Raw genomic sequence first — 55,235 nt, 5'->3', positions numbered from 1 at the left:
GACGCTATATGAGTTGATCTCTTGCGCTTGAGATCAATCGCGTGACCTCATCCAGAACCGGCTTCACTAGTTCGGCGTGCCGCATTTCAGGTTCGGGGGGCATTTCTGAATTATTGAAACGGTCATTCAGCCGGGTTTCAATACCGTCCAGGATGGGAATAGCCTTTACTCCAAGGCATTGGATCAGGGCAGAAAGAGCCTCTTCAGCAACTGCTACCGCTCCATCGTGGGAACTGCTGAGGTGCTGGATACGTCGTGATTGATCGTCCATCTGATCTCCAAGATTACCGTAGCGCTGCCGGCTTCAGTTTGAACGTGCCCGGCGGTTGAATGAATCGACTGCGTCGCGGTATTCGGACGCGGCGCTCTCGTTCGCTCTGCGAGCCGCGCTAACGGCAGCTTCAGCCTCGTTGTTGTTGCAGCGCACGAAGGTCTCAACATCATCTTTGAAGCTCTCGGCCTCTGTTGCAGCGATCAAATTCCCACTCATCATCAAACGCGCCGTAACGGTTAGCGCATGATGGGGCGCTGAGCTCTGAGCAATAAGCGGCCGCTTCCACAGCGCACACGAGGGAAGCGAGAACCGTACCGGCGCTTACTGCCAACAATTTTGGGCGGGTCATTCGATTCTTCCTGAACACAAACTAACTTGCATCTGAACGTTAGAAGAGTCCAGCAAAGTAGTGACCTAGTAGAAAGCCTCCCGCCGCGGGCAAGGGTCGCGTCAAGGGCACACCGAAGAAAACGCTGCCCTGCTGAAGGATGCCGTCATCAAGGCAGCTGAAGCTGCCGGCGCCAATAAGGCGAGGAAGGGTGGCCTGATTGGCTATTGCACCTTCCTCTCTAAGGATGAGCCAAGGCATTCGCCTTGCGAATAGTTCAGAACCTTTCGGGGCTGGCCCGCGGTTGGCACGTTTCCGCACATAGTCGCCATTTCTCACGGCCTCCGAAACTATTGGTCCGCCGCCAAGTTACATGCCCGAACGCGGAGGTGCTTCTCCCCGGAAGCTTCGTCTCCCATAAAACTTCCGCGTTCACCACCCAACCTGTCCTGAGATCTAGGCTCGCTTCCGCGGGCCGTTTTTCCGGATTTCTTCCAGGCTTTGTCGCACCTGCACGCCGCGATAGGTCTCCGGTCGATGCTCCATACAGAAACAGTCCGGTTTGGACTTGTCGCGCTCGAACCAGAAGCCTCCCCTTCCCTGCAGCCAGGATGCTCGCACCAATGCTCGAAATGCACCGGGGCGGCTGGGTGAGAGGCAGTGCGTTCACCGCTCATTTCTTATGTATCCCAGCGTTTGCAAGCATAGCATCCCAATAGTCCTCGACCTGTTTCGCCGCCTCGGCAGCCGTCGGAAGCCATCCGCTATTAGGCATCGTCATCGTGCGGCACTGCGCCGGCATTCCACCTACCCAGCGCCACTTGCCGACCTTCAGGGTCTGCTGGTCGAGAAAAATCCTCCCGATATACGCTTTCCCGTCGTGGCCAACGTAGTCCTCGTGGAGCTTACCATTCAGGCCCGTTTTGCCAGGCCACGCCCGCACCCACCGGTATTTCCTGTTCCAAGCAGATGTCACAGCTCGATCGCTTTGAAATCCCGCTTGAGGTCACCGGCCTTACCAGCGCCCACGATTTTCATCGTGAATTTGCGCTTGCCCTTGGGCTTCCATCTTCGGATCTCCTTCATTGTCGGCCCGCCCAGAGCGGACTGCTGAAGATACCAATCCTGGAACTGTGCGTAGATCGCTTCGCAGTCGGCCGTCACCTCGGCATAGTTGCCTTTGCGCCCGCACTTCGCGTTCTCGCACTCGATGATGTGGTCTGGCGCCGGCGCGTCGCCTTCATAGACCAGCCCGCCGCCGCATTTGGCGCAGATGGGCTCCCCAAGATGCCTCAGGCCATTGCCGCCTTTAGACACGACTTCTCCTTCACGCCTAAGCATGTCGATCAGGATGTGGACGAATCGTGGATAGCCGCCTTCTGTCGCGATCAGATGTTCTAGTTATGTTCTAGTAGGACGATGAGTCAACAGGGATTCTTTTTAAGGCTTATGGGATGCGGGGACGAACGCCCGCGAAAGGTGCCCGATTAGGTATAGAAATAAAATTGGGCTCAATCGGAACCCCGCGGATTGCTCTAGTGTATGCAACGAACGCGGATGTCGAATTCAGCGCGTCTCCCGATGCCTGTTTCCCGTCAGCGTCCGCGTTCGCCACAGCCGGGAGCAACCCCTAAGCGGCTACCGAGTCATCGACCGCGGGCGGTTGGATTCCGAGCCTGATCGATTGTCCTGCGGCGTAGGAAGCTGCATGGCTCTCGATTTGAAAGACACGATCTTCCGTCTCTCCGGCCTCAGATATCCTCACGACCCACTTATCTTCTGACTGGAATAACTCTACGGCCGGTTCATTCATAATCTCACCCTTTAAACAGGCGCATGAGATTTCAGGCCCACAGCGACAGCAAAAACCTATAGACTTTAGTAGGGTGAGTCTACCAAATGTTCTTGCGGCTCGTCCGGTTAATTCGCCGCCGCGAGCCGGTGGTGGGTCAGCAAGGGAGGCGCGTCGTAGTGGACGCAAATTTCAGTCGGCCACAACACCTACACGCTTGCGATCGACAACATTGGCGTCGAGCAGCGAAGTCTTCTCGTTCAAGACCGCAAGCAGCCCTTCGCTATCGGGCCAAGCCAAAGTGAAGCGATATATGGCCATGGCCCCCAAAGGCTCTAGATCCGGGTCATTTCGCCGGAGCTCTTCACGCTCGTACAGGGCTTCGCGCTGGCATTCCTCAAGGGAAGCCGCGAAGGCCAAGGGCTCGTCACGAGCCAGGCACGATCTGATATCCAAAGACAGCCAATTCCATTCCGTCTCCCTCGGACCATCACCCGCATAGGTATAGCCACGTAGGGGTAAAGGGTAACTTTCAAAAATGAGGGGGCGACAAGGATATCGGCTTAGGAGACGGAACGTTCGCCTTTAGTCGCAGTTGGAATAACAGACGCAGCGGCCCTTCCATCCATCAGCACTTCACCGCACTCCGCAGCGTTCCAGACTACTCCAGACAGTCCCTCAACTCGGCCCGCTTTGGCGGGCTTCTTTTTGAAACATATCCGTTCAGCGGGATTTTTCGACGCATCAACGTCCGAACGCTCCAGCAAGATCGCGCCGGTGGCGGACGAAATCACACTTGGGGACAGCTGCAAGGGCGGCAATGGCTGAAAGCGTTGCATTGCCGCTGCCGGTACGTCCAACGTCATGGGATTTGCCGTGTGTCCAACCTTGCAATTGACTGCCGACTTCGGATCCCGCTGCCAGTCTGCGGGTTAAGCCTCCTCCGTTGCGATTTGGTAGAGCCGCCACGCGTTGATGGGTAGGAGAGCAGCCTCCATGAGTATCAACGGCGGGCTGCCGATCATGGTGCCATAGACCGCGAAGCACAGGCTACTCGCTATCGCCAATACGCGAAGCCGAACCATGCGCTGCGTCAGGTAGGTTATTACGGTCAGGAAGCTGCCAGCAAAGCCGATGATTTCGATCCATGAGTTCATTTTTAGATCTCCGCTAGAGTCACGCCGCCGGTTATTCGCCGCGCGCCAGCGCCGCGGCTCTAGCAAGGCCAATTGGCCTCGCGAGGGGATCGGCGTGGCGGTGGACTAGCTGCCATGACGAGTCCACGCGGCGATAGACCTGGGTGACGCGCAGCGACCAGTCCTGATCCGGCAGACCGTAGACTTCGCCGTGCTGGCGCTCCACAAACACTAGGACTACCAGATCCTCGGAGGCATAGCTGGTCACCATCTCTAGCTTCGCGTCGCCGTTTCGGAAGGAACGTGCCAGTTCGGCCAGATGCGCCGCACTGCCATCGAAGCCTTGGGTTGGGGGGCCTCCAAACGGCTGTATCAAGGTGAAGTCGTCCGATAGCCGCGTCATCTTATGCCACCTCACCATGTCGCCCGAGTTGAACGCTTGAGCCTGTTCCTCTGTGCGCTGGATGAGAGCGGCGACTGTCTCTGACGAGGCGGCCAAGCTGGGGTCATTGAGGAGCAAGAGCTCCGAGAATGCGTCCGCGGCGAGGGTGCAGGGCGACGCAGCGCCCTTTGGAGCCGTCGATTTGGTTGAAGCGTTCCTGAAGATTGAGAATATGTTGCACATAACTTTTCCTTCCAGTGATCTGCGTTGCTGGCGCGGGGAAGGAATCTCATTTGTCCGGTACTGAATCCAATGATATGATTTCAGCGATATGCTGAATAAGATTGATCTTTCTAGAGCCGATCTCAACCTCCTCGTGCTGTTCGAAGTCGTCATGGAAGAACGCCATGTTGGACGGTCCGCTCAACGCCTCAACCTCTCGCCCTCCGCTGTCAGTCACGGGCTAGGGAGGCTTCGTGTCCTTTTGGGTGACCCTCTGTTCATGCGAACACCGAGAGGCGTAGTCCCGACGGATCGTGCCCTGGAAATTGCAGAAGCGGTTCGCGAGGTTCTCGACCGGGTGCGCCGGATCATCATTAGCTCCGAGGCCTTCGACCCCAAACGCTCGTCGCGCCGCTTCACGATCGGGGCACCTGATGGAGCGTCGTCGGTGTTTCTACACCCTCTTCTGCACGAACTCGCTTCCGACGCTCCACGGGTTTCCCTGGGATTGCGCCAATTGTTGCCCCGGCCCAGAGAAACGTCCATTGCATCAGCGTGGGCAGACGCCCTGGTTGACCTCGAAAAGCGGGCGATCGACATCGCGATCATACCCCACGATGACGTTCCGGCTCGTTTCCGGCATGAACTTCTCTATGAGGAGGATTTCGTGGTGGCGATGCGCGCCGGGCATCCTTTCAAATTTGACCCCAGCCTAGCCAGATACTGCGAGATGAAGCACGTCGTGGTTTCCCATTCGGCCGATCCATTCGGTTTCGTTGATTCCGTTCTGGAGCAGCACGCGCTTACACGACAGATCGCACTAACGGTGCCGAGCTTCATGCAGGCAATAGCGGTGCTGGCAGACACCGAACTGGTCTGCGCATTGCCGCGCCACTTCGTCCAGATGTTCGAGACGACTTTCGGCATCGAGTGCGTAGACGCACCGGTCGAATTCGGCAGGTTCAAGATGAGTCTGGTGGTGCCGAAAGCCGCTCTGTCGGACCCCGGTATCGATTGGCTGGTAAATACGATAGGGTCGATGCGTAGGGCGTAAGGCTTCGCCTTATTCAAATTCCGTTTCAGAGCCTTCAGGAGCGCGTCTAGTCGGCATTCGAGCAATGCGCCAGCATGAGCTTGTCAGCAATCTCTATCGTAGCCGTCTGCACCTCGGGCTCGTCTTATCCGGCCTTCACTGCAGCCTGGATCAGATCCTGCATCGGAATCTCGATCGCCAGCTGGCAGAACAGGTGTCGCTTCTCATTGCCGGCTGGGACGGTGGGTGGGGAAATGTCGCCCATAGAGAGGAAATAGAGATATGAAGCGCAGCGGCAAGCCAAAGGCGTCGTGGTGCAGGTTGCCCCAAGAAGCCCGACGCATGCCTCGTGTGCACTGCGTCGGGCCTGCGGGCTGCTCCGACGGGGGTCGTCGAAGCCGCGCCGCGTGCTCATTTGGCTCCTCTCTTCGCCAATCGCAAGCCAATTGGCGAAGACGCGCCACCGCGGGACCAAATTGGGACATTGGCTGTGGATGTTAATTGCGAAGTAAGCAATCCGGCCGGTGGGAGTCGACTAAAAGCCCATCGCACCTAACCTGCCTTCAAATCAGAAGGAGCAGGTCAGGCGACTGGCTGAAGATAAAGTGCGTCCAGAACGACAGCTTCGCGATCATCGGCTATGAGCCTTCGACGGCTCTTCCCGGCGGCATCGCCAGTCGGCTTCTCGGTGCCCGGGACCGAGACGGCTACAAATACGTCGGCAGTGTGGGAACTGGGTTCAAGCACGATGTGGGCCTCGACCATTCGCAGGCTGAGAGGGAAACGGAAATAGAGCTACACAGCGTGGGCAATGATTTCAGCGGGAAAGCGATGGCGGCGATAGAGGGGATCACGGTCTTTCGTGGCCCGTCATCGCGCATCGTACTCCACATTCTGTTAAGTTGACGATGCCACCGACGCTGTTGCTGTGGAGCAGGCTAAAGGTGTCGCCGTTGCGACACGGATCCTTTAAAATTGCATTTCTCCTGGGCTTTGTGGCAAATCGGTAAGACACCCGAGGGCGAGTGGCTTGCCCAGTTGGAGTTTACCCGGGAGGCTATCCGCAACCGACGGCTGGGTTTCGCCGATCGCTACCTGTTCAAGACGATAGATTCTCAGGTCGCCCAACAGCAGCGGGATCGCGACACCGCCAGACCGTGGCCGAATTTCGGGGTGCATCGTCGCCTGCACAGCTCGCTGGTGCTATGGTATAAGACGATCGCAAAGGTGATGCCCGAGAGGCTAGTGTGGGAACTGCCGCCAACGCTTTTGCCGATCGAGATGACGTCATGATCTAACGCCGTTCGACAGGTTTGTTGGCCAGTTGCCGCGGGCTGAGCAGAGGCCGTAGGCCGTTTGCACGCCGGCGCATTGCCATTCTGTCTGTATATGATGTCCTCATCATATATCGGTGATAATCTTGATGCAGCTCTGCGGGACGCTCGACATTGCTGGCCTTGAACCAACACTCAGGTGACAATCATGACCGCTGCTGCTCCAGACGTTCAGTCGCTGTTTACGACTCTGTGCCAAAAGTCTTGCTGCGCGATCTTGTACTGCGTCTCGCGCACGTTTGAAGGCGCTGTTTGCGCCTGCTGCGGGTCACCAGAGCCGGGCCCCCAGCTCTGGCAAGGCGACATCCCTCTCTGAATACCGCCCGTTGTTTGGCGCCGTTCGGGTTCGATCAGCAGGCCCTTCTTTTTCAGCATCCGGTAGAATGTTTCGCGCGCCGCGCTGACTGGCAGTTGGCCTTCCAGGCATCTGCTCAACGCCTGCCAAGTCACCTTGGCGATTAAATCGTTCTCATGGAAGGAGCTAGCTTCTATATAGTCGAGCGCGTCGTGGACGCACCCGACTTCCTGGACCAGATAACGACCGCTTCCGGCGTAGACCGGTTCGTCAAAAAGGCCCTTGATCATCGCGTACATCTCATCTTGTAACAATTGTGCCCTCTGGAGCAGGAATTAGTGACGCTCATACTAGTGTGTCAAGATGTCTGCCGCATGTCAGGTGCGGTCCTGCGGTTCCCCGTCAGTGTTGCCGAGGTTTGGCACGCGATGTTGAACGCCCGTTGCGCCAGTTCGAGGCGGCGCACGACGAGGAAGCTGATCGGAGCCCGAGCGTCTACTGTCCTCGTCGTGCTTGTAGGCGAGAACGACGCATTCCGATCTCTACGGCGCCTTCACGCAAAATATCGGCTGCCTTGCGAATGATCTTCGCGATCATAGGCTGGTTTGTGGCGCCATTACTTGGAGACCCTGAAAGCCGCATCGACGGCTCGATCGAGATCTTCGGCGGAACCGCTCACGCTGACGGTCCAACCGGTCGAATTCGACGAAATCCTTGGGCTTGCGGTCGCGCACCACGTAGCCGCTGATTGGAAACGGCGAAAATATTGACCTACAAAGCCTGAAGCCGTTCCATTTGACGGCCGCTGTTGATTATCGCGTAAGTTTGAGCCATTTTTTCATTTCGCCGAGATCACAGACTGAAACGTGTTTGCGATCAATCCGATACCCTACATTCTGCGGGTCAGCGCGAACTGACAAATGGGTCAAATCCTGCTGCAACTCAACAGACCGAGCCGCAAAGCGCGGCGACATCATTTGCATTACGGCAGTGAACCCGGATCGAAATTCTATAGCCATCTGTCAGATCAATACGGCTACTTCAGCATTTACCCATCAGTCCGACCGAAAGCGAGGCGGCCTATGTGCTAGATGGGCTCTTCGATCAGGACCGGTCCTCGACATCCATGAACGCTTTACCGACACAGGGGGTGCCAGTGATCATATCTTCGGGCTGTTCGCCTTGATCGGAAAGCGGTTCTCACCGCGACTGCGCAATCTCAAAGACCGGAAGTTCCACATGTTCGAAAAGAGCGATGCATATCCGGCGCTGTCGAACCACATCGGGGCGCCGATCAATGCCAATCTGATCCTCGATCATTGGGACGATCTGCTCCATCTTGCGGCGTCGATCACGACGCGGTCCGTGGTGCCGTCTACCATCCTCAAGAAACTGTCCGCATCTCCGAATCAAAGCCATCTCGCCAGGGCGCTCCGCGAACTCGGCCGTACGATCGGCGCGGTCGGCGGGCTTTGCGCTCCGCTTCGCAGTCTTCACCACCATCAATTCCGTTTGGTGGCTACCGGACGCCAAGGAGGAGGCGCACGCCGTCGAGCGCCCACCATGCAGGCAGCAACCGACAAAGCCGTAGGAGAACTGAGCAATCAAGCTGACAAGGCTCGCTTTAGCCGTCGCATGTGCCGTGAGCGCGGTGGCGTGTACCTCAACTCAGCAGGTCAGTGCCTCGAAGGGACAACTATCCCGCATGGCTAGGGCACTTGTTGGAACGTCGCTGATCGGCGCGCGTGGCGCGACGCCTGATGATCAGGAGGCGATCGACAACACGGTGGCTGGGGTTTGTGGGGCGGGTGTCTGGACGCAGGGCGGGTGTCTGGACGCAGGGCGAGTGCCTGGGGCATGACCAGAAGATTGCGAAGAAGTAAGGCAGAGAAGAACGACAAAAAAAGGCCCGCCGGAGCGGACCTTTCTCATCAACGGGAGGCCGGCTCGTCAAGGGCACTTGATCCGCCAGCCTCGATATCAGAACAAGTGAACGTGCAACCTGTTCCAACGACTGTAGTCCAGCACAGAGTTTAGGCAGCGACCGATCCAGATGTAAGTGCACTCCGGCGTCTCGTCGTCGAGATACGGGCAAGTTCGCCTACTCTGTGCGAGCACCGCCGCCTGCGTCCCTTCCTCGAATATCTGTTTTGCTGCTCTTCGGTCAGAATCATCAGGCAGACTAGAAGCGTCGCTTGCGGTTTCCAGCCCACTAAATGTCACCCAGCGTGGAGACCGCCATAGATGACGATTGCTCCTATGAAGATGCCTCCTATCGCCAACGCGACGCAGGATCCGATGAGGATCATGGTGCCGGCTCCAAACTTTGGTTTCTGCCGGTCCCTTCTATTTTTCCGAGTTGCCATGCCGTTTCCAATGCTGTGACCATCGAAGGCGCCGAACTGCCGCACCACTGCCGTAGTTCCATTGTGGCTGCGCCAACTCCCGCACTGAGACGGCTTGGTCGGGGAATTCCCCGAGGCTCTTCCTCATCAGAGCCGGCCGCCTTAGAATGCTGGCATGACCCAGCGCATGCTCCCAATAGGTTTCAGTCACCGACGCTCGTGGTAAAAGAGGAAATGACGCTAGACGGCGTCATGGCGCCTTTGGCTGACCATGTTCCCGATCCGGACGAGATGCCCGACGCCATAGCGTTCCTCGACATGCACATGATGGATTCGGGCCCGCTACAATGGAACAGGCTGGTCAATCTGGTTTGTGACCATTCATCCCACCGAGCATTAAATAGGTTCAGATCGTCCCGGGCTGACAATGCAAGCTTCGGGACATTCTTCAAGCGCCGAGAGTTCTATATAAATGGCGGCGGCAAACCTTGCGACAGTCTAATGCCCGCGCTCGATCATCAAAGGGCGCCAAAAAAAGGCCGGGCACAGCCGGGCCGCTAGCATCGCATGAGCTGCTTAGTGTTTTGCCAGTGTGGCTGACGCGTTATTGCCCTTGAACGAGTACCGGTAGGACATCTGGCCCTTGCCGCTGCTGGACAGGGTGACCGATCCACCGCCAGTGCCCACGTTCATCTTGATTGTTTTACGACGCCCTAAGGGTTTACGCTTGAGTGCTGCGGGAATTCCGTGGTCGCGGACACCAGTCGCACGGATCATCGATCCCCATTCTTTCCTGCCGGACAAAGCGGCGACGATCTGGTTGCCGATATGGTCAAGCAGGGACAGGAGTTAGCTTTCAGGAAGTTTGATCGCATCCTAGCCGCCCTTGCCGCCGCCGCGACGGAGAACGGCCGATGAGCAACAGCCTGTTAGGCTTCTCATCGCTGGGCCGTACGACGATCGTGAACGCGGAGCAGATCGCCCAGCTTCTCAGTGTCGATCGGTTCATCGAGGGCTGTGGTATGAACCACTCCAAGGAACGATTGGACCGAAAGTCCCTGTTCTCGAATTAGGGCGAGCGCACCGGAGAGATTTATTCCATCGATCTCGACAGGCTTCGCCAAGCCAGTGCCAATGCCGATAACAAAGCGGACCGGGGCCTCTTCGTTCATCTCATAGAATTTGTCTGCGTCCCAGGTCATCAGAATGTTCCGCCTCAGACGGTCTCAGTCGTAAAGCTGCTTGCGGCAGGAGGTAAAGACGAGCACTGCGGCGAGCACGATCATAACGACGGCGACGGAGACAACGGCGATCATAAACCTCACCTTCAAGCAACAGTGGATTCTCCCGACATAATAACAATTGTTAACAAAGGTTCCATTTCGTGCCCCATAGACCAGCACCGCCCCAATCGCAAAAGCCGTAGGCTATGAGCCCGCGGCCTCCATGCTGCGGCTTTCTGGGTCAGTGCCGATGGCCGAGAGAGCCTTCGGCGGCCGGCTCGCCGACCGACACGGCTTTGAAGAACGGAATGATCTGGTAGAGCCCCGAGAGGCCAACCAGGATATATACGAGAAGGGGTGGTGTTTTGACCCCCGAAGATCGCCGCCACGATGTGCGCGCACCCAATACTCTTTTGAGGTTGAGTGCATCTCCAACTGCTGAATTCCGCGGCAGTTCCCTTGCGCCAGGGCAACCAACGTGAACGGCCGCCGCAACGAGCGAGACTGTTTAGTCCCGGCATTTAATGGTGCAATCTTTTCCCGGAATGGAAGGAAGCTCTATGGGCCAAATACGTCACGGCAGCGCCACGACCACGCACGCAGTCCGAGCAGCATTACAGCGATCGCAAGCTTCGGCTGCGGAGAGAGCCGGAGCTACGGGATCAATCCAAAGACGGTTCTGAAGTGGCGCAAGCGGGCAACGGTCGAGGATCTCAAGACCGGACCGAAGGCGCCGCGGTCAACTGTTCTCAGCGAAGAAGAGGAGGCAATCATCATCGCGTTCCGGCGGCACACGCTGCTGGCGCTGGATGATTGCCTCTATGCTCTTCAGCCGACAATCCCGCATCTGACGAGATCGTCATTGCATCGATGCCTGCAACGCCATGGGATTTCGAGACTGCCGCATGTGGAGGGCGACAAACCGTCGAGGAAGAAGTTCAAGGCCTACGCAATCGGCTATTTTCACATCGACCTAGCCCAGGTCCAGACCGCCGAAGGCAAGCTCTACCTCTACGTCGCGATCGACAGGACCTCCAAGTTCGCCTTCGTCCAACTGGTCGATCGGGCTACCACCCGAACAGCGTCAGACTTCCTGGAAGCGCTGGTTGCAGCTGTGCCCTACAAGATCCACACGGTGCTGACCGACAACGGCATCCAGTTCGCCGACATCCCGAAGAACCGCAACGGACCAACCGCGCGGTTCCGGGGGCTCCGTTCGACCGAGCATGCTGGCGACACAGCATCGAGCATCGGCTGACCAAACCCAAGCATCCCTGGACAAATGGCCAGGTCGAGCGGATGAACCGGACGATCAAGGAGGCAACCGTCAAACGCTATCACTACGACAGCCACGACCAGCTCCGCAGAAATATCGGTGATTTCGTCTCGGCATACGATTTCGCCCGCCGGCTCAAGATCCTTAGAGGCCTAACGCCGTATGAATATATCTGCAGCATCTGGACAAAAGAGCCCGAAAGATTCAGGCTCGATCCGATCCATCAATTCCCGGGACTAAACACTTAGTCACCATGGCCGGTTGAATTTTGACTATGGCGACGGAACGAACGGCGAGTTCGAAATCGTCGTTCGGATCTCTTCCAGTGGCTCAATATCTCTCAATCCAGCGCGATGGATCCGAAGAACCTCGGTGAAGCTGCAAACGATGGCTTAAACGGACGGCTCTCTCAGGATGGCCAAAACATCACGGGAAAAGTAGTATTGCCCGGATGCTCGCAATTCTCCGTTCGGAATGTCTCCTCGCCAAATGGGCCGGCTGCGCAAGCAAGTCGCGCGAAGGGCGGGTCCAACCCACCCGCGACGCAACCTCAGAGGAACTCGCGTCCGATAATCAGATTGTGGCAGCCGCGCCGGTCCGCCCAAGCACACCGCAGCAAGAGGTGACCTCATTCTTGCCGGTGTCTGACATCCGGATGAGGCGGTGCAACCGTAAGATTGATCTTCGCCCGAACACGTACCATCGCAACTAATCGGAGTTGGGGATGTCGAGCAACAGAAGTCAAATGCGAAGGCTCTGCGGCGGCACACGCGCGCGCCAGCACCATTGGCTCCGTGACTGGAAATCCATGATTGGTGATATCCGCCGTTTGTGTTGTTCTCTCCATGTTCGGCTCTCCTATGCGACTTTTGACAGCGTTACCGAAAATTGGGATAAACCTGTCGTCGTCGCTGGCATGCTCTCGATGCCTACTGAGTCTGTCTGTTTATTCCGCGATGAAACCCTGAAATCCAACGTCGGAAATTGCTGCACAATTGAAGCGGCGCGGGCACGTTTCGACCAGGCTGATCCGGTCGGTCAGAAGTGATGACGTGCCGGCTGTGCTCGGCAGGGCTGACTAAAGCCCACAGGCGCGGCGCTGATTACGTCGTTTCGCTCATCAGCTTCGGTATCAGGTCCGGGATTTCGCGCGCTAGAAATCCAAGCGAACCCACCGTGTTTGCCAGTTGCAACCCCGCCTCGCCGTGGAGAAAAACGCCCCACATGGCGGCGGCCACCGGCTTGGTTCCACGCGCTGCTAGTCCGGCCACTATCCCGCCGAGAACATCACCAGAGCCGGAGGTCGCCAGTCCGACACCACCGCCTTCGTAGCGCCACATCCCGTCCGGTGCGGTTATGACCGTCTGGCTGCCCTTCATGATCACGATCACACCGAACTCTTCGGTCAGGCGTGAAGCCGCTGACGTAGGGTCGGCCTCGACCACCTCTTTGTCTACACCCAGCAGGTTCGCCATCTCTCCCGCATGAGGGGTGATGATGACCCCGCCGGTACGTTGGCGCAAGCCCACGCCGAGCTCGGTAATCCGCGGAAGGGCACCGGCGTCGACGACAATAACTGCTTCGCCGCTGTTATCGAGAAGAAATTTCAAAATCTCATGGCAGTCTTGCTCTTCCACCATTCCCGGTCCGACAAGCAAAGCGTGCGTGTTAGCCCACCTTGAGGCCGCGCACGTCAATGGCTCAGTTTGCAGTCCGCCTGTTGGCGTCTCCGGCAGACCGATGACCAATGCCTCGGGCATCGCCACGGCCAAAGCTCCGGCACGGCTTTCGACAGTGACAATCTGGAGCTTTCCAGCACCGGCCCGCATGGCGCCCAACGCTGCCAGGAGGACGGCTCCGGGAACCTCTCTGCTGCCGCCGATAATGCACACACGGCCTCGTTCTTCCTTGCTGCCTTCCGCAGGTTGCGGCAGTGGCAGAGCTTTAAGAAACTGTGCGTCGATGATCTGCACGTCCATCATCGCGCAGCCACGTTGGCATCTTTTTGAGCCGTCAATGGCGCTCCGGCTTCGATAAGCGGCGCGACAAAATTATACCGCGTCATGACGAGGCCGCCTCCGACCTCCTTGTCCGAGCTAGCAACGTATTCAGTGACACCACAATTCGACACGTCGCCCTGCCGATCGATCTCCAGGATCTGCTCCTCGGACAAATCCTCGATGATGTAGCGCATGCACAAGACGACAACCTGATGAGCAACGATCAGGACGCGATGATCAGCGTAGTGCAGGCTGATCGTATCGAGCATGCTTCGCAGCCGCAGGATGACGTCGCACCAGCTCTCTCCGGCAGGCGGCCGATGGTAGAACTTTCCTAGTATTCGCCGGAACTCCGCCTGATCGGGATGCAGTTCCTCAATGCCCCGGCGCGTGAGCCGATCAAGAACGCCAAACTCTTTTTCCCGCAGCCGCTCGTCGACGCTGACGAGAAGCCCCTTCGGCGCCGACAGCTGCTGGGCAATGGTTTCTGCGGTTCGAACAGCCCGCTTGTACGGCGATGCCAAAATGACATCGGGTTGTTCCGATGAGGGCAGGTCGCCGAACCATGCTGCCAAAGCGTCAGACTGCTGTTGGCCAAGCGCACTCAAGGGGACGTCGACATCCCGTTCTGCAATGTCTATGCGGGCATGGCCTGCGAGATCGGCGGCATCACGGGCAACGTTTCCAGCACTTTCGCCGTGGCGCACGATCCAGATTTGTTTCGGCCAGTTCTGCTTCATGTCGCTCCTGGTTTATGTACTCCGACTTATCAGGGCTGCGACGGGGCCTATCAATGTTGCAGCTTCCGGAAAACCAGGATGACTTCAAATAGTTCCGCGCCAGGCCCGGATGATCGGGTGCCCACCATGACTCAACGCCTCCGGAGCGAAATTCTTCGCCTGTTTGGTCGTTCACGCCGATACAGATCTTCGTGGGCGACCTGCACGGTCTGAACACCCTCGAACATCAGCCCGCGAAGATCGCCGCCATTGAAGGACAATACGGCATACATGCGGACGGGGCGCCCCTCATCCTCTTCGTCATACCGGATGACGACGCGCAGACCACCCGTTAGGCGATCGAGGTTCCGAGACTCGGCTCGCTGAGCCTGACGCCTGAGCTGAACGGCGAGATCAAGGCTCTGATGCGGCGGCCGCGAGTCCACTCGATGGGGATCTCGAACTGAATGGAGGACCGAACCGACGGCGGGAAATACGCCGGGTGCGGCGCAGGACCATCCGCATGGAAGACACCATAACCGTTGACCTCTCGATCATCTGGGCAGGCGTCATTGCCTCTGCAGTCCCTGCTTATGTCGCGTTCGACGGGTTTGACCTTGTCTTCCCGTTCTTTCGCAAGAGGCGCGATCGGGATATGATGACGAACTCCATAGCGCCTGTCTGTGACGACGAGACATCGCTGGCGCTTTGCGGCGGCCTCATGGCCGGGTTCCCGTTGGCGTATGCGATCATCATGCCTGCGATTACCTGAAGACACAGGCGACATTCAATCCCGTGCCACATCTCGCGCGCCCTCTCAGCGTTGGACTTCTGGGTGCCGATCCGTGCGGTATCGCTGTGGACGCCGTTCATCAACGCGATGTACTTCCAGCGCTGGTTCGGCTGGCCTACGGCCTTCTTCTCGGCATTTGGGCCGCTGTTGCTCGCTCTGTGGGCGTTCTTACCCTGGCACGGTCTGAAGCACGATAGGCATCTTTAGTCCGTAGCCGCCTTTCCCAAGGTGAATGATTCCTTCCTCTTATCCAAAAGACGGGCGCCCTTTAACTTGCAGAAGTGCGAATGTCTAGACGGTGCGTTAAAGGCTCTCTAATCTTAACATGCCTAAATCTCTCGAACACGCAGGCAACGGGAGCCGAGAGACTGCCCAGATGGAATACTTGGGAGACATCCAATATCGTCGCAGCCGCGAGCAGTTGAGGTTCCGCGAAGTGCACAATTTCCGCTTCCTGGGAGCTGAAATCGATCCAGCCCTCGCCCGAATTGCTGAATTATCGACGGGGATCTTTGACGTTGCTTCGTCCATGATCTTACTTAACGACGGCACGACGCAACATATTTCGGCACGAGCGGGATTAGCGGCATCAAAAATGACGCGAGACCTGATGTCCTGCACCGAACGGCTAGTCGCCGGACAATGCCTCGTGGTTCCCGATGCTAGCGTCGACCTGCAGCTCAAAGACGACCCGCTCGTGATCGGGGAGCCGTCCATCCGCTTCTATGTCAGCGTTCCGATTGTCTCCGCCCGCAGTCAGGTAATCGGTAGCCTCTGCATCTTCGATACCCGCCCGAGGCTGAACTTCCCAAAGAGAGACCAAGAGAACTTGAAATCGCTGGCACGGCTCGTCACTGACCAGCTTGAGACGAAGCGCCTGTCCGAAACCCGAAGAGCAGCGCTCTGCCTCAATCGCACATCTCCCGACGCTATTCTGCACATCAGTTCGGCCGGCACGATTACCTACGCCAACCGTGCAGCCCGGACGATATTCGGATTTGAGAAAAACGAGCTAATCGGCGCTTCGATTAGCATACTTCTGCCGCCCAGATTACAGCGAAAGATGGCGGCTGTCGTGCGAAAGTTCCGATCCGCCGGAACAGAATTTCTATCCTTCACGCCGATCGAGTCGACTGGAGTGCACAAAACAGGCGGCGAATTTCCAATCGAATTCTCCGCCGGGATTTGGGCTAACGCCGGAAGCTTCAGCATGGGCGTCATCATCCGCGACGTCACCGAGCGAAAGCGGCGGGAGGCATCGTTCGAAATGCTGTTCGACCGCAACCCGATCCCCATGTGGATATTCGACGCCGAGACACTCGATTTCCTCTCCTTCAATGACGCAGCTTGCACGCTGTATGGCTATTCGCGAGAGGAGGCTCTTCGACGAAATGCTCTCGATGTTCGGTTGGAGGAAGAGCGGGATATGCTCCGCTCCACTATTATGTCGTTTGGAGATTTTTATCAGTCCGAGCGTCCTGGGATCCACCGGACAGCAACGGGCCAAAAAATCCGTGTCATGACGTTTGCACGGCGCACGCGCCATGCCGACAGGGACTGTGTCGTGGTTGCCAACATTGACGTGACGGAAAGAGAACGCGCGTTGAGCGAACTGGCCAGCACGCAAATTTTTCTCGATGCAGTGGTGGAAAGTATTCCATCGATGGTGTTCGTCAAGGACGCGCTCGACGGTCGCTTTATACTGCTGAATAAAGCCGGGGAAAGGCTGCTGGGGATTAGCCGCGAGGAACTCGTTGGCAAAACCGACTTTGACCTTTTTGACAAGGACGAGGCAGAACGCTTTCGCCAGGCGGACCGTGAGGTTGTCGCCTTGGGAAAACTCGTGACGATCGAGAACGAACCCCTATCGACAGCGGATGGCATCCGTTCGCTTCGCACCCAGAAGATCGGCGTTCCGGACGCCGACGGCAATCAAAGGTTCCTCCTTGGAATCTCTGAAGATGTCACTGAGCGTCTGAAGGTCGAGGATCGCAATCGACATCTGTCTTTGCATGACATTCTGACTGATTTGCCCAACCGGCTTTCGTTCCAAACCTGCCTTGACCAGCACTTGTCCCGCCCTGAGGGCTTCGCTTTGCTTCTTCTCGATCTCGACAAGTTCAAGGCAATTAATGACAGTCTCGGCCATCATGCCGGCGACGAACTTCTTCGTCAGCTGTCCAAACGGATGCTGATGATCAAAGGCGTCGACGATATCCTGGCGCGACTTGGCGGCGATGAATTCGGCCTGATACACAGAGGCGATATCGGCAGAGACAGTGTAAGGCAACTTGCAGAAACCCTTGTTTCCGTCGTCGGCCAGCCGTTCAAAATTGAGAACCGCGATGTCTCCGTCGGTTGCAGCATCGGTATTGTCATCAAACCTGAGCATGGAACAACTGCCGACCAACTTATGAAGCGAGGCGACCTGGCCTTGTATGCCGCGAAAGCAGCCGGTAGCAGCGGCCACATTATTTTCGAAGCCTCGATGGAGGAAAAGGCCGATCGCGAGCGACAGCTTCGTGAAGAGCTGTCATCGGCGTTGAGCAAAGCTCAGCTCAGTCTGGAATATCAGCCGATCGTTGACACGACCTCCGGAAAAATAGTCTGCTGCGAAGCGCTACTGAGATGGAGGCATCCTGAACGAGGTCGGATTTCACCTGCGGAATTCATTCCAGTTGCAGAGGCTTCCGGGCTGATAGAGGCGATCGGGAAATGGGTTCTGCAGCAAGCCTGCCGTGAGGCGGCCAATTGGCCGGAGAACATCAAGGTCGCGGTCAATCTTTCACCAAAACAGTTTAGCGGCTTTGAGCTCGCTGCGACAGTCGCGACTGTCCTTTCCCAATCGGGCTTATCTCCCAACCGGTTAGAGCTTGAAATAACCGAGTCGGTGTTTCTTACCGCCAGTGAGGAGAACGTGCGTCTCCTCAATCAGTTGAAGACCCTCGGCGTTGGAATTGCTTTGGATGATTTCGGCACTGGCTATTCCAGCTTGTCATATCTGCGCCGCTTCTCGTTCGACAAGCTCAAGATCGATCGTTCTTTCGTCGCCGATCTGACATCATCCCAGGAAAACCTCGCTATCGTTCGCGCCGTCATTGGCTTGGGAAAAAGCTTTTCGGCGGTCGTGACAGCAGAGGGCGTGGAGGACGCGGCGCAGTTCAGTGTATTGGCGGATGAAGGATGTGATCAGTGTCAGGGCTACCTCCTCAGCCGCCCAGTCTCTGGCTCGATGATCGCACCGCTGCTGGAGAGATTTCGGTATCAACGAGTGTCTCGATAAGGGTCTTTCACCTCGACAATCCAGCAGCCAGTTCGAACACTCCGACACTTCAAAAGATCTATTTCACTATTCTTTCGCGGTTCCGGGAGCGGCCATTTTAGCATGCTGTGAAGCAAGCATGGACGCGGGCGAAGCCACTGAGCCTTATCGCGCCACGGAAGAAAGTTGAACAAAACGCTCTCTAGCGCCTTTATCGCGTGAAGCTCCGCGAGGCCGCGATTATGGATATCAGACAGCTCGTAAACGGGTTCGAAGCGTGGATCAGAGCCTACGTCTTTTCAGAATGGACGCTCTACCAAGTCGTTATAATCGCCGCAGGGTATCTCTTGGCGGCTTTTGCGGCTTCACGTGCTGAGGCTGCCCTGGACGCGAGAGCTCGGCAAATCAAGGGAAATCCGGACCTGCTACGCGTGATAATCGCTTTCATGCGCCGACTGAATTGGCTCTTCCTCACGATGTGGCTGTGGCTCGCAGACGTTATTCTGATGCGAATGACTTCGAGCTCACAGCGCTGGCTTGTTTCGACGGCCCTCACTTTGACCGCCGCCTGGTTCATAATCTCGGTCCTCACCAAGATCATTCGCAATCCGACCCTCGCAAGGACCGTCGCGTTCTTGAGCTGGGGCTATCTTGCGCTTTACGCTCTGAGGCTCGACGAGCCCGTGCTCTCCGCACTCGACGGACTTGCGTTGAACCTTGGTGCCGTTCGGCTTTCGCTCTTGCTTGTCATCAAAGCAGTAGTCTTGGCAGTGGCGCTCATCTGGGTTGCGGTGCTCCTCGGGAACGTCCTTTCGCACTGGGTCCAGAAGTCGGGTGATCTGTCGCCTTCTATCAAGGTCCTAATCAGCAAATTCATCAAGATTGGCCTGATTATCATTGCCGGCGCGATCGCGCTATCGGCGACGGGTATCGATTTAACCGCGCTGACTGTTTTCTCCGGCGCTGTTGGCGTGGGGATTGGCTTCGGCTTGCAGAAGGTGGTGTCGAACTTCATCTCCGGCATCATCATCCTGCTCGACAAGTCTATCAAGCCAGGCGACACGATCACACTCGGCGACACGTTCGGCTCTATCCGTGATCTGCGTTCACGATTCGTCTCGGTCATCACCCGCGACGGCAAGGAATATCTCATCCCGAATGAGGACTTCATTTCGCAACAGGTCGTTAACTGGTCGTTCTCCAGCGACTTTGTTCGGATCGATGTGGATTTTGGCACTTCTTACGATAGCGACCCCCACGAGGTTGTCAGTCTTGCGATGGCTACCGCCTCGACGGTCGAGCGCGTTGCGAGCGATTTCAAGGCTCCCGTCTGCTGGCTTACCGGGTTTGGCGCTTCTTCTCTCGATTTCAGGTTGCGCTTCTGGATCTCCGACCCCGCCAACGGTCTGACGAACGTCCGGGGTCAGGTCCTGATGGCGCTTTGGGACGCATTTAAGGAGGCGGGCATTTCAATTCCATTCCCGCACCGGGAAATCATCATGAAGACGCCGGTCGATATCCGGCCTGCACCACAAGACTAGCGATGGCGATGGCCGCTTCTTGATTAAGGTTGCCCCGCTGCGGAACTTGGAGAAGCCAGCTTCGTTTGCAAGCGGCGCATCATCCATCGCCTGGTTGTCGGTGACATTCCGGTCTCTTACTCTGGTTTCGCATGACGACACAGCAGATACTCGCCTTCTCCGTCATCGCACTCATGATGGCGGTATTCATCTGGGACCGCTTTCGGTACGACGTCGTCGCCTGTTGCGCTCTTATTCTTGCGGTCGCGGTCGGGATCGTCCCGCCTGACAAGGCGTTTTCCGGCTTTTCGGACGACATCGTCATCATTGTCGGCAGCGCATTGGTTGTTAGCGCGGGCGTAGCGCGGTCGGGTATCGTCGATACGGCGATCAAGAAGTTCTTCCCCAATCTGAACACGCTTCATACACAGCTTGCGCTCCTGATGATCGTCGTTGCATTGCTTTCGGCCTTCATCAAGAATATCGGCGCATTGGCGATCATGATGCCCGTCGCCTTTCAGTTTGCAAAGAAGTCCGGGGCCTCTCCCTCCAAATACCTCATGCCAATGTCGTTTGCCGCCCTGCTCGGCGGCCTGATGACGCAGATCGGCACCTCTCCGAACATAGTCGTGTCGCGCTTACGGGAAGAGATGACCGGAACCTCGTTCAGGATGTTCGACTTTACACCGATAGGTGGAATCCTGACTATCGTCGGCGTCACCTTCTTGTTGTTCTTCCATTGGCTAGTTCCAAGCCGCACCAAGCAGAACAGCTCGATTGAGGACGCCGTCGAGATCAAGAATTACACGAGCGAAGTTGCGCTGACCGCCGAGTCGGTTCTGCTCGATCGGGCGCTGAGCGATCTGCTGAAACCGGCGGACGGGGAAGTCATCGCCACCGCCGTGTTGCGCCGCGCCACACGCATGGCTCCTTTCCCGGATCTCCTGCTTCGCTTCGGGGATGTCGTGCTGCTGGAGGGGCCCTCGTCCGCGATCGATCGAATTGTTTCCAGCGGGAAACTGCAACTCTCGGGTAAGCCGCTGAAGGAAAACGGGCTGCCGGAGGCGGATATCATTTCTCTTGAAGCGATCGTCAGCCAGGAGTCGGCACTCGCTGGTCTGTCGGCCAAAGAACTTGCGCTCTCGTACACACGTGGAGTGAACCTGCTGGCAATTAGCCGTCGCGGCGAACGCCTGAAGGATCGCTTAGGCAGCTTGAGCATCAGTATGGGTGATGTACTCGTTCTACAAGGGAGCCGCGCCAGCCTGACCGCGCTGCTGCAGGACTTCGCCCTGTTGCCGCTCGCCCAGCGAGAGGTGCTGCTCGGGACCCGCCGCCGCGCTTTCATTCCACTGATCATCCTGGCGCTTGCAATGGCAACCACGGCAGTCGGCCTTGCCCCGATTCCGGTGGCCTTCTTCGCAGCGGCGCTTGGCATGGTCGTCTTCAGGGCGATCCCGCTTGCCGATGTCTATAAGTCGGTCGATGGGCCAATCCTGATCATGCTTGCCGCTCTCATACCGGTCTCGGACTCACTTCGTACCACAGGCGGCAGCGACCTGATCGCCAATTGGCTCGGTAATGTTGCGACCGACCTCCCGGCTTGGGGAGCCCTTGGTATGATTCTCGTCACCGCAATGGCTGTGACGCCGTTTCTCAATAACGCGGCCACCGTGCTGGTCATGGCGCCTATTGCTGCCAGCTTCGCAACCAATCTGGGGTTCCGGCCCGAGGCCTTTCTGTTGGCGGTCGCAGTCGGAGCCGGTTGCGACTTCCTCACTCCCGTCGGCCATCAATGCAACACGCTCGTCTTCGGTCCTGGCGGGTATAAATTCTCCGATTACCCGCGTCTCGGCCTGCCCCTATCGGCGCTAATCGTCCTGGTCAGCGTTCCCGCGCTGCTGTTCGTATGGCCGCCGATTTGACCTCAAGAGGCTATCTCCCCGCTTAGCTTTGAGGTTCTTGTCCCGATGAGCTGCGGGCGTCTCGGCATTCGAGGCTCCCAACCTAACCAGAGATGAGGAATTTTTTGGGGAGACGGAGACGGAAATCCGCGGACTGGGCGTGGAAGGCGTGTCCGACGTCGAGCCGGCGTATGTTCAAGAAAGCGCTCGGCACATCACCAGCCAAATACTCAGGAGCCTTGACTAATAGGGAATTCAGTCGCGGAAGTAGAGCGAACCCGAAGCCGCCAAGAGCGATCGAATATGGAGACACGCATGACCAAGACTTGCTCCGTTCCAACACCGCAACAGCGGCAGTACCTCGCGATCAGAGAAGCGGCCGAGCGCACGATGCTAGAAAAAGTGTTCAAAGCCATAGAGGAAGCGGCGACCGAAGTGGCCGACAGGTTTCGAGAAGCCGGGCTGGAATTCGAGCCTACGATCTCCGACTACTTCACCTTCACCGTCCAGCAGGTGACCTTCGTGCGCCTGAGCGGCGGCAATCCTGACACCCTCGAAGGCGGCGACCCCGAAATCGGCGAACGCATCGTCAGAAACTGTAGGCACATCATCGATCACTACTGGAAGGGTCTGGGAACTTGAACATACCCGATCATTAGCCGACGGCCTGCGGCGACCGCGCCATCACTGACCCTCATTATCCGCCCAATCTTAGAGGAAGGTTCAATGGGCCCAGACGATCTTTCCAAAGCTCCCTGCAGGCGCCGTGACTGAGTGGTCTTCCCCGCCCGTCCAGTCGAGCTGGCCTGTCGGACCGCCTCCGCATGGGCAATTGGTGCCGATCGGGCGTGGACCGACGAAACGTCGGTATGTTAACCTTGGAATGTTGCAAGCAGAAGGACGTGCCATGGCCTATCGACCCAAAAGATGGATGACACGCGACTTCGTTTTTACACCCCTCCTCGAATTTCCGGACGTCTTTGCACGTGAACTCGAGCGCTTCGATCTGCGCCCTCATCCGGGCGGATCGGAGCCACCGTCGCTCTTCGTGCTCGCACGAGACGCCGACAAGCCGTGGGAACCCGATGCGATATTCGCGCAAGTCGCAGCGGATCTCATCGGCCCGAGCGGTCCGCACGAATGGTCTCTCGCTCCCGTTCAAGTGCTAGGACGCGAAGGACGCTACGGCACGGGCACCGGACCGTCCGTGACGGCAGGTGTGGCTGTCTTTCGGGGTCGGGATGATCGCCTGTGGGCATTCGGCTGGCGCTCTACAGCGAAGGAACGGGACGCCGTCGAGACGGGTTTCAATGCGCTTATGCAAGGACTGCAGGCGCGCACTGATCACGTCGGGGAAAAAACGCTTCGGTCGCAATTGCAAAACCAGGAAAAGGCCCGCCAAGCGACCATAGCGGCCATCGATACGGGGCAAGGCACTGAAAATCGCGATCCCGATCCTGCGGATATTGTCTGGGACGAGCGGTTCGCCGTAGCCCTGGGAGAAAGCGACCCATTGGCGGTGTCCCAGCTCTGGACGGACGCGGTTGCTCTGGTAGAGGAGCCTTTTGGCGAAGAGGCGCCCTTGGGGGCCAGCCGCATCGGCGGCGGGCCTGACCTGCCGCCGGATATGTGGCCGAGCAATGCCCGCGGAATGCGCCATCCGTTTCTGATGCAGATCAATCTCGCCGAGATCAAAGCGGCGTGCGGGCCGATGCAGCCTCTCCCGGACGAGGGCCTTTTGTCGTTCTTCGCTCACGGCGATGCCCTGCTATTAGACCTTGTCTACACACCACCTGGCGCCCTCCTTGTACGTCACCCAATGACGGAAGCGATCATCGAAGCCTCTGCCGCCGCGGTCGCGGTCGCCGCAGCTCTCGATCCTGCTGGAGAGCCTAGTGTCCTGCCGCATACGGAAGGAGACCTTGTCACGGCGGAGTTGATGGCCAACGGAATGCTCAGCTTTGCGCATACGCCTGATCCGGTGTGGGCGGTCGGCGAACCGGGATCCATCTTCGAGGCGCTGTCGGACGAGCGATGGGCAACGACGGCGTATGCGCGCCTAAGACCCCGGCGAACCCGATCGTTCGATGTCGCGACTGCCGAAACGAGGATCGAAGAGACGGAGGCCGGTTCGCTTGATGATCTGGCTGATACTCATGAGGCATTCGAGCGTGCTTTGACCGGCCCACTTGCCGGTTCGGGAACGTCTCAGCGCCATCAGATGCTTGGGCATGCGACGGTCCAGGGTGGCTCCGACTGTAGGAATGAGGCGGCAACAGCCGCAGCATCCAGAGGCTATCCGGAGCTAAGTGACCCGCCCCAATGGATTGTTCTCGTCCGGCTGCGCGCCGGCTCAGCGACCGGCCGCGTCTTCTGGGATGCCAACGACGTTGTAATCATGGCTCCCGCCGCCGACGTTGCAGGCAGGCGCTTTGACCGCTGTGTTCTTCTCTTGGGTTAAGCGGGGCTCTCCCGCAGCGAAGGAATTGAGCATGCCATCTCATCTGCGTGTCGCGCTCGCACTGATTGCCGTGGGCCTGCTGGCGGCCGTCGCCATTCCAGCAGCCGCGGCCGGAAACGAGGACCAGCGGCGAACGCTGCCCGACGCGCCGGTGTCGATAACTGGTCTTCGAGAGCTCTGCAGCAACGGCAGCGCCGAAACACCGATGAGCTTCGGCGCAGACGCAAATGTGATCCTGCAACGCCATGGCCAGGCGCGGGCAGCCTGCGACAAGCTAATTGATGCTGCCGAACTCGGCGGCCGCGACCTCGCAGAAGTACTGCTGGACCGAGCGGACCTTGAGGCGCCCGGCCAGGCGGACGCTTACGCGCGTGCCCTGGCCGACTATGACGTCGCAATCGCCCTGGCGCCGGACCTTGCCGCCGCCTATTGGCGGCGCGGCAAGGCGAATCTGCTCTACGGCCGCAACCTTGCGGCGGCGCTCCGCGATCTTGACTGGGCAATCCGCCTTGACCCCTCGCAGGCGGAATTCTACGTCACCCGCGCTTCGATCCTAAGCTGGGACGGGCGACCGGAACTGGCCATGGCCGACCTTAACCATGCGCTGACCGTCGATCCTCGCAGCGAGCATGCGTTGACCAATCGTGGCCTCGCCTATTTCAACGACGGCGACATATCTCGCGCGCTCGCCGATTTCGACGCTGCCCTTAAACTTGCGCCCAACGATTCCGGCCTCTACGGCTTTCGTTCCGCTGCCCGCCGCCGGGCAGGCGACGAGGCGGGAGCCAAGGCCGATGAAGCAACGATGATGGAACTGTTGTCCAAAGGGAGCCGGTAGGCTCCCCTGCTTGCCGGACTGTGCCCGGGTGCCTCGTTCCGCGTTACCTCGCCCCGCTCTGTATTCGCCTCGGTGAGGAAACTGGCATTGCAATATAGGTCAAGCCATATCCGTGCCCGTGCCATAGCTGCTTTCAGCAGGCTGACGACATCGACAAGGATGTCATAGTTCGAATCCTTGCATGGCCGGACGATTTCTAACAGCACTGGAACGTCGTGGGTGAAACCGGTGCCCATATGACTGTATTAGCGGCCTGACGGTTCTGCGGGTGCGACCTTCGATGCGGTATGCTTTACCACGCCGATCGTGACCGGCAGCACGATCTCGATTTCAGAACCTTTCATGCCGGCCCTGAACGCGGGGAGCCGCCGGTCCCGTTCACCATAGCGATGGCCGCCTGATCGACTTGCCTATGACCGGAAGATCGCTCAACGGTGACGTTTCTGACGGAACCGTCGCGCAGAACCGTAACGCGCAGACGTACAAGTTGATCGGTGTCGAGGTCCTTGATGGTGGTCGACATACGAAGTTCGCCATCCAAACACTCTCTCGCTCCTTCCATGGGCCTGAGAAATCCGCGCCATTCGTGAACTGTCATGATCTCGCTGAGCGCGAGGCCCGCCTTCAGGACAGCGGCGATATCATTCCGGCCTGCTCCGCACTGTACTTTGAAATCTTGGTACAGATGTGCCCCCTCACCCGATCGCCGTCACCTCAGCGCCGCGGGAGCGCAACGCCTCGCAGATGCTGTCGGGGCCGGATAGCAAGCCGATCGGCAGGGTGACGAAGGCATCGGTGCCCGCGGACAGGGTTGAAAGACGCTCGATAAGAAGTGATCGCATTGTTCCGCTATCGATGAATTCTGTCAGATCGAACACATCCTTGGATGCCATCTCCTCGCCGAGCTTTGCGATCTCGCCGCTCTTGCGTGTTCCATAGAGGCGATCGAAATGTGCTCCGATCGGGCCTACGCGGCGCCTCAGGTTCAGGAGATAGACCACACTTTCCGAGCCGACCGCGTTCGCGCTTTCCAGCGTCAATGGCTTCGACAGCGCCTTGACTTCGTCCTGCGATATCAATGCTGCCATAGGGCGCTTCAGGGACTGGGCGTACATGAACAGGGTATGGCCCAGGCTCGGGGCATCTGGGCGAAAACCTTGCTGACCTTCTCCCATCAACAGGATATTCAGTTCCAGTGCCGTCAGCTTGGAAAATGACCGTATGGACCTTGACCCAGCAAAGATCGTCGCAAGCTCCTCCTGGTCCGCCTTCGCGAGTTCGAGGAAAATCGGCTTTAGATCATCATTGTCGAAGGTTGTGGGGGTAAATTTGATACCCGGATCGACATCGACCAGAAAGCTACTGGTCTCGTCGATGAACTTCTTCCCGTCAGCGACAACATCTGGAAAAGCATCACCGCGCGCCCTGACGTAACCGAACAGGACCGCCTCCGATGTAGCAAACCTGGCCCGCCAGAACAGCGCACCGTCATATTCGGCGGCTTGAGCATCCCGAAAGGGGAACAGGGAGGCAAAGTACAGGCTGAGGCTACGTGCTGCGAATTGGCGGCGGGTGAGGGACATGGAGACCTCCCATAACCATTTGTCCACCGTAAATGGTAAAGCCTCGCGGAGGTTCCAAGGCGCATCCGCGCCATCAACAATCTTGTAAGCCGACATGATCGTTGCTTCGGGCGCGCCAGACAATGTGGTCACGGAGATGTAATCGAGCTCAATCGCCAGCCCGACGTCCGCTCTTTAGGGCCGCCAAAAGCAGCCAGCTGCTGAGCCCGCAGCAACCAGTATCGCTCCCACGAGATCCGCGTTACGATGCGTGGCTGAGAACGGATGCGGGTCGCAGCGTCCACCTACGACAGGAGGGCAGGATGAAATCTCCAACAGTGAGAGTTATGGCCGCGGCCGAGGAAGATCTGGCGGTCGAAACGGTCATTCTGGCGTTTGCAGCGGATCCTATGGCGCGATGGACCTGGCCGCGTGCACACCAGTACCTTGGAGCCATGCCGCGAATGATCCGGGCGTTCGGGAGCAGCGCATTCTCTAACGGAAGCGCCTTTTGCACCGACGACTACGCCGGGGCGGCGCTGTGGCTATCGCCCGGGGTCCATTCCGACGAGGAAGGGCTTGGCGCGGTGCTCGAGAGCACGGTTGCGCGCTCTCTTGCCGCCGAAACCACGGCCATATTCGAACAGATGGCCGCGTACCACCCAACCGACCCACATTGGTACCTGCCCCTGATCGGGGTCGACCCGGCGCATCAAGGCGAAGGTCACGGCGACGCCTTGATGGCGTACGCGCTCGCACGGTGCGATCAAGACCACGCGCCAGCCTATTTGGAATCGTCGAACCCGCGCAACATTCCATTCTACCGACGCCACGGCTTCGAAACGCTCGGCGCGATCCAGGTCGGTTCGTCGCCGACCCTCGTTCCGATGCTGAGGCGGCCGCGTTAAGCTTTAGTTCGATCAGCTTGGCGCTCGATTCTTGTTGCCAACTGCTCGGCTGCCCCCTGCACTGCACATTCCGATCACAGTCACGACGTCGGTGGCCACCCTTGCCATGATTTCGTCGCGCCGTGCACGATCCTCCGCGAGCTGGTTCTGCTTGCTCGTTGATAGCCAGCCCTTCTGCTTCTCGTTCTCCAGGTGCGCTATGTTATATTCGAGCTCCTTTAATTCGGCGGCGATCCGATCGTTCTCGTTCATGTCCTAACCTCGTTCAGGGGAGCGTCCAGTTATCCTATATCGGGCGTACCATCGTGATAGGCGATTTACTATACTCGTCCATGCAGGTCGTCGTTTCTCTACATGCTACTCCAATTTTCATGCCCAGCGAGCCTTGCGTCGAGCCCCACTGGGCCAAGCAGCCAGGATTTGGTTGATTCAGCCGTAGGTGCTGCAGGCGGTCTGCTGACGGGCTCGGCATCATGGCGATTCCAGCGTGGTTGCCGCGCTGGTTGGCTCGCTACGACCCCGCTTGGTGCGGTGACGGGTTCCTTGGCGAGCGAGCCGCAGGTCGATGGATCGAAGCGACGAGACAAGAGGGAGCGCCCCGTAACGCGCCCGCGTCTATGCCGAGGGGTTCGGCGCCGCGGCACCCTGGTCAGCCTTGTCGACGGCGCCCGGCCGCCTCTGCGCGGGCGTGACTGCCATTTGCGTGTTATACCGGCAACATCTAGGTAGGATAAGGCTCTACCGGGTCAAGCCTTGCGTGGTTTTCTTGACAGGTCGTTGGTCTCCTGTCCAACCTTCAGCGAAGGTTGGGCGGCGTCGACATGTTTTCTTCCTACGATACCCTGGACAACGATGATCTGACATTGCTGCGTCAGGTGCTGGAAGATGTTTGCCTCGAGAAGGGCGTCCAGCTTGGCGGGGATGAAGCTCGCCAAATTGCCCGGGAACTCGTGGACTGGTACCTTTTTGGTGTGAAGCACCCGGATCAGTTGAAAGATATGCTCAAACCGCTTGCCCCGTGAAACTACGCCGCGACCTTACAACAGGATCAGGTTCTTCCAGGTCCAGCGCCTGGATGTCTCCATTTCGGCGCCTCATCTCGGGGCAATAGGTTCGCTATCATGATCCGCATGGCCGAGAGTGAGACGGTGCCTACGCTCAGTCAGGAGCAACCGTCGACGGTGGGCGTATGTCGGCAGCCGACCGATCCTCGTTACCACCGTCGCGGAATTTCTCGGAAGCCTGCTTGTTTGCCTCCGTCACCTCCGCCGCCTCCCGCTCGGTCTCTTGATGTTGTTCCTCGGCGCGCCTCCAATCATCTTCATGAGACCCGTCGATCCTGCCTCCGTCTTCCCAGATCTTGTACGCGCGCTCGCGCAGCTTCTGCTCTCTGTCTTCCATGTTCGGTCCTCCTATTCGGCGATGGATAACCAAGATCTGCCCAACCAGTTCCGGCTTCGGTTTCACCGGCGGCAGCCACCGTTGACGAAAACCCGACGAAGCCTGATCTGGCTGCATGCGGAGCCGCTCTTGTGCGCCCGGTCCACCGGCGCCCATTTGGCCCGAGAGATCGCGGCACAAGAGCGCAAGGCCCGCCACTTCAATGGCTAAGGATACCTGCAAAGTTCTGCGGCATTACTTCCCTTCGCGCTCTGGCGCCATTCCCTCACGCTGGCGCAGATGTTCTGGTTTCCTGTGGGGCTTTCATCTCTACGGCATGCCGACATGCCTTCGGCCTGGGCACTTCCCGAGTAGCTCAACAAGCTTCGCGTATCGGACAGATGCTGGTCCCTGATGGGCCGAACCAAATTCGCGCCAGCTCGGTGGAAGCCGGAACCTGGCGCAGACGTCCGACGACGCGGCACGGTGTTATCAGGCGCTGCCCAGCCTCGGAACCACATTGTCTCTCAGGTGTTTTCTAGCGGCTCAAGGGGCCGTCCCTCCGAACAGGAAGTCAGGAGCGTTCTGTGCAGGTGCTGGTGAGAGACAACAATGTCGAGCAGGCGCTGCGGGTTCTGAAAAAGAAACTGCAGCGCGAAGGTGTTTTTCGGGAGATGCGCCTGCGCGAGCACTTCGAGAAACCGTCAGAGAAGCGGACACGCGAGAAGGCAGACGCTGTCCGCCGCGCCCGCAAGCTGATGAGGAAGAAATTGGAGCGGGAGGGTGCAGTTGCAGTCTCGCCAAGCAAGAAAGGTCAACGCTAGCCATCCGCGACTAGCCGTTGATCGGCGACCGAAGAGTCCACACTCCCCCGGCCGCCGGCTCGCCCACGCTTATCGCTGAGATCGAGTAGCGCGAGATTACGGAGCAGGCACACCTAGTCAATGCGGACTAAGGTCTTGTTGACCAAAGGCCGAAGCCGCCAAGTGATCAAAAGGCTGGTCGGGACCAGCCTTGGTTTTTGTTGGGGAGCGGATACCGTTTACATCGCTGGCAGTATCGCGATATCGCGCACGTCGTCATCGACGCCTGTGATCGTGCCGACTTCGGTCGCACCACCCGTTTCCAGATTGACCGTGTAGAGAGTCTTGCCCGCAGCGAGATATGCCATGTTCTTTCCGTCCGCCATGCCCTGGATATCAAAGGCATAGGTCGTGGGCTTGTCTTTGAGACCAAGCTTTCCGATTGCCTTCAGCGTGCCGTCGTTCGGCTTGGTTTGCTGGATCAGCGCGCCGATCGTCGCATCGATATTATACATCGCGGTCTTTTCCGGGAACGCTTCCTGCCACTCGGCACGGGTGTGGAGCCGGCCACCGTGGAGGAGAAGCTTTGGCGGAAGATCGAAGCCGCGTTGCCGGCTCGCCAAGCCGTGGTCTCCACGCCGCCAGCCAACGACAATCGACGAAACGGCTTGCGAGCAACCGCCCTTTCGGCGCTGGCCGCGGCGCTACTGATGGCCGTCGGGCTCGGGTGGAGCCTGACGCGTGTGGTGGAGCCGGTGGTCATTGCCGTGCTGATCAACGAGGCTGGTGAGGCGCAAGCTGTGGTGGAGGATTTCGGGAGCGAGAAGGTGACCGTGCGGCTGCTTCGCGACTTTGACGTGCCGGAGGGCAAGACGTTTTAGGTCTGGACCCTGCCTTCGCAAGAGATGGGACCCGTCTCGCTCGGCCTGATCGACAGGGCCCGCTCGGTGCGGCTACAGGGCCCTCACCACCTGCACCACGCAACAATCAGCTATACGAGATCACCCTTGAGCTGCGGGGTGGGTCGCCGACCGGGCGTCCCACAGGCCCGATCATCGCGAAGGGATTTGCAAGACCCGCGCAGTAGTCCTGGCAGTTAGTCTGCAAGGCCGCTTTCTGGGCAACTTGCATCTAAGTGAGTTAGTCGCCACAAACGCCACTAAGCCAATTTCGCCGCGTGTTCCCGGTTTTTCACGATCGTCGCTACCTCATCGCTGTGATGCATACCCCATTCGCATAACGGCGCGAGCAGCATGGCTAGACTTCGACCAAACTTGGTCAGTTCGTACTCGACATGCGGAGGCACTGTCTGGAAATCAATGCGGCGGATGACGCCATCATCCGTCAGTTCCTTGAGATGCTGGATCAGCATTTTTTCACTCACATTGGTAACGAGCCTGCGGAGTTGGCTCGTTCGCTTCGACCCGCTGGCTAGATGATAAAGAATAAGCGGCTTCCACTTGCCCCCAAGTATGGCCAGAACCGCTTCCAAGCCACATTGGAAATTCGTGGCGATCATCTTGTTCTCCCAAATCTGATACTTACAAAAAAGTGGGTACTGGAACGCAAGTCTGCTTTGTCCTAACTGGATTGCACGACGAGGTCGACGTGCAAAACGATCGAAGAACGCCGTCCAAGGCTGCGGGATGCAGATTCAAGGGAGCCAGCCATGAAGTTCGGGTTTATCGGAGCAGGCGTGGTGATATGGTGTTTTCAACCGCTGGAACCGCAAAAAACTTGAGCTGGATCGCCAGGCTGTTGCGGCCCTTCGGACACTTGTCGGCCGTCGATATCGCGCCGCCGTTCGACGCCAGTCCAGTCGTGTCGAAGTCCGTTTCGCTCCACACCGAGATGGTGTTCGCCAAGGTGATCAGTGGCTTCAATCTGGGCAGCCAGGGCGACGTCCTCGCTGAGATCGCAGATCGCGTCGGCTCGGGCGGACTGCGCCCTATCGTGACGAGGCGGCTCGACGGTCTTACCGCCCAGAATATGAAGATCGCGCATGAACTGCTCGAAAGCAGGCGAATGATCGGAAAGATAGTGATCGTCGCCTGATCCTTCATCCTCCGCCCGCAATCAACTTGGGGCGCTGTGCAACGGCGCTGCACCAACCCATGAACCGAAAGGAAAATCTATGACAAAGATCCTCGTCACCGGTGCAACCGGCAATATCGGCCGGCTGACCCTGAAACATCTTCTGAAGCGCCGGCCCGGCAGCGAGCTCGTCGGCCTTGCCCGCGATCCGGCCAAGGCCGCAGACCTTACCGCGAACGGGATCGAGATCCGCCAGGGCGACTACTTCGATTATGAGGGGCTGGCGCGCGCGTTCGACGGCATCGAGAAGGTCATGCTGGTGTCCGCCACCGCATTTACCGATCGCAACACCCAGCATCAGAATGTCGTGGATGCAGCCAAGCAGGCGGGCGTCCAGCACATCGTGTTCATGCCGATCATTCGCAAGCCTGACTCTGCCTTCATACTCCCGCAAGTCACCGAGGAAGATCTCTTCGTCGAGGGAAGGCTCCAGGCCTCTGGTCTGAAATACACGCTGGTCCGGCATCCGCCATTTCTCGACAATGTTGAATTCTACGTCGGTGGCAATGCGTTGGAGACGGGTGTTCAGGCGCCGGCCGGTATGGGCAAGGCGGCCTATGCCAGCCGTGACGATCTTGCCGAAGCTCATGCCGTTGTACTTAGCGAATCCGGCCACGAGAATAAGGCCTATTCGTTGTACGGCGGTCCGGCCGTGTCCTTCGCGGATATCGCGAAGATCCTATCGCAAATCGGCGACAAGCCGGTGACCTACAATGTCGTTTCGGATCAGGAATACATCGCCCACCTCATGGCTCAAGGGCTGTCCGAGCCGGCCGCCGGCTTTGTGCTGGCATGGGTGCATGGCGTCCAGGCCGGCGAGTGGGACGGCCAGACCGCTGACCTGGAGAGGCTCCTCGGTCGCAAGCCTGTAACGGCTGCCGAGTTCCTGCGCGCCAGCTTTGCCGGACATTTGGCGAAAGGGAGTAACGACACAGCAAACGGTTACTAGCAGCTCACATCCAGTGAGCGGCTGAGCCAGTCATGGCGCTGACCAAAGTTCGGTCCAGACCATGCGTTGGCTGCTTAAATGTCAATCCACGACGCGTTGGCCCTCAGTGCCGTAATTGGCAAGGATGTAATCAACATCCTTGTCGCCTCGGCCGGAGAGATTGACCAATATGCATTCTGAAGATGGGCGCCGCTTCGCCAGCTGAATGGCAAACGCCAGCGCATGGGCACTTTCGAGCGCCGGAATAATTCCCTCGGACTTTGCTATACGAAAGAAGGTGCGGATTACCTCCTCGTCAGAAACGGTTGTGACATGAAGGCGACCTTCCTGGTGTAGCATTGCGATTTCAGGCCCAATCCCCGGGTAGACCAATCCCGACGCGATCGACGACACAGGCGCGGGCGAGCCGTCTTCATGCTGCAACACAAGGGACTGTGCGCCATGCAGCGTTCCCGGAGAACCAAAGGATAGTGTCGCCGCATGCTGTCCGAGTTCATCCGACGTGCCACGCGGTTCCACGGCATGAAGAGCAACGCCTGCATCATCAAGAAAGCCCGAATATATCCCAATCGCGTTCGATCCTCCGGCGACGCAAGCCACAACGTGATCGGGCAACGCGGCTGCGGCCAAGGATAAGAACTGCTGGCGAGCTTCTCGGCCAACCACCGATTGGAAATCTCTGACAATCATCGGAAAAGGGTGCGGCCCAATGGCCGAACCGATCGCAAAAAGTGCATGCTCGCGCTGCTCGACAAATGCGCTGAAAGCTGAATCGCTTGCCTCTTTCAAGGCTGACTGGCCGGCGCTCGCCGCAACCACATGAGCCCCGAGCAGGCGCATGCGACCAACGTTCGAACTCTGCTTCTCGATATCAATTGCGCCCATATGAATTTCGCATTCAAGACCAAAGAACGCGGCTGCGGAGGCGAGCGCAACACCGTGCTGACCTGCCCCCGTCTCCGCGATCAACCTGCGCTTACCCATTTTCTTGGCGAGCAGCGCGAAGCCAACGCAGTGATTGATCTTGTGCGCGCCCGTATGATTGAGATCCTCGCGCTTGACGTAAATGCGAGCACCACCGATTTCATCTGTGATGTTCTTGAGGAAGTGAACCGGAGTTGGGCGCCCTTGTAGGCCAATTCGAGCTGTTTCCAGGGCGTCCAGGAACTCCGGCAAGTCCCGCAACGCGTGATAGCTTGAAGCAAGCTCCTCCAGCGCGGGCCATACATCGGAGGGATAGTGATTGCCGCCAAACTGCCCATAATACCCGTTAGCGTCGGGAAATCTCTTGGAATATTCTCGCTGTTGGTCCGCCATTTGCACCCCTCGGTTTTCCGCCTCTGAGGTTATGTGACACCTTAGCCCGGGTATTGAATATGATTTGCATAGTGCGGCACCTGGTGGGTGACGTGTATTTGCTGGAAGTGAAGTAGCCGGGCTTCTCACTTCTCCGCATAGGAAAGTAAGCCCTTTCAAGTAGAGCTACCCCTACGGCTCGTGCGGCCATAACTCTTCACATCTCTTGAAAGCGCCCCGGGTGGCACCCCAAAGACTTTCTTGAATTCGCGGGATAGGTGGGCTTGATCGCAAAAGTCTAGCATCGCGGCGACATCGGCTAGTTCCAGTCCCTCACATATCAGTTCCTTGGCCTTCGCCACACGCACCTGACGGATATACTTCTGAGGTGCCATTCCCACCGCCTCGCCGAAGGTCCTGACGAGGTGGCTCTTATGTACACCAAGCTGACGCGCGAGCTCCGCCGTCTCGATTGCAGACGGGGAGCTCTTTTCTATTAATTCACAGGCCCTTCGGACCAATCGCACCTTCTCCCACGAAACCGGATCGGCAGAGAAGACGCACTCCGCCAGAACGTCCTGCAGCATTCGTTCGATGGGCTCTGGTGCTACCCCCGGCGTGAACAAGGCCTCAGCGAGCTCGCTGCTCTTTGAGGTTCGTCTCAAAATTCCGGTCTGGATGCAGCGAGACCCCGTATGGCGCTCCGGGTCCAAGCTTGAGGTCATAAATTCCTCGGTCGGATATAGCGTTTCATACTCAACATCATGCTGATGACAGCTGGCTGAGTGAACTTCGAAGGGATTGAAGAAGAAGACGTCTCCCGCTCGAGCGGTGCCGGACCACCTGTTCGACTTGATCTCAGCCACACCTCGCCTCAGGGCCACGATAGAATAGGTGGCGTGCAAATGCGCATCGAACCCGCTCGCCACCGCGCGAGCTCGCAGGAGCTTTGATTGCTGGAGGGTAAAGCGCATGGATTCGACCTGTGTCATTGACTAGATCCGCTTTATCTTGTGACGTAGCTTGCCGTTCGTTTCCGGCAATCGTAGCCAATGGATCGCGTTACCGCCACCCAATCAGGTTGACCTGCGAAGCGGCTCTTCACGCCTCATAGCAGGCGCGCCAAGGTCAGCAGCACGGACACTCCCGCTCTCCTCCCTGACGTCGGCGAGGACTACATTGGCGCCCTGCATTGCATGCCCGCTCGCGGGAGAGGATCCTTGGCCTCGTGCGCTCCCGTGATCAGCTCGGTCTTACCTTTAAATCGTCTCATCCTTCGATCCTCGTTCGGAGATACATCAGTCCCCCACGGCTGCTGGCCGCATGTCGCGTCAGCCGCGATCGGCCGACCGGGCGATCTCCTGCCTTAATTGGTCGATCTTCGCGCCTGCCCACTGCCGGGCGTCGTCACCAAACACGAGCCGCGATGGAGCCTCGCTCTGCAACGCAAGCGCCACGATCCGTGCGGCGAGCAGCTTCGGGTCGCCCGGCTGTTTGCCGTTGGCCCCGGCCACGAACGCGCGATACTGCGCGACTGCCTCGGCATAGTCTGCAATCCCGATTGTGCCGAAGCTCGCCGACTTCCGGTCCATGAAGTCAGTGCGAAGCATCCCCGGCTCAACCAGGAGCGAGCGGATGCCCAACGGCGCCAGCTCCTGCGCAAAGCCCTCCATCCATCCCTCGACGGCGAACTTCGACGCGGAGTAGACCGACCCGCCGCCATTGGAGACCAGCCCGCTCACCGATGAGATGGTGACAATGAGGCCTGAGCGACGCGCACGCATGTGGGGCGCGACCGCGCGCGCGACGTTCATCGCGCCGAACAGGTTGACCTCGAACTGCCGCCGCACCGCGGCATCGGTGAAGGTTTCGAAGAAGCCCAGTTCCGCATATCCTGCATTGTTGACCAGCACGTCGATCGCACCAAACCGCTCGACGGTCTCGGCGGCGACCCTATTCGCAGCTTCGGCGTCGGTGATATCGAGCGAGAGGGGGTGCAGGCGATCGTGCTGGCCGGAGAAGGCATCGCGCACCGCGTCGGCGGACCTAGCCGTTGCAACGACCGTTTCGCCCGCATCGAGCGCTGCCCGCGTGATCTCGCGCCCAAGTCCGCGGCTTACGCCCGTTACCAACCAAATCTTGCCCATCGCCGGCTCATCGTTCTTCCATTGTTGCTTACTATGTAGCTATGCTAATTGATCGCGATAATGGCCTAATGAGTAATAGGCCTCATTAGCGGGGATCATCAATGCGCCCGGATCAACTCAGCGACCTCGCGGTCTTCGCGGCGATCGCCTCCGACCGCAGCTTCACCCGTGCTGCTAGGCGGCTGGGGGTCACGCAGTCGGCGTTGAGCCAGACCTTGAAGCGGCTGGAGGCCCAACTCGGTTTTACCCTACTCGTCCGCACAACGCGCAGCGTCGCCCCGACCGCCGCCGGGGAGCGCCTGCTTGCAACCCTGTCACCGGCACTGGCCGGGTTGGACGACGAGATCGAGGCGCTGTCGCAAGCGCGCGGTGCAGCGATCGGCACGGTCCGCATCACTGCCGGCAAAGATGCCGCGGACACAGTGTTGTGGCCGATGCTCCCTTCCTTCATGCGCCGCCACCCCGGCATTGAGGTGGAGGTGCGCGTGGAGGATGGGATGACCGATGTCGTGGCGGGCCGCTACGACGCGGGCATCCGGCTCGGCGAGCGATTAGAGAAGGACATGATCGCGCTTGCGGTCGGCCCTCCGCTTCGCATCGCGGTGGTGGCCGCTCCGGGATACCTCAGCGGCCATGCGGCGCCGATGGAGCCGGCCGATCTCACGGCCCATCGCTGTATCGCCTACGGTGACGCACATCGCGACCTGTCTCCCTGGTCGTTCGAGCGCGACGGCCATGCGGTGACGGTCAAGCCAGGCCGCGGGCCAGTCTTCAACGACGGCGACTTGCTCGTAGCTGCCGCTCTTGAGGGGTTCGGAGTCCTCTACATCCTGGAGGATCTGGTGGCGGCGCCGATCGCCGATGGCCGTCTTACCCGACTGCTGGAGCCGTGGTGCGAGCCGTTCGCCGGCTACTACCTCTATTATCCTGATAGGCGTGGCACCATGGCTTTCGAACTATTCAAGAAAGCGCTTCGAGCGAACAGGGCAGTGTGAATGCTTTGCCTATTGTCGGCGTGGATTCCAGATTCAATCGGCATCAGAAAGTCAACGACAAGGGTGACGCTGACAAGCGCCTTAAGCTCCAAGACCGCGCCGCATGTTGAGTGAATGTCCTAAGTCTTGAAGAGAATCGAACCGTCGACCTACCGCTATTTCTCAAGTTGCTGAAAAAGCCCGCCTTTGCTCCGTAACGCGCTATTATTGAAGTGCTATTGTCATTCCTTGTGAAAGCCCGGACTGTCATCCAAATCCGTCGTTTGACGAGAGCGTTCCTTGCTAGCCCATCTCTTGGCCGACGCTTCCGGTCAGGAACACGAGCAGCCTTTCACCGACGGCGGAGTTAGTGCTTCATGAGTGAAGGAACCGGCACCAAGCTGCCTATAAAGGTGGGCGAGCTTCTTGTCTACGATGGTAGCGGCATTCACGCTGCCGGCGGTTCACAAGATCCGCTTTTCGGTAAACACCAGGACCCCCACATTCACGTTATCAGCAAAAGCGTAAGCGAGGCTCGATTGGCAGGGCCCCGCAGTTTATAGGATCAGGTAACGATCATTTTCATCGAGTTCGTCAGGATCGACCAAGACGACGGATTGTTGCCCACCGTTCGATATATGTACGAAGGAGTAAGGGTTTGCCGTCTCATCGTTCGCTACCATCATGGAACGGTCGAGAGCTATCGCGAGACGAGACGCGCTCTCCAAGATATCGGGGGATGCCGAGGGCTCAGACAGGTAGATGGTGATCACCTGAGAATAGGCGTCCGCGGTTGACGGCTCGACCACACAGGTCACCGGAAGCGTTCCTATCTCCGCTGTGCTATGAATGACGACGACGCTCTCAAGGGCGACTGCGAGCGTCGCTGCTATTCCACGCTGCAGCGCCTCGTCGTCCACCGGCTTGTCCAATGATGCATCGAACCAGATCATGGACGAAGTCCTAAGATAACGCTTGTACGTCTGCAACAGTCAACCGGCACGTCATGGGCGATCAGGCGGGCACGGTCGGCGGGTGGGCCTAGGTAAAACAGCGGCGAAGACAGTCTATTTCGGCGCTGTAGCGACCTTCCAGCGTCACCACCGACTTTGCCTCAGGTGAGGATCGGACGAACATTGCAGCCCTCTCAGTCTTCTCACCACCAACCTCGCCTCAATCATCAGCGGAACTATGGCACGGCTTGACACCTTCGGCGGCCCTCGGACGGGCTGTGGCGCTGAAGCCAGACCAAGCCCGTTTTAGACTCTTCTGCTATTGGAGAGCGATTTTTTTGCCGTGACGTTTGCTATGGCATCGCGTCCGTTATTTTTATGGGCTACTCGGTTCGGCCCCAACTGGTTGGCGTCTTGCTTAAGGCGGGACCCGTAATCAGTCGCGACGGACGGACGCCGCCTCTCATGTCGCCGATGGCTGAGGCAACACCGTATTCTGAAGCCAATCAGGCCTGCGCAACCATACGTTGTGACCTGTTGTTTATGCCTCCCGAAAGCAGTGCAACCCAAATCGCGAGCTTCTTTCGGAAACAGCAATTTTCCGGGCCTTTTTATCTTCGTGGAACCTTGGCAGTTGCCGATGGTTACCAGCTCAAATAGGTGGAGATCAAAATGGCTAATCACCCGCAAAGCACCAAGGGCGGACCGCTCAACGTCAAAGAGGAGCATGTGACGGGGAATATTTCCGACGCTGAACTTCACGAGGCATCGATTGAGCCTCCGTCCGATGAAGAACAAGCGTCCGGGCAGAACCCGGTAAATCCAGTCGAATCGTTCGACCCTCCTTTGAATACGGAGGAACGTAAGATGTTTCAAAACGGCGACACCGACCGCGAAGGTTGAAGCAATCGTAGGCGATCGAGCTCATGCCGACGAGTGCGTTCGGAGTAAAGAGGTCCGGTCCCCTAATGGGTTCCAACTCGGGACTTCGCCATCTTCGAGACGATGGAGGGATCGAAGATGAGCCTGGCCACCGCCTTGGAGGCTGCTTCCTCATCAGAGCCGGCCGCCTTAGAATGCTGGCATGACCCAGCGCATGCTCTCAATAGGTTTCAGTCACCGACGCTCGTGGTAAAAGAGGAAATGACGCTAGACAACGTCATGGCGCTTTTGGCTGACCATGGCCCCGATCCGGACGAGATGCCTGACGCCATGGCGTTCCTCGACATGCACATGATGGATTCGGGCCGCTAGGATGGAACAGACTGGTCATTCTGGTTCGGGACCATTCATGCGACTGAGCATTAATAGGGTCAGATCGCCTATGTTGGCTATGCAAGTCGTTTTGCGTCTTTCCAGTCCCGGACCCTGGCCGGCTTGCCACTAGGCCAGGCAGACCCCACCGATAAGCAGACTAGCCTTGACGGCCGGCTCCATCGCTGTGTGGCGCTGAATTCGTTCCAACAAAAAGGCCGACACATGGCCGGCCTTTTGATTCAACCGATGGAGGTTCAGCAGTCTGAAGACTGACCATTGGTGTTGGTGCCAGCGGCGCCTTCAACAGCTGTCGAAGCCTGGCCCTCCTTGTTCGGCGTCGTTGCGGAGCCCTTTGTTGCCAGATTGGGAGCGCAATTAGTGCGGGTCGAATTGGTGACAGTATTGTCCATCTTCTGCGGCGGGTGCATCGGACCAGGATCGGGCTTTCCAGAATCGGTGGACTGGTTTTGCTGATTGCTCGAACTTGGGTTCGATGCCGATTGGGCAAAAGCGATACCGGTAGCGAGACCAAAAGACACGAGCGATACCGAAATAATCTTTAGCATGAATTTCCTCCTGATGGTTGGCGACTCTGCCAATGCTCCCAACGTCAGTCAGAGAATTTCGTTCCGAGATAAGCGCCAAATTGGAAACGCATTCCTCCGCGACCGTGAAGCCCCCGCGAAACTCACCTTCTCGCCGGCGAAGTGCGCGGCAGATCGCCCTTCGACACTACTGGAGAGCATTCAACGCATGAGCACACGAAAGGGCAGCAGGACCAATGGCAGGGAATGACGAGATGCCCAATGGCGCAGAACACCGAGTAGTTTATACGGATGCCTTGACCGCCAAGCTTGGCGAGCGGGTAACCAATCCCAATCGGCGGCAGTCGGATCTTGAGAACGAAATGCGATGTGGCTTCAAGCAGATCGAATCGTCCATGTCGGCGATGTCGTCCGAGATGCGCTCCTCGGTAGCGGCTCTCTCGACCAACATGGCGGAACGCAACAAGCCGCAGTGGCAGGCGCTCGGCGTGGCTCTGACCTTCTGCACCATTTCCGGCGGCCTGGCCTATGGGCCTATCAACGCGGCGACGACCGACCTCAAATCAGCGGTTGGAACTATCTCCGAGAAGATGGTGACGCAGAAGGAAATGGAATGGCGAACCCAGCGCGGCGCCGAAGATCGGCAGCGAAGCGATTCGATGATCAAAGAGCTCAGGGAGGAACAGGTTCCTCGAAAGGAGCTCGATCGCGTCTGGACCGCTTATGATCAGAGGATCGTTGATCAGCAGCGCCAGTTGGATGAACTGAAGCAAGCCCAGGGCGCGATATACGGCGCCCGCGACGTGATCATGGACATGAGGGAGAGGCTGGACAGGGTAGAGCGCCAGAGGCTTTCCCAGCCGCCTGGCTGACCTCATCCATCGTTTCGAGAGCATATTCGATCCGCGCATTTCATGGCGGACCTAGAGCCCCGTAGCCTTAACCGGCTGACCGACGGCCATTCACCGAAGGCCAGGTTCGTCGTGACGATGATCGAGGTGCGCTCGTAGAGCCTGCTGATCAGGTGGAACAGGAGCTGACCACCGGCCTGAGCGAACGGCAGATAGCCAAGCTCATCGAGGATGATGAAGTCGAGGCGTGTGAGGTAATCGGCCATCCGACCCTGCTTGCCGTTGCGCGTTTCCGTTTTCCAGCCGATTGACCAGATCAACGACGTTGAAGAAGCGGCCGCGTGTGCTCATGTCCGGAAACTGACAGGAAGTTGCAAGGAGTCAAGAACCGGCCACGACGAAAAGAGCCCCGCTTTCGCGAGGCTCAATATCCTTGGGAGGGATCTGTTTGCTTAGAACTTTACGCCGAGACCGACTTTGACGACATGCTGCTTGAGATCGAAATTCAGACCCAGAATGTCCTGGTCGCCGAAATCATTGTAGCGGTACTCGACGCGACCGAACATCTTCTCGGTGAAGGCGTAGTCCACACCAGCCCCGACGGTCCAGCCGTGAAAAGTCTCGTTTTCATCGACGCCTCCGCCACTGAGATTGAAGTTCGTTCCGGTCCAGCCAGCAGCACCGTACACCAGGGCGCGGTCAAACGCGTAACCAACACGACCGCGAACCGAACCGGCCCAATCAGTCTTCATTTCAACTGGGCCAACGAGATTCTCCTCATTCCAGTTGTAGTCCACATCTCCTTCGAGGCCGGCTACGAAACCGTTCGAGAACTGCCAGTTATAGCCGACAAAGGCGCCGAGAATGCCGCCGTCGAGGCTTTCAGTGATGCTTCCGCCGCCGGCCGAAACGTCAGCATCCATCCAGGCGCCGCCGCCCTGGATACCGAAATACGGTCCCGACCACGTGAAAACGGGTGCAACCTCTTCGGCAGCCGGTGCCGCGGGAACTTCCGAAACTGCGTCTGCAGCGTTGGCAACACCGGCACATGCCAGCAGGGCAGCAGAAATAAGCAACATCTTTTTCATTCGGGATCTCCATGAACCTTCGCGGGCAGAGTAACAGATTTACCTGTAAAAGCTGTGTTCGATTGGCCACACTCATTGGAGACTTGACATATGCCAAGCCGGGACTGACGGCTTTGTGGAAAAGCTGACCTGCAAGGTCTAGTTCAAAGCCGCTTGTCCTGTTAGGGCTGTCTTGCGTTCCCTCTGTACTTACTGCCCCGTAGCCTTAACCGGCTGCGGGGCTTTTTCATTGGCCGGTCCAGCGTTCATACGCAGTACAGGTCCATTCGGGACAATGGCATCCGTTGATCAAATGGCTTCTCTGTTGTGAGATTGGAGGGGGCAAATTGGATGCTCGCTGCAAAGAGATTTTCACCGCATACATCGACCGGGAATTTGGCGGCTCGCCGCTGGACATTGAGGAAGCTCTCTTGCTGGCGTTCGAGCAAGGAACCCAAGTCGCGAAGCATCGAGGAGATGCTAGTTCCTGTCCCTACAGCGCAGTTTCTGACCCCGAGCATTTTTTAGCGTGGGTGGAAGGTTTTGAATGCTGTACTATTCGCTGAACTGACGGGAAATCTCCTTGGCGTCGCGACTTTAGCTTACCCACCTCAATATGCCCCTGTATGAATTGATCACTTCAGCGCCATAGGCTTAACTTCGGGAATGGGTCGGGCAAAGAAGAGCCCCGGCTGCGAAAGCCCGCAGTTCGGGGGATTGACGCGGGCTTCGCCCATGTTGCCGACCTGCACCGGAGTGACGAATCGGCGTTGATCCGTGGTCACTCGTTCGCTAGGGGGCGGCCGCTCTGCCGCCTACCGGTAAGTGTGGAAATATTTCCCGCCACTCGCAACTTCTATGAAATGCTCTAGTTTATGCACCGAACGCGGAGGTTGATTGCAGCGCGTCTCCCAATGCCTGTTCCCCGTCGTCCTCCTTCGTTCAACTAACTCGGCCCGCTTCGGCGGGCTTCTTTTTGAGTGAAGATGACCATGTCGGGACGAGAACGAACTTCCGGCGTTCTGTCGGCCACCAGACCCACAAGCTTGCGGTCGAGACGATGGCGTCGAGCAGCGAGGTCTTCTCGTTCAAGACCGCAGCCCATCGGTATGTGGCCATGCCAGGGTAAGCCGATAGATCGCCATGGCCCCAGCGGTTCGATATCCGGGTCATTCCGCCGAAGCTCGTCCCGCTCGGATAGGGCTTCTCGCTGGCATTCCTCAAGAGACGCTGCGAATGCCAGTGGCTCGTCACGGCCCGGTACGATCTGATACCCGAATACAACCAATTCCATTCCGTCTCCCTCGGAGAATCACCCGCAGAGGTATATCCCTATCCGGTACGAGGAAACCTCGCAAAAATGAGGGGCGGAGAGGATATCGCCATACGGCGCGGGAACGTTCGTGATCAGTCGCAGTTCGGGCAACAGATGCAGTGGCCCTTTCCATCCATCAGCACTTTACCGAGTCCCGCTGCGTTCCAGACTACTCCAGAAATGTCCCTCAACTCGGCCCGCTTCGGCGGGCTTTTTTTGAGGCCAGTGCGGCTCAGTCCGTGGTATTCGCTTAGCCTTGGAACGATGCCGGAAAGGTTGCAAGGGCAGCGACACCGTTGCCACTGCGCGAGCTACGATATCGAGGAGTGGGGATGAAGGTCTTCTTTGATGTGGATGGAGTGCTCATAGATGGATGGCACGCCGATGTGTCCCGCCGGAAACCATGGGATGCCACAATAGAGGCCGACCTTGGTGTGGACCGGCAAGCCTTTCAAACGCTCTTCTTCGGGGCCGCTGGAACAAGAGCCTCGTCGCGAATGGCTGAATGCGTCAAGGGCCGCGCCGATCTGAAATTATCGCTAGCGGAAGTCCTGCCTCAGACTGGCTACAAGGGGAACGTTGACGACTTTGTGCGCTATTGGTTCGAGAAGGACTCGAATGTGCAGACGGAGGTCGTCGCCCTGGCTGCAATCCTGAAGTCGCAGAACCTGCGAACCTTCGTTGCGACAGGGCAGGAACACCACAGGGCACACTATCTCTGGCACGAGCTGAGGTTCTCTGATTACTTCGAACGATTATTTTACAGTGCTGAGATTGGCCTACTGAAGAAAGACACTGGCTTTTTCGAAGCGATAAACCGGGCGCTAGACATACATCCCGAAGAGCGACCGCTATTCTTTGACGATCAGCCGGAAATCGTTGATCTCGCTAAGGGGGCGGGCTGGGATGCGGTGACTTTTAACTCCGTCGAGGACATCAAAAAGCATCCACGGTTGAAGGATCTATTGGGGTAACGTCAGTGCCCGTTTAAGTCCATGAAGGTCTAGTCCAGCTTCCGCTTCATCGCCTCCAGCAGTGCGTCGAGTTCAGCGTTCGATCTTCTTTATCTCGACGGGCACGATCTGCGCGGCCTCGAATATGACGCGCGCAGACATCTTCTTGAGGATGTACTCGACGAGCAGACCGGAGCCATCAGGATTTCGGAAGAGCTGGGCGCCGATCCGAATGATTTTCGCCCCCACGCATGCCGGCTCGGCTTGAAAGGCATCATCGCCAAGCATAGCGAACGGCCATACCGGTCCGGCCGGACGGGCGACTGGCTGAGGATCAAGTGTATACACAGCGATAGCTGCGCGATCATTGCCAATGAGCCGTCAACAGCGCTGCCCGGAGCCATCGGAAGCCTGCTGCTCGGCGCTCGCTACCGGGACGGCTGCCGCTGCTGATGAAGTCGGTTTGAGCATCCGACGTACGCAATACTACATCTCAAAGGGTCGCACCGTCGGGCAGCTTCGGGACAAATGGGAACGTTCCTGAAAGAGAAGGAACATTCTCTTCAGTTGTCGCTTTGGATTGCTAGAGCATCAATAACGGTTCTACCCCTAGCCGAGATGCCCAACTCAAAACAGGCTCGTTCGCAGCGAGCCTTTTTTTATTTGACGAAGCCTGGTCATTGCTGAATCTTCATCCCCTAAGAAACGGCAACGGGGCGTCAACATTGGGCCTATCTAACATTGGCTTCTTTCCTAAGTTCTGGTTCTCGAGCCTGAGTACGGTAGCTGACGTTGGCTGCTCCGCTTGCAGAGAATATTGCGAACGAAGCCGCCGTAAGCGCCCGATTGGCAACGCCTGCCGCGTGAGGTCCTCATGGCCTACGACACGTTTTACTGTCTGGCCCCTTTCCTAGAATAATTGCGAGCACGTCTTCCGCGGCGCCGATCGCGCGGCCCAGACAAGCCAGGAACCATTCTAAGCCAAGGTGTGATGTCGAGATCGCCTTTCTGGGTCGCCTCCAGAATGTCGTAGTACGTTTTGCGTTCGACGCGAATTTGCGCGGACATGCTTGTAGAAGCGCTGAGGACTTCGCTCGGAGCGCGCTAGCGCCAAGTCCGCGATCGCACGTGCGATTCGGCCGCTGCCGTCTTCAAACGGGTGGATCGTGACAAGCCAGAGGTGGGCGAGTGCTGCTTTCACGACGGGATCGAGCGGCGTTTCTTTCTCGAACCATTTAAGAAACCCTGCCATCTCTGCATCGAGCCTCCCCGCACCGGGCGCTTCGAAGTGAACGCGCTCGCGCCCGATCGGGCCTGAGATCACGTGCATAGCGCCAGCGCGCTCGTCCCTCCACGCGCCGACAACGATCCTTGTCATGCCGCTCCGGCCTGTCGGGAAGAGCGCTGCATGCCACGCCAATATCCGATCATCGGTCAAGGGTTTCGCAAAGTTTTGCGTGGCATCAAGCCTCAACTCGATCACACCTTCAACGTCGCGGTCGGTAGGTGCGAGCGCGCCGATGTCGATCCCAAGGCGGCGCGCGATGGATGATCGAACCTGCTCTTTGTCGAGGATTTCACCTTCGATCTCGCTGGATTTGAGAACATCCTGCGTGAGCGTCGCAAGGACCGCCTCAGCTCGCAGATCGAACCCGAGCGCTTCCATGCGCCCGATGAACCGGCCCTGCCGGTGCCTGACCTCGCCGAGCAGCCTCGTAATGCGCGCATCGTCCCAACGGAACTGCGGCCAGTCCTCTCGCTCATGGATATATGTTGACATTCTCCGCCCCTCCTGCGGAGATAGTACTTCATATTCGCCGCGTGACACAGGCTTAATCGCCGCATGTTCTGCGGGGATTAAGCCTGTATTCGCCGCAAACCCCGATATGAGCACTTAAGTTGCTTACCCAAGCGCCGTAACCTCGACCAGCCCTTACCTCCGCTCGTGGGTGAGGCAATAGGCGGGGTCAAATCTTCACTTCGCTTGACAAGAGTTAGCAGCTGCAGTGATTTTCAACCTTTTTCGAGAGGGAAACCGAACCGTCGAAGCACTGAAGGCCGCCGCAGCTAAGCACCGGGCTTTGTCCGATCTTCATCAGATTCAAACTTGAAGCGAAAAACGATCAAGACGGTGCAAGCGTCATCTGCTCCCTAGCCTTTTCTTACGTGTGGGGAGTCCAAATTTGACTCTGGCACGATCTCATGCTCCCATGTCGCTGGGGAGGTAGAGTAGACGTTCCAAGCCGCCAGCAGTTCGTGGGAATATTTGCCGCAGAAATTGCTGCGAATGAGATAAAAGCCAAACCAAAGCTGCAACGCGGCAGCTCCCCAAAAAAACCACACGTCCATATGCGCCTCCGACTTTGCGAGGCCAAACGCCGTTCGTATGCCGCTGTTCCCGGAGCGAGGTGTCCAGAGAAGTTATGCTTAACAGGCCGTAACCAGGCATTGGTACGGTATGCCTATGCGAGCAAGTGGCGGCATGACAATCGAGGCCGAGACTCCGACTAGTGCCCGTCCTCGTGGCGCTCCCAGTTCGTTTCATAGAGGACGGTCGCACGCTGTTCGAGATCGCTAGCTAGGTCACGGTCGCGGCAACATCCGCGTCCAAGAAGGTGTTGACTGCGCGGGCGGCCAAAACGGAATAGACCCCAGGTTAGTGGCTGCCCTTGCGAGCACCTCAGGCAGTAGTAGCGGCCTTCTCCATTAGAGCTCCGGTTATCTCATCACCGGATACCGGCTTACGGACAGGTAGCCCTGCAGCAAATCACAGCCGGCACGCCTAAGCACTCCTGCCTGGTGAGGGTTTTCGACACCTTCCGCCGTCACCGGGATCCCGAGCGCTGTCGCGAGCGCGATCGTGGCATGGAGTATGCCTTCCCCCTGACCCTCCTCGAGCGCCCAGACCAACGAACGATCGACTTTCATCCGGTCAAAGCCGAACTGCCGCAGCGCTCCGATACTCGTGTAACCACAACCAAAATCATCCAGAGCGAACCCAACGCCGATAGCCTTCAACGCGTCCATAGCGCGGCGAGCCTGGTCTGGATTCGACATCAAAACACCCTCGGTGATTTCGAGAGTAAGTCGCCTTGGATCGAAGCCAGTCTCGTTCAAGGTTGAGATGACAAACGGTGCAAAATCAGGGTTGCACATTGAATCGGAGACACGTCGACCGAAAGGCTAAAGCCCGGCCAGGCACGCGCCTCACGAAGGGAAGCCCTGAGTATCGCTGCGCCCAACGCGTCGATAAGGCCCGATTTTTCAGCCAGCGGGATGAAGACTTCGGGGCTGACAGGACCATTTTTGCCGCGCCAACGCGCGAGAGCCTCGACACCCGTGATCCTCCCCATCGTCGCTGAGACCAGCGGCTGGAACACCGGCTGCACCTCTCCCGACGCCAGAGCATCGCGCAGTTCCTTTTCGAGTTCGGCCACGCGTAGACGATCCCGATCCAGTTCCGGAATCGTGGCAGCTACTTGCTTCCAAAAATGGCAGGTCATCGAGCGGTCTGTGGCTCGACGGGTTCACTTCAACAAGGAGTCAACATTCCCATCCGGCTAACATGCGTGCCACTCCGATCTATGTATGAGACACCAGCTCATTATGCCCGCCCCACGGCACTTACATTTGTTATATTTGACAAAACAATTGGATACCTCCTAATGTCCTCAGTCCTAGGACAAAGGACAGACATAATGAAAAGTCAGGATATTGTCGTCCTGCTGAAATTGATCAGCTTGCAGGATCAAGAGCTCGAGAAGGGCTCAGAGCGACTGCGATCGGAATCGATTGGCGGGGATCCCTATGCTGTCCGAAATCTGGAAAATCTCACGGGCATCAGCAAAACAGAAATTGCCCAATCCATCAAGCGAAGCGTAGCATCCGGTATCGCGCGGAAGGACAACGCGAAAAATGAACCACGCCCACACCGACGAAACCTGTTCAACTTCATCATTCACGGTTTGAGGTTCGTGTTCCCCGCAAACCCGGGCTCAATGCAACGCGGCATCCCGACGGCGTTCGCGGCCCCGATGCTCGAAGGATTGCTCGTCAGCGGCGGAAGCTACAACTATGTGTGGCCATCCGCCGAAGGGCGAGAGATGGGGCAATCGGTGGAACCTTTGTTCAAGAGCGTGCCGGAAGCAGCCTTGAAAGACCAGCACCTCTACGAATATCTGGCTCTGGTCGATGCCATCAGACTTGGCAACCAGCGCGAAGTTGGACTGGCAAGCGATCACCTCAAATCAAGGATGCTCGCGAAATGACTGAGATCCGCGAGCAGCTGTTGGAGATGCTGAAGGCCGTCGCTACCGCTCTTGGCGATGACCTCCGCAACCGTCTCGTCTTCGTCGGAGGGTGCACAACGGCGCTGCTCATCACAGACCCGGTGACGCTGGAAGACGTCAGATCGACGGACGATATCGATCTGATCGTCGATCTTGCCGGATTGCATGAATGGGCAATGCTGCTGGAAGACCTGCGCACAAAAGGTTTCGTAGAGCCTGCTGACGATGATGTGATCTGCCGGATGCGCCTCGGCAGGCTCAAGGTCGATTTCATGCCCGATGATGAAGCAGATTGGGGGCGGCGGCCGGCGTCGCTGGTGTTATCGTCATCGTCGGCGGCACAATCGCCTATCACAGCGCATTGCAGCAAATGGAAGAGATCCGGAATATTTTGATCGATCGTTTTCATAGCGGCCAAATGACTGACGAGCAATTCAGGCGCGTCTTCGGCGATCAAGTCGATCCCACTCTCGTCAAAAAATACTGGGAAATGTAAGCTACCATGAAGCGGATAATCATCAGCAAAAAGAGCGCCTATTTATTGTTCATTCCGGCCGGCATCTTTACGTTCACCGCTGCCTGGTTGTACTTCGGACCTTATTCCCTTGGAGCTTTCATTTCTGTGGCCATCATTTTCGTCGTGCTCCGCGTCCTGGTTGCGAAGGTGTTTCAGATAGTCGGATGAAATTGCCCTGTCATCCGGATGAGGTCGCTGACGGCTAGGTGAAGGAAAAGAGAATGCCTGAAGCCCATCGTAGAGCAGATATCGGCTCTGCCCATTCGTGCCACTTCCCACCAACGCCGGCGACCGGCGGCAGCCCGGACGTGTATGTCAACGACCGTCCCTTGATGCGGATCGGGGATGCTTACGTGCCACACGGCTGCCCAGCCTGTCCGCAGCCGGCTCATTCTCGAAAACTAGCTGCCGGCTCTGCGTCGGTCTTCATCAATGGCAAGCCGGCGGGACGCATCAGTGATGCCATCGATTGCGGCGGCCAGGCCCAAACCGGATCCTCCAATGTCTTTATCGGCGACAAGGGTCTCGGCGCCGCCGGCGGCAACGGCGCAAGCGGTGGCACATCCTGCCAAGCCAGCATGGCTGCCCAATCCATGCCGACGGTCAGAGGGTGAGCATGATCGATTCGCAGCCGAAGGCACAGGATCTGTCGAATGCCAGCCAAGCGCTGCTGGCGCGTTTGAGCGACATTGCATCGGAATTGGGGCGGCGCATCTTCGCGGTTATGGACGGTGCGCGGTTCGACAACCTCCCGTCTCTGCTGCGGGAGGCGGACGTTTCACATCGCCCGCTTTATCGCCATGCTGGCGGGGACTACGCGATCGTGGCCGGCGGCCCCTGGTTCGTCGATCCTTCAAGGCCGGCGGTGATGGAATTGGGCGAGGGTGTGGTTACGTCGGACGATGACCAGGTCGGCGATGGAGACCTTTCGGACGAATTGCTGCAGGCGCGGGCGGCAAGGCTATCTGAGATCATGCTGGCCGGCCTTAGTGCCGGAGATCCGTCCGGCTCCGGTATGCTGCCGGTTTCCGATACGCCACGGACCGCTACGGTGATTGCCCGACTTGAAGCGCTCCTGAAGATTGCCGATCGGCGCTCCGCCATCGTGTTCTGGATCGGCGACGAAACGATGACGGAGGAAGGCCTCTTCCGCCATTTGCGCGGCATAGACCGCATCATCATTCCGCGCGGCCCTGCATCTGATGTGTTCGACGGTGACAGGGTCGAGATCGAAGCCGCAGCTGCGCAAGAGGACGCTCCTGAGAGCCCCAATAACCATACGGGCGAGATGGTGGTGTTTCGCCATGCAGATCCCAATGTGATGATGCAGGTCTTTCCGGTTCTCGACGAGGAGCGTGCCTTGCGGCTGTTCGGGCCGGCCGACCAGATTTTCTTCACCCCCGATGCCGTCTGGGGCGGCGGCGTCAAGCGCGGGCGCAGGCCGGCTGGCGGAGGGCTTGTGGGTCGCGGCCCATTAAGTCTAGATCGGGACATGATCGAGATGATCGAGGATGTCCGCATGCAGGCATCCCGCCGCAAGGTGATGGCCTATCTGCGGTGTCGATCCGGGGACGGCGGATCTCTCCGGTCATGAATTGATGGATCGGGTCCTGTCCTATGAGGCGTCGGGCACACGGCTGGGACTTGCTTCGGAGCGGGCGCGTATGGAATGGGCCTATCTGATGTCGATCACGCGTGGCGGCATTCGGGACAGCGGTGAAGCGCGTGACTATTTTCAACTTCAGTCGAAGCACCCGGACGATGCGATCGATGACCTATTGCAGGAGCTTGAACGCACCGTCGGTAATGGCTGGGACGCCATCTGGCACCGGACTGGCTGATGGGGGGCCTTCTCAGACTAATTCTGCTACTGCTGAAGGGGGCGTGCGCCGTCCGACTGTACCGCGTCCACCCGCACCACGCCCGCCCCCGTCGAAACCGCCCGCACAACCCCGGCAGGCACAGCAAAAAGCGGACCAGCAGGGGAATGCCTCGCGGCAGAGAAACAACTGCAGCGGTAATTGCTCGGCTCTCAAGAAACCGGTTCGACGGCATGATCCGTGCAAGACCAAAGGTGGAGATCCGACGAAGCAACGCAATTCAATGATCGATCCCGATCACAAGGATGCCATCAACCGCGATCTTGACGACATCATTGCCGGCAAGGTGCAGAAGGCGGGCGAGACCTGGACCGCCAACGGCCGCACCTACGGCATGCACAACGGATCGCTGCATCCCGTAAGCGGCCCAGGTATCGTCGACCTATCGCGTCCCCAGCACCAGCTTATCCAGCAGCTGAACGGAAACTCGCTGGAAAATGCCAAGAAATTCAGCGAGGCCATGAAGAAGAAGGGTATCCTGGATCAGCAGGCAATCGACACCGTCATGGAGCTTTGGCGCAAATGCAGAAAGTAAGTCTAGTTTACGACGGACCTATGGCGGATATCTACGTCGACGGAGCGCCTGATCTGAAGCGCCTGGAGGCGGGGTTTTGTGAGGCCTTCGGTGTGCCGAGCCCGGCCGTGTTCGACGGTGCGGACGCTGCCACCTCCTTCGTTGACTATCTCGACAAATATTCGGTGGCCGAATGCTGGCTGCTCGAACGCAAAACCTTTGCCACGAAACTGAACATCTACCTCTACGAAGAGGAGGACGTGACCGCAAAATTATCTCGCCTCTCGATCTTTCTCGGGATGTCGGTCGTCGTGGATATCGGTCGGGATATCGGCGACGACAAGGCCATCCTGTTCACGCCGAAGGGCGAAATCTTCTTCGGGTTTCTTGAGCCGGCTGCGGGCATGGATCTCAACGGGGAGGGAGATGTGCGCTTTGTCCCGTCGACTCTTGCTTAACGAGTTGGGGCCAGTCGCTGGAGCGAGTGCCGGGCTGTGAAACAGCACCGAAGGTTGACCCTACCATGTTCTCCATAAGCCGTTGCTTTACCGCGATAAAATGGAGTTCGGGTGGGGTCACGATCGGCGCCGGTGATAACCCCAGCTCGTTGCGAGTTGGCAAAAACAATCAGGCGCTTACCGCATTTTCGAACAGGGTCAACCTTCGGTGCCGTTTCACATCTCATTTCTGAACAACCCTGAAACCGACTAGGCTCATTGATAAAGCAAGGCATAATCCAGGAATTCGGCATGAGGCGCGCGGGCGACGTCCCAACGACGGTGCGACGGCCAGCCCTCAGGGCGCTCGCGGTTCGAGGTGACAGAAAGGATAAGACGCTCTTTCGCCGTTGAGATCGCCACGAAGTAGGCGGATCTCTCGTCGACTGGGTTCCCCCAGAAGGTCTCCGCTTCGACCCCCATTACGACTACCGTGTCGAATAAGATCGCGCATAGCCTCATGGCCCTCGTCGGGAACCCACACTGCCGTGAGCTCGCCGGCCCTCAACAGCCGGGCGAGCGTGACTGCGTCTCGACGGTTCGTCTTCACCCGGTCGCCAGGCTTCCTTGGAATCAATGACGGGGCGACAACCACGCATTCATGGCCAAGGGACTGGATCAGCCGATAGAGGCCATAACCGGTCGGGCCGGCTTCATAGCAGAGATGCACGCAATCAACTTCGCGGCTATTTGCTGAATTATGCGGCGCATACTGGCATCGGATGCATCAACTTCGCCGAAATAGCGTACCTCTCCGTCCCGGCCAGATTCGGCGACAGCGACCGCATTCTTCAGCTTGGCGGCATGGCCGGCGGAACGAGGTGATGCGTATGAAGCGGCGCCTTCGCACCTGCAAGGCGGCCTCGGAAGGCACCGCTTCATGCGAAATAGCGCGTGAGGCGTTTCTCGCCGCAGCGGCAGAGGCTCGTGTGAGAGCCTAGCGAAGTCTAAGCCGGTTGAGATGAGTACGACTTCGGCCGGTGGCTTGGTGTCGGCTTTGGCAGGGCCACAACGGAGCTTATATCGCTGAGCAGCTAGTAGGAGACTTGTGGTTTCACATCCTGCGTGATCACTGACTCGAAACAGCGTCTTGCGAGGAACAATAGGACGTGCTCACGGTTCGCCTTGCCCGATCCTTTGCGATATCTTCCAGGAGGCTGTCTATGTCCCAGACCGTAGGTGATTTCATTGTGTCGCTTGCATGCCTGGGGCGTCAGACGAATGTTCGGTTATCCTGGTGACGGCATCAATGGCGTTTTCGGCGCCCTGAACAGAGCGGACAACGCGATCGAGTTCGTTCAAGCGCGGCACGAGGAAATGGCGGCTTTCATGGCGGCTGCTTACGCGAAGTTTTCCGGCGAACTGGGTGTCTGCATCGCGACGTCCGGACCGGGCGCCAGCCACCTTGTAACCGGCCTTTACGACGCGCGTCTCGATCATCAGCCCGTTCTTGCGATTGTCGGTCAACAGGCGCGAGCCGCCATCGGGGGGCATTATCAGCAGGAAGCCGATCTCGCGGCACTCTTCAAAGATGTGGCGGGAGACTTCGTTCATCAGGCGACGACGCCTTCTCAAGTGCGACACCTGGTTGATCGCGCCATCCGCGTCGCGCTCGCCAACCGCACCGTCACTGCACTCATCCTTCCGAACGACCTACAGGAGATGCCGTATGAGGAGCCGGCGCGTGCGCATGGGACTGTTCACTCCGGCGTTGGATATCGGGCGCCGAAGGTCGTGCCGCATCAAGAAGACATTCAAGCCGCGGCAAATCTCCTGAATGCCGGGGAGCGGGTTGCCATCCTGGTCGGTGCCGGTGCGTTGGACGCCACTGAATCCGTCATTGCAGTCGCCGATCGCCTCGGCGCCGGCGCCGCAAAGGCTTTGCTCGGAAAGGCAGCATTGCCAGATACTTTGCATTGGGTAACCGGATCAATCGGGCTGTTGGGGACTGAGCCATCCTGGGATCTTATGCGCGATTGCGACACGCTGCTGATGATCGGCTCGGGCTTCCCGTACTCTGAGTTCCTGCCGAAAGAAGGTCAGGCACGGGGCGTGCAGATCGATCTAAAACCAGGAATGTTGTCACTGCGTTATCCGATGGAGGTCAATCTGGTCGGAGATGCAGCAGCCACGCTTGACGCGCTTCTCCCCTTGCTCCGTCAAAAAGACAACATTTGGCGGACCAAGATCGAAAACAAGGTCGCTGATTGGTGGAAGCTGCTTGAAGAACGGGCTTACGGGAAGGCCGATCCTGTCAATCCGCAACTGGTCGCGTGGGAACTTTCTACACGATTGCCAGACAACGTCATACTCACAAGCGATTCCGGTTCTTGCGCCAACTGGTATGCCCGCGACATCAAGATGAAGGCAGGCATGATGGGGTCGCTTTCAGGCGGGCTAGCATCGATGGGAGCAGCCGTTCCATACGCCATCGCCGCCAAGTTCGCCCATCCGGATCGGCCGGTTGTTGGCCTGGTTGGAGATGGCGCGATGCAGATGAACAATATGGCCGAGATGATCACCGTGTCGAAATACTGGCACGAATGGAACGATCACCGCTTCATCATCTGCGTCTTCAACAATGAGGATCTCAATCAGGTGACCTGGGAGCAAAGGGTCATGGAGGGTGATCCCAAGTTTGAAGCATCCCAACGCATCCCGGACGTTCCTTACCATCGCTTCGCCGAACTGATCGGCTTGAGAGGGTTGTTCGTCGAGCGGCCGGAAGATCTCGGAGCAGCATGGGACGAGGCTCTCGCTTCAGAGCGACCGGTTATTCTTGAAGTGAAAACAGATCCGGAAATTCCTCCGCTTCCACCGCATTTTACCTTCAAACAGATGAAGAACATGGCCAGCAGCCTCACAAAGGGTGATCCGGAAGGCGGCAAAGTCATTCGCGGTACGCTGCGACAGGTCCTAAGTCCGATCCTTCCAGGCAAGAAGGAATAACAGGCTGGCCGTCTCAACTGCACTCCCTGGTGTCAGTGCGATTCCCGCTGGGCAGGGATCGCAAGGGTGTGCGGAAAAAATCTCTAACTGGATGATGCCAACCGCCTTCACCGTCGCCAAAAGCAGTGCGTCAGCCTGCGGCGACGATGTGGATCGGCGCGAATTGTCGGGATTGTCCTTCAGCGCGCGGGGATCGAGTTTGAGGATCTGCATGTGATTCACTCCTCCCCGGGTTTCGGAACCGGCACATCAGCGGTCACTTCCTGCCTTCAGGTCTTTCCGAAGACATCTTCCGGAGCGCAGGGCGGGCGGGCCCGCGCAACTGCGCCCGAGCGGCCCTGCCGGTCCGGGCGAGCGGGGCGAAGCCGTGCGAGAACGACCGGCAAGGGGGGCGGAGG

General features: G+C 58.2%; 56 protein-coding genes and 9 pseudogenes. 35 read left to right on the top strand and 30 right to left on the bottom strand.

Annotated elements, in window-relative coordinates; all coding sequences use genetic code 11:
• Positions 1-4: 4 nt before the first annotated feature.
• The 5 genes from C5L10_RS26115 to C5L10_RS26075 all read right to left on the bottom strand — a co-directional run bounded on the left by C5L10_RS26115 (position 5) and on the right by C5L10_RS26075 (position 4,155).
• Complete coding sequence (locus tag C5L10_RS26115; protein WP_105432039.1) at positions 5-271, bottom strand: hypothetical protein; 267 nt, start codon at positions 269-271, stop codon at positions 5-7.
• Positions 272-1,574: 1,303 nt separating this feature from the next.
• Entirely contained in the window at positions 1,575-1,919 is a 345-nt protein-coding gene (locus C5L10_RS26100; RefSeq protein WP_105432036.1) for a hypothetical protein, read from the bottom strand.
• Between the two features lie 667 nt (positions 1,920-2,586).
• Complete coding sequence (locus tag C5L10_RS26090) at positions 2,587-2,850, bottom strand: hypothetical protein (RefSeq protein ID WP_105432034.1); 264 nt, start codon at positions 2,848-2,850, stop codon at positions 2,587-2,589.
• A 476-nt stretch (positions 2,851-3,326) separates the two neighbouring features.
• Positions 3,327-3,551: a YgjV family protein gene (locus C5L10_RS26080; protein ID WP_105432032.1), complete on the bottom strand. Its 225-nt coding sequence runs from the start codon at positions 3,549-3,551 to the stop codon at positions 3,327-3,329.
• 31 nt (positions 3,552-3,582) lie between these two features.
• Positions 3,583-4,155 carry a DUF4440 domain-containing protein gene (locus C5L10_RS26075; protein WP_105432031.1) on the bottom strand — a complete coding sequence of 191 codons (573 nt, stop codon included), beginning with the start codon at positions 4,153-4,155 and terminating at the stop codon, positions 3,583-3,585.
• Between the two features lie 88 nt (positions 4,156-4,243).
• On the opposite strand from C5L10_RS26075, the gene C5L10_RS26070 reads away from it, so the two are divergent.
• Entirely contained in the window at positions 4,244-5,188 is a 945-nt protein-coding gene (locus C5L10_RS26070) for a LysR family transcriptional regulator (RefSeq protein ID WP_105432030.1), read from the top strand.
• 124 nt (positions 5,189-5,312) lie between these two features.
• Here the strand turns inward: C5L10_RS26070 and C5L10_RS33860 are convergent, their stop codons facing one another.
• Positions 5,313-5,582, bottom strand: a complete 270-nt coding sequence (locus C5L10_RS33860) for a hypothetical protein (protein ID WP_172717195.1) — start codon at positions 5,580-5,582, stop codon at positions 5,313-5,315.
• Positions 5,583-6,142: 560 nt separating this feature from the next.
• On the opposite strand from C5L10_RS33860, the gene C5L10_RS26055 reads away from it, so the two are divergent.
• On the top strand, positions 6,143-6,460 hold the full coding sequence (locus tag C5L10_RS26055) for a hypothetical protein (protein WP_105432028.1): 318 nt from the start codon (positions 6,143-6,145) through the stop codon (positions 6,458-6,460).
• A gap of 212 nt (positions 6,461-6,672) precedes the next feature.
• On the opposite strand, the gene C5L10_RS26050 is transcribed toward C5L10_RS26055, so the two are convergent.
• On the bottom strand, positions 6,673-7,086 hold the full coding sequence (locus C5L10_RS26050; protein WP_105432027.1) for a hypothetical protein: 414 nt from the start codon (positions 7,084-7,086) through the stop codon (positions 6,673-6,675).
• 652 nt (positions 7,087-7,738) lie between these two features.
• Between C5L10_RS26050 and C5L10_RS26045 the strand changes: the two are divergent.
• Positions 7,739-8,245, top strand: a pseudogene (locus tag C5L10_RS26045) (Tn3 family transposase); the annotation flags it as partial.
• 1,472 nt (positions 8,246-9,717) lie between these two features.
• Here the strand turns inward: C5L10_RS26045 and C5L10_RS33855 are convergent.
• Together C5L10_RS33855 and C5L10_RS26025 are read right to left on the bottom strand one after the other, a co-directional pair.
• Complete coding sequence (locus C5L10_RS33855; RefSeq protein ID WP_172717194.1) at positions 9,718-9,918, bottom strand: hypothetical protein; 201 nt, start codon at positions 9,916-9,918, stop codon at positions 9,718-9,720.
• A gap of 161 nt (positions 9,919-10,079) precedes the next feature.
• The gene (locus tag C5L10_RS26025) at positions 10,080-10,343 is read right to left on the bottom strand and encodes a hypothetical protein (RefSeq protein ID WP_105432023.1); all 264 of its coding nucleotides are present in this window, start codon (positions 10,341-10,343) and stop codon (positions 10,080-10,082) included.
• Positions 10,344-10,924: 581 nt separating this feature from the next.
• Here C5L10_RS26025 and C5L10_RS26020 point away from each other — a divergent pair.
• Positions 10,925-11,888: pseudogene (locus C5L10_RS26020) on the top strand (IS481 family transposase).
• Between the two features lie 476 nt (positions 11,889-12,364).
• On the top strand, positions 12,365-12,688 hold the full coding sequence (locus C5L10_RS33850) for a hypothetical protein (RefSeq protein ID WP_172717193.1): 324 nt from the start codon (positions 12,365-12,367) through the stop codon (positions 12,686-12,688).
• A 55-nt stretch (positions 12,689-12,743) separates the two neighbouring features.
• Here the strand turns inward: C5L10_RS33850 and C5L10_RS26010 are convergent, their stop codons facing one another.
• On the bottom strand, positions 12,744-13,622 hold the full coding sequence (locus C5L10_RS26010) for an NAD(P)H-hydrate dehydratase (RefSeq protein ID WP_245448189.1): 879 nt from the start codon (positions 13,620-13,622) through the stop codon (positions 12,744-12,746).
• Positions 13,619-14,380, bottom strand: coding sequence for a histidine phosphatase family protein (locus C5L10_RS26005; protein ID WP_105432021.1), 762 nt, complete (start codon positions 14,378-14,380; stop codon positions 13,619-13,621). The genes C5L10_RS26010 and C5L10_RS26005 overlap by 4 nt, the downstream gene beginning before the upstream one ends.
• 179 nt (positions 14,381-14,559) lie before the next feature.
• Here C5L10_RS26005 and C5L10_RS26000 point away from each other — a divergent pair, with 179 nt between their 5' ends.
• The 8 genes from C5L10_RS26000 (at position 14,560) to C5L10_RS25965 (ending at position 25,137) form a co-directional block, all read left to right on the top strand.
• On the top strand, positions 14,560-14,715 hold the full coding sequence (locus C5L10_RS26000; protein ID WP_105432020.1) for a cytochrome ubiquinol oxidase subunit I: 156 nt from the start codon (positions 14,560-14,562) through the stop codon (positions 14,713-14,715).
• Between the two features lie 167 nt (positions 14,716-14,882).
• Entirely contained in the window at positions 14,883-15,131 is a 249-nt protein-coding gene (locus C5L10_RS34175; protein ID WP_105432019.1) for a cytochrome d ubiquinol oxidase subunit II, read from the top strand.
• Positions 15,132-15,528: 397 nt separating this feature from the next.
• Entirely contained in the window at positions 15,529-18,435 is a 2,907-nt protein-coding gene (locus C5L10_RS25990; RefSeq protein ID WP_172717192.1) for an EAL domain-containing protein, read from the top strand.
• A gap of 221 nt (positions 18,436-18,656) precedes the next feature.
• A complete protein-coding gene (locus C5L10_RS25985) occupies positions 18,657-19,955 on the top strand; it encodes a mechanosensitive ion channel family protein (RefSeq protein WP_105432080.1) in 1,299 nt (432 codons plus the stop codon).
• A gap of 131 nt (positions 19,956-20,086) precedes the next feature.
• Positions 20,087-21,859 (top strand): SLC13 family permease, encoded by a 1,773-nt coding sequence (locus tag C5L10_RS25980; RefSeq protein WP_105432017.1) that lies wholly within the window; start codon positions 20,087-20,089, stop codon positions 21,857-21,859.
• Positions 21,860-22,153: 294 nt separating this feature from the next.
• A complete protein-coding gene (locus C5L10_RS25975) occupies positions 22,154-22,480 on the top strand; it encodes a hypothetical protein (protein WP_105432016.1) in 327 nt (108 codons plus the stop codon).
• A gap of 265 nt (positions 22,481-22,745) precedes the next feature.
• Positions 22,746-24,299, top strand: a complete 1,554-nt coding sequence (locus tag C5L10_RS25970) for a DUF1963 domain-containing protein (RefSeq protein WP_172717191.1) — start codon at positions 22,746-22,748, stop codon at positions 24,297-24,299.
• Positions 24,300-24,330: 31 nt separating this feature from the next.
• Positions 24,331-25,137 carry a tetratricopeptide repeat protein gene (locus C5L10_RS25965; RefSeq protein WP_105432014.1) on the top strand — a complete coding sequence of 269 codons (807 nt, stop codon included), beginning with the start codon at positions 24,331-24,333 and terminating at the stop codon, positions 25,135-25,137.
• 340 nt (positions 25,138-25,477) lie between these two features.
• Here the strand turns inward: C5L10_RS25965 and C5L10_RS34990 are convergent, their stop codons facing one another.
• Both C5L10_RS34990 and C5L10_RS25955 read right to left on the bottom strand, forming a co-directional pair.
• Complete coding sequence (locus C5L10_RS34990) at positions 25,478-25,660, bottom strand: energy transducer TonB (protein WP_172717190.1); 183 nt, start codon at positions 25,658-25,660, stop codon at positions 25,478-25,480.
• Positions 25,661-25,832: 172 nt separating this feature from the next.
• Positions 25,833-26,816, bottom strand: coding sequence for a hypothetical protein (locus C5L10_RS25955; protein WP_245448187.1), 984 nt, complete (start codon positions 26,814-26,816; stop codon positions 25,833-25,835).
• Positions 26,817-27,022: 206 nt separating this feature from the next.
• Between C5L10_RS25955 and C5L10_RS25950 the strand changes: the two genes are divergently transcribed.
• Positions 27,023-27,607 carry an N-acetyltransferase gene (locus C5L10_RS25950; RefSeq protein ID WP_105432011.1) on the top strand — a complete coding sequence of 195 codons (585 nt, stop codon included), beginning with the start codon at positions 27,023-27,025 and terminating at the stop codon, positions 27,605-27,607.
• Between the two features lie 12 nt (positions 27,608-27,619).
• Here C5L10_RS25950 and C5L10_RS25945 read toward each other — a convergent pair whose 3' ends face one another.
• A complete protein-coding gene (locus C5L10_RS25945; RefSeq protein ID WP_105432010.1) occupies positions 27,620-27,859 on the bottom strand; it encodes a hypothetical protein in 240 nt (79 codons plus the stop codon).
• Between the two features lie 569 nt (positions 27,860-28,428).
• On the opposite strand from C5L10_RS25945, the gene C5L10_RS25940 reads away from it, so the two are divergent.
• Entirely contained in the window at positions 28,429-28,629 is a 201-nt protein-coding gene (locus C5L10_RS25940; RefSeq protein WP_105432009.1) for a hypothetical protein, read from the top strand.
• 136 nt (positions 28,630-28,765) lie between these two features.
• Here the strand turns inward: C5L10_RS25940 and C5L10_RS25935 are convergent, their stop codons facing one another.
• Positions 28,766-29,008, bottom strand: coding sequence for a DUF2934 domain-containing protein (locus C5L10_RS25935; protein ID WP_105432079.1), 243 nt, complete (start codon positions 29,006-29,008; stop codon positions 28,766-28,768).
• Between the two features lie 566 nt (positions 29,009-29,574).
• Between C5L10_RS25935 and rpsU the strand changes: the two genes are divergently transcribed.
• Positions 29,575-29,811 carry a 30S ribosomal protein S21 gene (gene rpsU / locus C5L10_RS25930; protein WP_105432008.1) on the top strand — a complete coding sequence of 79 codons (237 nt, stop codon included), beginning with the start codon at positions 29,575-29,577 and terminating at the stop codon, positions 29,809-29,811.
• A 218-nt stretch (positions 29,812-30,029) separates the two neighbouring features.
• Here the strand turns inward: rpsU and C5L10_RS25925 are convergent.
• Positions 30,030-30,320: pseudogene (locus C5L10_RS25925) on the bottom strand (DUF4394 domain-containing protein); the annotation flags it as partial.
• Between C5L10_RS25925 and C5L10_RS34480 the strand changes: the two are divergent.
• Positions 30,264-30,877: pseudogene (locus C5L10_RS34480) on the top strand (anti-sigma factor domain-containing protein). The pseudogenes C5L10_RS25925 and C5L10_RS34480 overlap by 57 nt on opposite strands.
• Before the next feature lie 72 nt (positions 30,878-30,949).
• Here the strand turns inward: C5L10_RS34480 and C5L10_RS25915 are convergent.
• Positions 30,950-31,309 (bottom strand): helix-turn-helix domain-containing protein, encoded by a 360-nt coding sequence (locus tag C5L10_RS25915; RefSeq protein WP_105432006.1) that lies wholly within the window; start codon positions 31,307-31,309, stop codon positions 30,950-30,952.
• Between the two features lie 185 nt (positions 31,310-31,494).
• Between C5L10_RS25915 and C5L10_RS25910 the strand changes: the two genes are divergently transcribed.
• Entirely contained in the window at positions 31,495-31,845 is a 351-nt protein-coding gene (locus C5L10_RS25910) for a zinc-binding dehydrogenase (protein WP_105432005.1), read from the top strand.
• 79 nt (positions 31,846-31,924) lie between these two features.
• Positions 31,925-32,833: an SDR family oxidoreductase gene (locus tag C5L10_RS25905; RefSeq protein ID WP_105432004.1), complete on the top strand. Its 909-nt coding sequence runs from the start codon at positions 31,925-31,927 to the stop codon at positions 32,831-32,833.
• An 81-nt stretch (positions 32,834-32,914) separates the two neighbouring features.
• On the opposite strand, the gene trpB is transcribed toward C5L10_RS25905, so the two are convergent.
• The 3 genes from trpB to C5L10_RS25890 form a co-directional block, all read right to left on the bottom strand.
• Positions 32,915-34,150, bottom strand: coding sequence for a tryptophan synthase subunit beta (gene trpB / locus C5L10_RS25900; protein ID WP_105432003.1), 1,236 nt, complete (start codon positions 34,148-34,150; stop codon positions 32,915-32,917).
• Between the two features lie 155 nt (positions 34,151-34,305).
• Positions 34,306-35,121 carry an AraC family transcriptional regulator gene (locus C5L10_RS25895; protein WP_105432002.1) on the bottom strand — a complete coding sequence of 272 codons (816 nt, stop codon included), beginning with the start codon at positions 35,119-35,121 and terminating at the stop codon, positions 34,306-34,308.
• Between the two features lie 339 nt (positions 35,122-35,460).
• On the bottom strand, positions 35,461-36,276 hold the full coding sequence (locus tag C5L10_RS25890) for an SDR family NAD(P)-dependent oxidoreductase (protein ID WP_105432001.1): 816 nt from the start codon (positions 36,274-36,276) through the stop codon (positions 35,461-35,463).
• A 101-nt stretch (positions 36,277-36,377) separates the two neighbouring features.
• Here C5L10_RS25890 and C5L10_RS25885 point away from each other — a divergent pair, with 101 nt between their 5' ends.
• Positions 36,378-37,271 (top strand): LysR family transcriptional regulator, encoded by an 894-nt coding sequence (locus C5L10_RS25885; protein WP_105432000.1) that lies wholly within the window; start codon positions 36,378-36,380, stop codon positions 37,269-37,271.
• Between the two features lie 536 nt (positions 37,272-37,807).
• Here C5L10_RS25885 and C5L10_RS25880 read toward each other — a convergent pair.
• Positions 37,808-38,203 carry a hypothetical protein gene (locus tag C5L10_RS25880; RefSeq protein WP_245448183.1) on the bottom strand — a complete coding sequence of 132 codons (396 nt, stop codon included), beginning with the start codon at positions 38,201-38,203 and terminating at the stop codon, positions 37,808-37,810.
• A gap of 672 nt (positions 38,204-38,875) precedes the next feature.
• On the opposite strand from C5L10_RS25880, the gene C5L10_RS25875 reads away from it, so the two are divergent.
• Positions 38,876-39,106 (top strand): hypothetical protein, encoded by a 231-nt coding sequence (locus tag C5L10_RS25875; protein WP_105431999.1) that lies wholly within the window; start codon positions 38,876-38,878, stop codon positions 39,104-39,106.
• A gap of 117 nt (positions 39,107-39,223) precedes the next feature.
• A complete protein-coding gene (locus tag C5L10_RS25870) occupies positions 39,224-39,457 on the top strand; it encodes a hypothetical protein (RefSeq protein WP_105431998.1) in 234 nt (77 codons plus the stop codon).
• Positions 39,458-39,714: 257 nt separating this feature from the next.
• Here C5L10_RS25870 and C5L10_RS33840 read toward each other — a convergent pair whose 3' ends face one another.
• Complete coding sequence (locus C5L10_RS33840; protein WP_172717188.1) at positions 39,715-40,026, bottom strand: hypothetical protein; 312 nt, start codon at positions 40,024-40,026, stop codon at positions 39,715-39,717.
• 233 nt (positions 40,027-40,259) lie between these two features.
• Between C5L10_RS33840 and C5L10_RS25865 the strand changes: the two genes are divergently transcribed.
• A complete protein-coding gene (locus C5L10_RS25865; RefSeq protein ID WP_105432077.1) occupies positions 40,260-40,877 on the top strand; it encodes a hypothetical protein in 618 nt (205 codons plus the stop codon).
• Between the two features lie 77 nt (positions 40,878-40,954).
• On the opposite strand, the pseudogene C5L10_RS25860 reads toward C5L10_RS25865, so the two are convergent.
• Both C5L10_RS25860 and C5L10_RS25855 read right to left on the bottom strand, forming a co-directional pair.
• Positions 40,955-41,198, bottom strand: a pseudogene (locus C5L10_RS25860) (ATP-binding protein); the annotation flags it as partial.
• A 110-nt stretch (positions 41,199-41,308) separates the two neighbouring features.
• Positions 41,309-41,944 carry an outer membrane protein gene (locus C5L10_RS25855; RefSeq protein ID WP_105431997.1) on the bottom strand — a complete coding sequence of 212 codons (636 nt, stop codon included), beginning with the start codon at positions 41,942-41,944 and terminating at the stop codon, positions 41,309-41,311.
• A gap of 326 nt (positions 41,945-42,270) precedes the next feature.
• Here C5L10_RS25855 and C5L10_RS33835 point away from each other — a divergent pair, with 326 nt between their 5' ends.
• Positions 42,271-42,489: a hypothetical protein gene (locus C5L10_RS33835; protein ID WP_172717187.1), complete on the top strand. Its 219-nt coding sequence runs from the start codon at positions 42,271-42,273 to the stop codon at positions 42,487-42,489.
• Positions 42,490-42,558: 69 nt separating this feature from the next.
• Here the strand turns inward: C5L10_RS33835 and C5L10_RS33830 are convergent, their stop codons facing one another.
• A complete protein-coding gene (locus C5L10_RS33830; RefSeq protein ID WP_172717186.1) occupies positions 42,559-42,708 on the bottom strand; it encodes a hypothetical protein in 150 nt (49 codons plus the stop codon).
• Positions 42,709-42,869: 161 nt separating this feature from the next.
• On the bottom strand, positions 42,870-43,217 hold the full coding sequence (locus tag C5L10_RS33825) for a hypothetical protein (protein WP_172717185.1): 348 nt from the start codon (positions 43,215-43,217) through the stop codon (positions 42,870-42,872).
• 353 nt (positions 43,218-43,570) lie between these two features.
• Here C5L10_RS33825 and C5L10_RS25845 point away from each other — a divergent pair, with 353 nt between their 5' ends.
• Both C5L10_RS25845 and C5L10_RS25840 read left to right on the top strand, forming a co-directional pair.
• Positions 43,571-44,212 carry an HAD family hydrolase gene (locus tag C5L10_RS25845; protein WP_105431995.1) on the top strand — a complete coding sequence of 214 codons (642 nt, stop codon included), beginning with the start codon at positions 43,571-43,573 and terminating at the stop codon, positions 44,210-44,212.
• A 48-nt stretch (positions 44,213-44,260) separates the two neighbouring features.
• Positions 44,261-44,644, top strand: a complete 384-nt coding sequence (locus tag C5L10_RS25840; protein WP_371411990.1) for a hypothetical protein — start codon at positions 44,261-44,263, stop codon at positions 44,642-44,644.
• A gap of 523 nt (positions 44,645-45,167) precedes the next feature.
• Here the strand turns inward: C5L10_RS25840 and C5L10_RS25835 are convergent.
• Both C5L10_RS25835 and C5L10_RS25830 read right to left on the bottom strand, forming a co-directional pair.
• Positions 45,168-45,971 (bottom strand): DUF4172 domain-containing protein, encoded by an 804-nt coding sequence (locus tag C5L10_RS25835; protein WP_371411989.1) that lies wholly within the window; start codon positions 45,969-45,971, stop codon positions 45,168-45,170.
• A gap of 900 nt (positions 45,972-46,871) precedes the next feature.
• Positions 46,872-47,655, bottom strand: a pseudogene (locus C5L10_RS25830) (EAL domain-containing protein); the annotation flags it as partial.
• A gap of 234 nt (positions 47,656-47,889) precedes the next feature.
• Here C5L10_RS25830 and C5L10_RS25825 point away from each other — a divergent pair.
• The 7 genes and pseudogenes from C5L10_RS25825 to C5L10_RS25795 all read left to right on the top strand — a co-directional run bounded on the left by C5L10_RS25825 (position 47,890) and on the right by C5L10_RS25795 (position 51,849).
• Entirely contained in the window at positions 47,890-48,459 is a 570-nt protein-coding gene (locus tag C5L10_RS25825) for a hypothetical protein (RefSeq protein ID WP_105431994.1), read from the top strand.
• Positions 48,456-48,774: pseudogene (locus C5L10_RS25820) on the top strand (hypothetical protein); the annotation flags it as partial. The gene C5L10_RS25825 and the pseudogene C5L10_RS25820, both read left to right, overlap by 4 nt.
• A gap of 444 nt (positions 48,775-49,218) precedes the next feature.
• The gene (locus tag C5L10_RS25810) at positions 49,219-49,611 is read left to right on the top strand and encodes a PAAR domain-containing protein (protein WP_105431992.1); all 393 of its coding nucleotides are present in this window, start codon (positions 49,219-49,221) and stop codon (positions 49,609-49,611) included.
• Positions 49,612-49,613: 2 nt separating this feature from the next.
• Entirely contained in the window at positions 49,614-50,591 is a 978-nt protein-coding gene (locus C5L10_RS25805) for a hypothetical protein (protein ID WP_105431991.1), read from the top strand.
• Positions 50,592-50,661: 70 nt separating this feature from the next.
• Positions 50,662-50,838 carry a hypothetical protein gene (locus C5L10_RS33820; RefSeq protein WP_172717184.1) on the top strand — a complete coding sequence of 59 codons (177 nt, stop codon included), beginning with the start codon at positions 50,662-50,664 and terminating at the stop codon, positions 50,836-50,838.
• Positions 50,839-51,100: 262 nt separating this feature from the next.
• Positions 51,101-51,412, top strand: coding sequence for a hypothetical protein (locus C5L10_RS25800; RefSeq protein ID WP_105431990.1), 312 nt, complete (start codon positions 51,101-51,103; stop codon positions 51,410-51,412).
• Entirely contained in the window at positions 51,400-51,849 is a 450-nt protein-coding gene (locus C5L10_RS25795) for a hypothetical protein (RefSeq protein ID WP_172717183.1), read from the top strand. Before C5L10_RS25800 ends, C5L10_RS25795 begins: the two co-directional genes overlap by 13 nt.
• 475 nt (positions 51,850-52,324) lie before the next feature.
• On the opposite strand, the pseudogene C5L10_RS25790 reads toward C5L10_RS25795, so the two are convergent.
• Positions 52,325-52,770 (bottom strand): annotated as a pseudogene (locus C5L10_RS25790) (transposase); the annotation flags it as partial.
• On the opposite strand from C5L10_RS25790, the gene C5L10_RS34985 reads away from it, so the two are divergent.
• Together C5L10_RS34985 and C5L10_RS25785 are read left to right on the top strand one after the other, a co-directional pair.
• Entirely contained in the window at positions 52,719-52,829 is a 111-nt protein-coding gene (locus C5L10_RS34985) for a DUF982 domain-containing protein (RefSeq protein ID WP_172717182.1), read from the top strand. The pseudogene C5L10_RS25790 and the gene C5L10_RS34985 overlap by 52 nt on opposite strands.
• A gap of 222 nt (positions 52,830-53,051) precedes the next feature.
• Positions 53,052-54,837, top strand: a pseudogene (locus C5L10_RS25785) (thiamine pyrophosphate-requiring protein).
• Here C5L10_RS25785 and C5L10_RS25780 read toward each other — a convergent pair.
• Positions 54,805-55,050: a hypothetical protein gene (locus C5L10_RS25780; protein WP_105431988.1), complete on the bottom strand. Its 246-nt coding sequence runs from the start codon at positions 55,048-55,050 to the stop codon at positions 54,805-54,807. The pseudogene C5L10_RS25785 and the gene C5L10_RS25780 sit on opposite strands and share 33 nt — an antisense overlap.
• Positions 55,051-55,235: the final 185 nt, after the last annotated feature.

It is taken from the genome of Neorhizobium sp. T6_25 (genome assembly GCF_002968555.1).
In the GTDB taxonomy this organism is placed as follows: domain Bacteria; phylum Pseudomonadota; class Alphaproteobacteria; order Rhizobiales; family Rhizobiaceae; genus Neorhizobium.
This window is presented reverse-complemented; position numbering and strand designations above follow the sequence as displayed.

What these genes read in the sequence shown, in the direction of transcription:
- C5L10_RS26115 (WP_105432039.1), bottom strand. Translation starts at nt 271, where the DNA reads ATGGACGATCAATCACGACGTATCCAGCACCTCAGCAGTTCCCACGAT.
- C5L10_RS26080 (WP_105432032.1), bottom strand. Translation starts at nt 3,551, where the DNA reads ATGAACTCATGGATCGAAATCATCGGCTTTGCTGGCAGCTTCCTGACC.
- C5L10_RS26075 (WP_105432031.1), bottom strand. Translation starts at nt 4,155, where the DNA reads ATGTGCAACATATTCTCAATCTTCAGGAACGCTTCAACCAAATCGACG.
- C5L10_RS26070 (WP_105432030.1), top strand. Translation starts at nt 4,244, where the DNA reads ATGCTGAATAAGATTGATCTTTCTAGAGCCGATCTCAACCTCCTCGTG.
- C5L10_RS33860 (WP_172717195.1), bottom strand. Translation starts at nt 5,582, where the DNA reads ATGAGCACGCGGCGCGGCTTCGACGACCCCCGTCGGAGCAGCCCGCAG.
- C5L10_RS26050 (WP_105432027.1), bottom strand. Translation starts at nt 7,086, where the DNA reads ATGATCAAGGGCCTTTTTGACGAACCGGTCTACGCCGGAAGCGGTCGT.
- C5L10_RS33855 (WP_172717194.1), bottom strand. Translation starts at nt 9,918, where the DNA reads ATGATCCGTGCGACTGGTGTCCGCGACCACGGAATTCCCGCAGCACTC.
- C5L10_RS26025 (WP_105432023.1), bottom strand. Translation starts at nt 10,343, where the DNA reads ATGACCTGGGACGCAGACAAATTCTATGAGATGAACGAAGAGGCCCCG.
- C5L10_RS33850 (WP_172717193.1), top strand. Translation starts at nt 12,365, where the DNA reads ATGTCGAGCAACAGAAGTCAAATGCGAAGGCTCTGCGGCGGCACACGC.
- C5L10_RS26010 (WP_245448189.1), bottom strand. Translation starts at nt 13,622, where the DNA reads ATGATGGACGTGCAGATCATCGACGCACAGTTTCTTAAAGCTCTGCCA.
- C5L10_RS26005 (WP_105432021.1), bottom strand. Translation starts at nt 14,380, where the DNA reads ATGAAGCAGAACTGGCCGAAACAAATCTGGATCGTGCGCCACGGCGAA.
- C5L10_RS34175 (WP_105432019.1), top strand. Translation starts at nt 14,883, where the DNA reads ATGGAAGACACCATAACCGTTGACCTCTCGATCATCTGGGCAGGCGTC.
- C5L10_RS25990 (WP_172717192.1), top strand. Translation starts at nt 15,529, where the DNA reads ATGGAATACTTGGGAGACATCCAATATCGTCGCAGCCGCGAGCAGTTG.
- C5L10_RS25985 (WP_105432080.1), top strand. Translation starts at nt 18,657, where the DNA reads ATGGATATCAGACAGCTCGTAAACGGGTTCGAAGCGTGGATCAGAGCC.
- C5L10_RS25980 (WP_105432017.1), top strand. Translation starts at nt 20,087, where the DNA reads ATGACGACACAGCAGATACTCGCCTTCTCCGTCATCGCACTCATGATG.
- C5L10_RS25975 (WP_105432016.1), top strand. Translation starts at nt 22,154, where the DNA reads ATGACCAAGACTTGCTCCGTTCCAACACCGCAACAGCGGCAGTACCTC.
- C5L10_RS25970 (WP_172717191.1), top strand. Translation starts at nt 22,746, where the DNA reads ATGGCCTATCGACCCAAAAGATGGATGACACGCGACTTCGTTTTTACA.
- C5L10_RS25965 (WP_105432014.1), top strand. Translation starts at nt 24,331, where the DNA reads ATGCCATCTCATCTGCGTGTCGCGCTCGCACTGATTGCCGTGGGCCTG.
- C5L10_RS34990 (WP_172717190.1), bottom strand. Translation starts at nt 25,660, where the DNA reads ATGTCGACCACCATCAAGGACCTCGACACCGATCAACTTGTACGTCTG.
- C5L10_RS25955 (WP_245448187.1), bottom strand. Translation starts at nt 26,816, where the DNA reads ATGTCGGCTTACAAGATTGTTGATGGCGCGGATGCGCCTTGGAACCTC.
- C5L10_RS25950 (WP_105432011.1), top strand. Translation starts at nt 27,023, where the DNA reads ATGAAATCTCCAACAGTGAGAGTTATGGCCGCGGCCGAGGAAGATCTG.
- C5L10_RS25945 (WP_105432010.1), bottom strand. Translation starts at nt 27,859, where the DNA reads ATGAACGAGAACGATCGGATCGCCGCCGAATTAAAGGAGCTCGAATAT.
- C5L10_RS25940 (WP_105432009.1), top strand. Translation starts at nt 28,429, where the DNA reads ATGTTTTCTTCCTACGATACCCTGGACAACGATGATCTGACATTGCTG.
- C5L10_RS25935 (WP_105432079.1), bottom strand. Translation starts at nt 29,008, where the DNA reads ATGGAAGACAGAGAGCAGAAGCTGCGCGAGCGCGCGTACAAGATCTGG.
- C5L10_RS25915 (WP_105432006.1), bottom strand. Translation starts at nt 31,309, where the DNA reads ATGATCGCCACGAATTTCCAATGTGGCTTGGAAGCGGTTCTGGCCATA.
- C5L10_RS25910 (WP_105432005.1), top strand. Translation starts at nt 31,495, where the DNA reads ATGGTGTTTTCAACCGCTGGAACCGCAAAAAACTTGAGCTGGATCGCC.
- C5L10_RS25905 (WP_105432004.1), top strand. Translation starts at nt 31,925, where the DNA reads ATGACAAAGATCCTCGTCACCGGTGCAACCGGCAATATCGGCCGGCTG.
- trpB (WP_105432003.1), bottom strand. Translation starts at nt 34,150, where the DNA reads ATGGCGGACCAACAGCGAGAATATTCCAAGAGATTTCCCGACGCTAAC.
- C5L10_RS25895 (WP_105432002.1), bottom strand. Translation starts at nt 35,121, where the DNA reads ATGACACAGGTCGAATCCATGCGCTTTACCCTCCAGCAATCAAAGCTC.
- C5L10_RS25890 (WP_105432001.1), bottom strand. Translation starts at nt 36,276, where the DNA reads ATGGGCAAGATTTGGTTGGTAACGGGCGTAAGCCGCGGACTTGGGCGC.
- C5L10_RS25885 (WP_105432000.1), top strand. Translation starts at nt 36,378, where the DNA reads ATGCGCCCGGATCAACTCAGCGACCTCGCGGTCTTCGCGGCGATCGCC.
- C5L10_RS25880 (WP_245448183.1), bottom strand. Translation starts at nt 38,203, where the DNA reads ATGATCTGGTTCGATGCATCATTGGACAAGCCGGTGGACGACGAGGCG.
- C5L10_RS25875 (WP_105431999.1), top strand. Translation starts at nt 38,876, where the DNA reads ATGGCTAATCACCCGCAAAGCACCAAGGGCGGACCGCTCAACGTCAAA.
- C5L10_RS25870 (WP_105431998.1), top strand. Translation starts at nt 39,224, where the DNA reads ATGAGCCTGGCCACCGCCTTGGAGGCTGCTTCCTCATCAGAGCCGGCC.
- C5L10_RS33840 (WP_172717188.1), bottom strand. Translation starts at nt 40,026, where the DNA reads ATGCTAAAGATTATTTCGGTATCGCTCGTGTCTTTTGGTCTCGCTACC.
- C5L10_RS25865 (WP_105432077.1), top strand. Translation starts at nt 40,260, where the DNA reads ATGCCCAATGGCGCAGAACACCGAGTAGTTTATACGGATGCCTTGACC.
- C5L10_RS25855 (WP_105431997.1), bottom strand. Translation starts at nt 41,944, where the DNA reads ATGAAAAAGATGTTGCTTATTTCTGCTGCCCTGCTGGCATGTGCCGGT.
- C5L10_RS33825 (WP_172717185.1), bottom strand. Translation starts at nt 43,217, where the DNA reads ATGGAATTGGTTGTATTCGGGTATCAGATCGTACCGGGCCGTGACGAG.
- C5L10_RS25845 (WP_105431995.1), top strand. Translation starts at nt 43,571, where the DNA reads ATGAAGGTCTTCTTTGATGTGGATGGAGTGCTCATAGATGGATGGCAC.
- C5L10_RS25835 (WP_371411989.1), bottom strand. Translation starts at nt 45,971, where the DNA reads ATGTCAACATATATCCATGAGCGAGAGGACTGGCCGCAGTTCCGTTGG.
- C5L10_RS25825 (WP_105431994.1), top strand. Translation starts at nt 47,890, where the DNA reads ATGAAAAGTCAGGATATTGTCGTCCTGCTGAAATTGATCAGCTTGCAG.
- C5L10_RS25810 (WP_105431992.1), top strand. Translation starts at nt 49,219, where the DNA reads ATGCCTGAAGCCCATCGTAGAGCAGATATCGGCTCTGCCCATTCGTGC.
- C5L10_RS25805 (WP_105431991.1), top strand. Translation starts at nt 49,614, where the DNA reads ATGATCGATTCGCAGCCGAAGGCACAGGATCTGTCGAATGCCAGCCAA.
- C5L10_RS33820 (WP_172717184.1), top strand. Translation starts at nt 50,662, where the DNA reads ATGGAATGGGCCTATCTGATGTCGATCACGCGTGGCGGCATTCGGGAC.
- C5L10_RS25800 (WP_105431990.1), top strand. Translation starts at nt 51,101, where the DNA reads ATGATCGATCCCGATCACAAGGATGCCATCAACCGCGATCTTGACGAC.
- C5L10_RS25795 (WP_172717183.1), top strand. Translation starts at nt 51,400, where the DNA reads ATGCAGAAAGTAAGTCTAGTTTACGACGGACCTATGGCGGATATCTAC.
- C5L10_RS34985 (WP_172717182.1), top strand. Translation starts at nt 52,719, where the DNA reads ATGAAGCGGCGCCTTCGCACCTGCAAGGCGGCCTCGGAAGGCACCGCT.
- C5L10_RS25780 (WP_105431988.1), bottom strand. Translation starts at nt 55,050, where the DNA reads ATGCAGATCCTCAAACTCGATCCCCGCGCGCTGAAGGACAATCCCGAC.